The following is a 57,201-nucleotide window of genomic DNA, read 5'->3' on the forward strand; positions in this document are numbered from 1 at the left end:
CCGAGGGGCTAGGAGGTGGAGCTAGACATCGAAGCGCAAAATTTTATACTTTCTTTTCTCATAAAAACAGACATCCTTACCGGATGTCTGTTTTTTCGATTCTGCACGTTTCTCTGCCGAATCGATCTCTAATTTCCTCCATGCGATTCCGATTGACGCCAAAATCGTAATAGCCGATCCTTGATGCAGACCTGAAATGTATTTTCTTTTCTCTCTGATCAAGGAAAAATTCCGCATCATCCTTAAATTTCAGGATTTTCGATTTGAACACAGCATGCAGACGATTCTCGCTTTGTTCAGCAATTTCCACATGCTCCATTGAGTGAAGAGCATTTCTTAGATGGTTCATTGCGGCGCTTGGCTCACATAGAAAAGAGATCGGTTCCATTTGGTGGTAGGTCGAAGTATTTACGGTTGACACACAATTTCTTTTCGACTTAGGGCATGCTTTTATAGTCATAGCATCCTTCATATTTACATCCCGCCTTTTTCTTCTTTTTCCCAATCATGGAAAAAAGAAAACCGGAGATTATTCTCCCATGTCAGTTGGAGGCGCTGAATTGCTTTTATTCATGTATTTCTTAATTCCAATCCACAACGTAAAACAGATTAAAAATAAGACGAGCAGAACAGGAAGATTTCCAGCTGTAAAGACAATTAGAGCAGAACCGGCTGCAAGCAGAGAGTTCAAGCTTTCCATGAACTGTTTTTTCGTTTTATCCCATGTATTTAAGTGTTTGTTTTCAAGTCCCGGCACAGTAACCTTGTCCTCTGAAATCTGCATCATTATCGTCGCGAAAGACGTTTGGTTTTTCAAGTAATTGATTCTGCCTGTAATCTGTTCCATTTCCTCTTGAACGGCACTTAAATCAGAGGATATTTTCAGCAGATCCTCTGTTTTTTGAGCATCTTTCATAAAGCTTAGAAGCCGTTCTTCTACGGCCTTTTTCGCTTTTAGTCTAGATTCAAGGTCTACATATTCCTCTGTTACATCCTGACCTGTGACCGTCTGGTGATTCACTTTTACGCTTCCCTTTTCAACCGTTTTTAAGAAGCTCTGGAATTTATCCTGCGGCACCTTGACTGTCAGTGATCCTTCTTTCGGCATTTCATCCTCGTTTGTATATGTATTTGATTCAATGACATATCCCCCTAATGAGGCAATCGTATTTTGAAAAGAAGAAACGGCTTCATTAAAGTTTTTCACTCTAATAGACAAATCAGCCGTATAAATGACTTTGCGGTTTTCAGGTGCTGAAGGGACCGCTTTGTTTTCAGGAGAAGCTATTTCTGACTTGTCAGCCTGATCCCCATCTGAATTCATAGTCATACCAGAGTCTGCCATCTCTTTAGCGGATTCCCCGCCTGAGCTGCCCTCCCTTTTATCTGACTTGCTTTCTGAACTGCTGCACGCTGCAGTAAAAAATACGAGAAATAAGATAACAATGAACGTTCCGGCCTTTTTCATATTCAACACACTCCCCTATAATTTAAACGATTAGACGAGAGCGTTTTCCATTTGGTTACATCTTTAGCATTATTTTGTTTTTCTGATTTTTTCAAAAGGAAAGAACACAAATTCTGCTTTTCCGGCAATACGGTTCTTTGAAATGAATCCAAGCCCATTTCTCGAATCCATGCTGTTAGTCCGGTTATCCCCCATGACAAATACGTCATGTTTCGGAACAGTGACAGGTTCAAAATCTTCCATTAAATACATCCCGAGTTTCTCTGCCTTCTTTTCATTTGAAAGCAAATACGGCTCCTGAAGCTGCTTTCCATTTATTTTCAGCTTATGACCTTTAACCTCAACTGTATCACCGGGCAGCCCAATGACCCTTTTCACATAATGAACATCCTTTTCATCGCCATCTATGATGACGATATCTCCCCGCTTGACATCACCGATCATGAAACTTGATTTGCTCACAAACAGGCGATCACCATCATGGAGAGTCGGGTCCATCGATGATCCTTCAACTAAATATGGTTCAAAGAGAAATAGACGGATGATCAAAGCCAGTCCCACTGCAAGCAAAACCGCTTTGCCCCATTCCGCTAATAAGTGAGACTTTCGTTTTTTTGACATATCAGATCCCTCGTTTGCCGGAAATTTTTCTCCTTAAATAGTTAACCGCAGACGATTCAAAACCCTTTTTCCACACGCAAAAAAGATAACAATACATGTCTCTGCCGTTTTTTCAATTTATTGCAGCTTAGAAGAAATTATGAACAATAAATCTCCCTCGCCTGAATACACTTAATGGACAAGGAATCGAAAGGCAGATGAATCGGGATGGAAACCTTATTTTTTATCGTGAAGCCAATTGTGCTTGGCATAAGTCTTGCCGCCCCAATAGGTCCGATTAAATTAGAGATGATCAAGAGGGGGATCATGGGGGGATTTTGGCCAGCGATGCTTGTTGGAATCGGCGCCATAACAGTTGATATGCTCTTAATGTTCGGCATCTTCCTGGGTCTTGTGACTTTTCTTGAGAGCACGCTGTTTTCTGCAATTTTAAGTGCAGTGGGAAGCTATCTTTTAGCAAAGCTCGGCATTGGCAGCATTCTCCGCTCGCTGTCTGCAGAAAAAATGATCGAGTCAGATGATGGAAAAAAGAGCGGTGTGGGATCTTATTGGACTGGCTTTTTCATTGCTCTCGGCAACCCGTTTATTTTCATATTTTGGCTCGGGGTTTATGGCTCAGCGCTGACAAGCCTTGGCCCGCATCATACGTTTCTCTATTTGCTGATCTACAGTTTGCTGATCATAGGGGGTGTCGCTCTATGGAATTTAAATATCGCCCTGACAGTCCATTTTATCCGGGATTTTATTAAAGATAAAATGCTGAAAGCCATCACCTTCGCTGCAGGTGTTATCTTGCTTTGTTTTAGTATAAAATTATTCATTCAATTAGTTGGATATATTACGTGAATGCTCGAGCAGGGCTTTTTTGACAGCCGGACTCAGTTTTAGGAGAGCCAGAATATTGGGTATGACAATCAATATAAGGAAGAAATCAAGCAGAGTCCAGACAAGCTTTACACTGCATACAGCCCCGGCAAGAATCGCTGATAAATAGAAGATGCGGACGGCAAACATTTTTGTTTTAGGTCTTAGAAATTCCATTTGTTTTTCGCCGTAATAGATCATGATCATAATTGTCGAAAGAACAAATAAGGTAAGGAAAAAAGAAAGCACGTGTGCCGCTGCCCTTTCAGGAATCAGCGTTGCAAAGGCATATGCAACCAGGGAAGATGCCTCCTGCCCGCTATGCTCATTCCAAACCCCGGAGCAAAGAACTGTCAGTCCAGTAAGAGTACAAATGACAAGAGTATCCACGATGACTGCAAGCATACCCCAATAGGCTTGTAAGAGCGGTTTTTTTACATCTGCAGCAGAGTGTGCGATAGCCGATGTGCCAAGCCCCGCTTCACTTGAATAAAGACCTCTCGATAACCCCCATCTCAGAGTACTTGCAATGGCAGCACCAGGGAATAGCCCAAGTGCCGCTGATGGAGTAAACGCATGGAGAATAATTTCTTTGAAAATTGCCGGCAGCACAGCTGTATGACTTAAAATGACCCAAAAGGTTGCTGCTATGTAAAGTCCAACCATTGAAGGCACGATAAAACTCATGACCCGGCTGATTCGTTTCATTCCGCCAAAGATAACGAGAGCGGTTACTATCATTAAAGCCACACCTGTTAACAGTTTTGGCATCCCTGCTGAATACTTCAAGGATACGGAAACGGCATTTGACTGCACCATAATACTTACAAATAATTGAAGAAACAAAATCAGGGCATAGCCAAAAGCAAGCTTCTTCCACATCAGCCCATTTCTCATATAATAAGCTGGTCCGCCCACCCATTCACCTGATTGGTTTTTCTCTTTATACATTTGGCCGAGCATGATTTCAGTAATCATCGTTGCCATCCCGAACAATGCCACAATCCACATCCAAAAAAGCACTCCCGGACCGCCGAAATAAATGGCAAGAGGAATTCCGATAATATTATTTGCACCGATTGTACCGCCGAGTGCGGAGGAGAATGCTGCAAAAGGTGTAATTTGCCCCTTCGTTTTATTCTTTGTGAAAACAGATCCGATCGTTTCTTTAAGCATCTCACGCAAAATACGGAATTGAATAAACCTTAATCGAATCGTTAAAAAAAGGCCGCCGCCCAGCAAAACAATAATCATAGGATAGCCCCAAAGCCATTCACACACTCTTATAAACAAAGCAACCACACTCTTCTCCTTAAACTTAACACTTTGAATAGTTTGTACTTCAAGAAGTTATTCCATGTTAAAGCAATAAAAAAAGAGGATTCATCTAAACGATGATCCTCTTTTTTCTCTTATTTTTCGAATGGTGCTGTAACCAGGTAACTTGCATAAAAAAGCACTTCTTTTGTATACACAGGCAATTTCGTTTCCCATGTTTGATATGCTGAAGTCGTAGTTGGTGAAGAATAAGCATTCATTCCAAGCTGTTTTGCAAGAAGGAAAGAACGCTTCATATGATATGGATCGCTTACGATCGTGTAAGAATTCAATCCTGCTTTTTTCCCTGCTTCATATGCGTTCTTCAAATTATCTTCTGTCAGTCTTGAGCTTGTCTCAAGTAAAATATCAGATTCTTTTACACCGTGCTTGACCGCGTAGTTTTTTCCGACAACCGCTTCAGGCAAATCCGTTTTGATCGCTTTGCCTCCTGTAAAAATAATTTTATCAACATTTTCCTCTTTATATAGCTTGATTGCATGGTTGATCCTTTCTTTAAAGACTGGTGAAGGATCCTCTCCCCATGCAGCAGCTCCGAGCACTATCGCTGCATCAGTCTTAACGGTTTCGTGCTTATTGCCGAAATGCCAGATGCTGACCGAAGAATAAACCATCAGCAATAGAACGGCAAGCATCGCCAATTTAAAAAGTAATGCGGCAATCTTTCCAAATTTCATTGTAATCATTCCAATCTCATCTGCACGTGAAATACCTATACCCTTTTTACCATCATCACCAGCATGGGGCAAGAGTTTTTTTATGACAAATACGGAATAAGCCGTTCAGCCGGCTTTTCTCAGGTTTATGGTCCTGCCTCCAATTACATCTACCTGCAGTCTGAGAAATCCTGTTTCATGTGTGCGGGATTTGGATATTAAAATGATCACAAAAAAATAAGCTCATCTAAATAGATGAGCTTGCCTAATCCTTATTCATAACGAAGTGCATCAATCGGATCTAGTCTTGCTGCTTTGTTTGCCGGCAGCATCCCAAAAATCACGCCGATGATCATGGAGAATCCGAGACCTCCGAGTACTACCTGCCAGGAAACAAGCGATGGCCAGCCCGCAAAAACGGAGACAAGCGACGCCCCTCCCGCTCCAAGCAGAATCCCGATGATTCCTCCAATCAATGTCAGAGTAATAGACTCAATTAAAAATTGAGTGAGTATTTGTCTTTTCGTCGCGCCAAGCGCTTTTCTGATGCCGATTTCCCTGGTTCTTTCCGTGACGGAAACAAGCATGATATTCATAACACCGATGCCGCCGACAAAAAGCGAAATTCCTGCAATCGACCCGATGATTAATGTCATGATTCTTGTTACCTGTCCAATCCCTTCAGCGATTTCTTCCATATTGAAGACTTGATAGGAATCCTCTTTATCATGCTTTTGATTCAATAGCGCGGTTGCTTTTTTTCCTGCTTCCTGAAGTTCTTCTGCACTTTCTGCCTGAAGAGTTACCTGATTAAAATCAGATTTGCCGAATGAAGCACGATAGGTATTAGAAGGCAGGTAAATTTCCATGGAGCCAAAAGAAAAAAGACCTGTCGGCTTTTCAAGCACGCCGACAATTTCAAACGGCTGTCCATTTACCCAGATTATTTCACCAATCGGATTTGTCTCTTTAAATAACTCCTTTTTCGTCTCCTGACTAATGACGGAAGCACGGCGGCCGCCGATAAAATCACCTTCAACAAGATTTCTGCCAGACTCAATTTTCAGTTCGTTCACTTCAATGTATGCCTGATTAATTCCAAGAATGGACGTATCCACTGTCTCCTCCATGTACCTGGCAGGCATAAACTCCGAGCTTGAGGCCACTACTTTAGAGACTTCAGGGATACCTGATAAATCATCAATATCCGACTGAGTAAAAGCTGTTTCCATATAAGCATTGGGATTTGACTGCATTTCTTCTTCACTTGGCTGGTAAAACACTTCAATCGTATTGCTTGAACCGGTAAACTGCGATTTCAGCATTTGCTCTCCGCCCTGACCGATGGCCACAACAAGAATGACAGATGCAACACCAATAATGATTCCAAGCATTGTTAAAATAGACCTGAGCTTATGAGCGAGAACAGAAGCAAACGCCATCCTTAAGTTTTCCATTAGGCTCATGCGTTTCTCCTTTCTGCCCCGGCAGATTGGATTTCCCCGTCTCTTACCATGATGATGCGCTTCGTGCAGTCTGCTACTTCCTGTTCATGTGTGACAATGATCACTGTTGTCCCCTCAAGATTAAGAGCTGCAAATTGCTCCATAATGGAGACGCTTGTCTTTGTATCCAGAGCACCTGTCGGCTCATCTGCAAGGATGAGCCGCGGCTTATTCACGATGGAACGGGCTATGGCTACACGCTGTTTTTGCCCGCCTGAAAGCTCATTCGGGAGATGGTTCATTCTGTCTGCAAGCCCGACTTTCTCAAGCGACAGCATTGCCCGTTCTTCCCGCTCTTTTTTCTTTACTCCTGCATAGATCATTGGCAGCTCTACATTTTTCAAGGCAGTCAGTCTCGGCAGCAGCTGAAACTGCTGAAAGACAAAACCGATGGAGAGGTTCCTCACTTTAGCGAGATCTGTATCCTGATAGGCGGCAACGTCTTCTCCGTCCAGAAAATAATGTCCGTTTGTCGGACGGTCCAAACATCCGATAATATTCATTAACGTGGACTTCCCCGAACCTGATGGTCCCATTATGGAAATAAATTCGCCTTCTTCAATGGATAAATGGATGTTTTTTAAAACGTCGAATGATTCTTTTCCGACCTTGTAGCTTTTCGTAATGCCGGAAAGCTGGATCATTTCACTGTCACTTCCATCCCGCTCTGAAGATCGTCTTTCGGCCTTGAAACAATCTCATCATTTGCTGTTAATCCATCTTTAACTTCCATATAGTCGGAAGAAGCTGAGCCAATTACTATCATCTTTTTCTTTGTTTTGCCGCCTTGAACGGTATAGACAAAATAGTCTTCGCCATCCTGTTTTACAGCATCAACAGGTACCGTCTGCACACTGCGCTTTTCCGTTTCAATTTCCATGATCAGTTTAAAGCCGGGTTTTGCCTTCATTTCGCTGCCTTCAATGGATACTTCTACCGGATATTGGACAGCCGCATTTTCAGAACCCATTGAACTTGGCGCCGCTTCAGGAAGAAGACCTATTTTGCTGACTTTCCCTTTCCACTTTGTGTCAGGAACAACATCCGAACTTAAGGAAACAGGCTGTCCGTCTGCCACTTTTAAAGAATCATATTCAGACAAAACGCCGCTGACAATAAATTGATCTGTTTTTGCAATATGTATAACTGCTTTTATACCGCCCTGTTCAGCTGCTTGTTCAGGATTATCATCAATTGTCATGACAGTCCCTTCCATGCCGCTTTTCACTTCTAGAGCATTAAGCTGTTTCTCAATCGTTTCTTTTTGCAGCAGAAGCTGGCGAAGTTCGATATCAGCCATCTTTTTCTCCATTTTCAGCTGATCCCGCTCTGCATCGATTGTTTTTTCAGCTTCCTCTTCTCCAGCTTGTTTGCTTAGATCTTTTTCTTTATCGTTGAGATCGTCAAGCTGATTTTCAAGCTGATTGATTTTAAGATAACCAGATTCAATGGAAAGAGCATTTTGTTCTTTTTCTAGTGAAAACTGCTGATTTTCATAGCGGAGGAGGGGAGTTCCCTCTTTCACGGCATCTCCCTCTTTTACTAGAATTTCAACAATATCTCCTTTTTCCGGATCTTGATAAATATACTGTTCGTATTGGAATTTCAATGTACCCGGGACCATCACATTCGAAGCAATTTCCCGCTTGGAAAGCTTCACTGTTTGGATGGTTACTTCCTCTTCGCTCATCGCACGATAGACGTTTACACCAACGAGCAAAGCGATGATTGAAACGACACCGATTGATATCCAGACTTTTTTCTTCATGCTGCTGGGAACATCCCTTCAAGAACGCCGCCTGCAGTTGCAAGCACTGCACCGATGACGAAGAAAACGATCGCAATTGTCCAGGCTGCCGCTTTTGATAAACCTGCAACGCGCTGAAGTCCGATTGCCGTCAGCACCGTTCCCCAAATTGTGAAAACTTCAAACGTCATGAGCAGGCCGCCAAGGCCGCCTTCAGCACCGGCAATGCTGTTCAAACTTGTGTATGGATTGACATAATTTTCTTCTTTTACTAAAAAGGCAATAAGTCCGTTTAAAAGCGTTCCAATCGATGTGACAAATGCAATGTAAATCGTCATAGAAAGAATGTGTTTAAATTTAACCGCAGAACCAACCATTTTCGTAATCGCAAGTGTGATGGCAGCCATAATAATAAGAACGATAATACTGCCAATACCTCCTGCAACAATTCCGACAACGCCCATAACAGTGCTGAACATAGCTGCCTCTTCAGCACTCATGCCAAGCTCTGATGATAAATCCCCCGTCAATTCAGGACTATTAGCTAACGATAAAAACGTGCCTGCTACAAGAAAGAATGTGACCAGCAGAAAACCAGCGAGAACCTTTGGTTTTTGACGAATCCGGTCAAACTGCTCTCCCGGGTTCATGATCATACCGAATAAAGACGGTTTGGGCGATTCTGGTGCGTTTCCCTCAACTGCAGGATTTGTTTGCTGTTCCATATCCAATTACCTCCAATTTTTATGTATTCTGTTAGTAATACGATTGTCACATAAATAGGTTTCATCATTTCTATTATTCTTTGTAAAAATTTTATTGAAACACTGAACAGACCTGTCCGGAAAGTCGGTTTAAGAAAAAATGTTGTTTTCGCTATAATATGCTGTCCGCTGCTGTCCGCGTGAGTGCAAAGTTTACGAAAAAAAAACCATAGAAAAAAACAGGCAGGAAATAACATTTGTTTTTCCTGTCTGCTTCATTTTAGAAACTTAATGGACGATCCCTGCGATTACCCCGCATCAAGCATTCTGAATTGAGCTTTCACAAGCTCAAAATAGATTCCCTGCTGCTTCATCAGCTCTTCGTGATTTCCTTGTTCCATAATATTCCCGTGATCGAGTACTATAATATTGTCCGCCTCGCGAATTGTCGATAAGCGATGGGCAATCATAATGGCTGTTCTGCCCTTTAATAGCGTTTTTAGGGCTTGTTGGATTTTCACTTCTGATTCTGTATCAATACTTGCTGTTGCTTCATCCAAAATTAGTATTTTCGGATCAGCAAGTATGGCTCTTGCAAAAGAAAGAAGCTGTCTTTCCCCCACAGATAGCACGTTTCCTCGTTCTTCAACCTCTGTTTCATAGCCATTGACAAGATCTTTAATAAATCCATCTGCCCCGACTGCTTCAGCAGCAGCAATAACTTCCTCATCAGCTGCATCCGGTCTGCCGAAACGGATGTTTTCCATGATCGTACCCGAGAAGATAAAGGTATCCTGCAGAACGACGCTGATTTGAGAACGCAGGCTTCCGATTGATACATCCCGGATATTTATGCCGTCGATCTTCACCTCTCCGCCTGTTGCATCGTAAAAGCGGCTGATTAAGTTTGCTATCGTTGTTTTTCCGGAACCTGTGTGACCTACAAGGGCGACAGTCTGACCGGAGTTAATTTGAAGGGAAACTCCATTTAATGCCTTGCGGTTTCCATCATATGAAAATTCAACTTGATCAAACTCGATATTCCCTTTCATATCTTGCAGAACGACCGGATTATCCGTTTCTGAAACAATTGGTTTTTCATCTAAAAATTCGAAAATCCGTTCCGATGAGGCCATCCCCATCAGCAGCTGATTATACACTTGGCCAAGTCTTGAAATCGGCTCCCAGAACATTCCCAGGTAAAAAGCAAAGGAAACAAATTCTCCAATGGTAATTGATTCATTTGCAATTAATGAAGCACCAAACCAAATAAGAATGGCAGTGCCTATGGCATTTGTCATTTCAACAAATGGACGGAAGACAGCATTCTTCTGCGTCGCATCCTGCCAGCTGCTGAAGTTTTCCGTGTTGATTCCGTCAAAGAACTGAATGTTCTCCTTTTCCTGAGTGTAAGCTTGAGTTACACGGATGCCCTGTATGCTTTCATTCAAATGAGAATTCAGCATAGACTGCTTGAGGCGGACGGTCTGCCATGATCTCCGGATTTTCTTGCGCAGGCTTGTTGAGATAAAAAACATAATCGGCAGGATAATCATAATGGCTAGGGCAAGCGGCGGACTGATCGTAAATAAGATGACAATAACCCCGATAAGCAAAAGGAAATCCATTAAAAGGTTGATAACCCCGCTGGTAAAAAGCTCCTGCAGAGAATTAATGTCATTCATGATCCTGACAAGAATCGATCCTGCTGACCTGGAATCAAAAAAACGGTGTGACAGAGATTGTACATGTGTAAATAAATGCTTGCGCAAATCATAGATGACATTTTGCCCAAGCATGTTCATCCATCTGATCCTGAGCGTATTAGCCACGTATGAAACGAGGTAAAGTCCAAAAATGGACCCTACCAGCACCCACAGAAAATCCAGATCTTTCTGAACAATTGCTTTATCAAGCGTGTATACCCCGATTAAAATCGGAACAATTAAACGGACAATGGTCGTCATGATTACGGTAAGAAAAGAAAGTGGCAAAAGGTTTTTCGAATATGGCTTAATATAGCCCATTAACCTCCCCATCTGTTTCCAGTTAAACGGCTTTTCAATAACTTGATCCGTAGAATAGTAGAATCTTTGTTTGATTAAATCCTGCTTTTCATTCTTTAACATCTTTTTCACCTACCCAACATTTGACTGTACGACAGCTTTTTGGTCTTTATATTGAATGTCATAAATTCGTTTGTAAGGGCCGCCTGTATGAAGCAGCTCCTCATGTGTTCCTCTTTCGGCAACCTCGCCATCCTGAAGCACGATGATTTCATCCGCATGTTTTAATGAAGAAATCCGGTGAGCGATAATAATCGTTGTTCGATCCTTCATGACGGCTTTTAAGTCTTTTTGAATACGGAACTCTGTGTCCATATCAACCGCACTCGTTGAATCATCCAAAATCAGAACGCTCGGATCCACGCAAATGGCGCGTGCAATGGAAATCCTCTGCTTTTGTCCCCCTGACAAGCCCATGCCCCGTTCGCCAAGCATCGTGTCGTACCCTTCAGGAAGCTCCATAATAAATTCATGTGCCTGAGCGCGTTTGGCAGCATCGATGATTTCATCCATCGTGGCATTTGGTTTTCCATAAGCAATATTTGATTTTATCGTCGTAGAAAATAGGAAAGATTCCTGAAGCACTACTCCGATGCTTCCTCGAAGGGATTTTAAAGAATGATCTTTAATATCCTTTCCATCCAGCAGAATCTGGCCTGAAGTCGGCTCATAAAAACGTGTCATTAATTGAGTGACGGTTGTTTTTCCTGAACCTGTAGCCCCAATCAGTCCGACCGTTTTTCCAGGAGGCGCATCAAAAGAAACATTTGTTAAAGCCGGAACATCTTCTTCATTGTATTTAAGCGAAACATTTTCAAATGTAACGTGACCTGATAATTTGCCTGCTGTCAAATCACGGTCTGCATCACTGATTTCTTCATCCGCATCTAAAATTTCAAGCAGGCGTTCACCAGAAGCTTTTGCTTGAGAAAATAAATTGATGACAAATCCCAAGTTCATGATCGGCCACATGATATACCAGACAAGACTGTAAAAAGCCACAAGCTCACCCGGCTTAAGACTGCCAGTAATGACCATGTATCCGCCGAAAGCGAGCAAAGCAACTACGCAAATATTTCCGATGAACTCCATAAGTGGAAAATACTTCGCCCATACATTTGAGGTATCTAAATATTTCTGTTTGTAATCATTGTTTGAGGAATTAAATTTTGATATTTCAAACTCTTCTCTGGATAAAGATTTTACCGTATGAATGCCGCTGATATTTTCCTGTACATTCGTATTCAGTTTCCCAAATGATTTGCGGATGCCTCTGAAAGCAGGGTGCACCCTTTTATCAAAACGGTAGACGGCGACAGCGAGGAACGGCAAAGCTGAAATCGTGACGAATGTCAGCGGCACCGAGTAATAAAACATGACGCAAAGACTGATGACAATCAGAATAATGAAGCGAATCAGCTCCGCAATTCCAAATGACAGGAAAAAACGGAAACCTTCTACATCCGCCGTAAGCCTTGACATCAGGTCGCCTGTTTTTGCATTGTCATAATAGCGAAAAGGAAGACGCTGAAGCTTTTCATAAAGTTCATTTCTCATTCTGTACACGGACTTAATTCCAAACATATCCCCTAAATATTGATGAAAATAAGTAGCCACTCCCTTTACCGTCATGATGCCGACAAACCCAAGCGCAATCCAGGGCACAAGTGAAAACTGTTCTTTCAGCACAACATCATCGATGGTAAACTGCAGCACCATCGGATACACAACGGTGATGACTGTCATAATCAGCAGAAAACCCATTGACCATAAAAAATCATTTTTGTAAGGCATATAAAAGGCCCTTAGTTTTTTGAATGTTTCCAATGAAAATCCCTCCTTCGGCCTTTGCTTTTCTCTTAAGCTTTCAAGATATTTACAACGTATTACTTAATATATCGGGTTTCGAAATATATTTCTAGTCATTTTACGCAATTTTTATAAAATTAATGCTAATTTATGAATTCAGACTACTTCCTTTCTATGAGGCTTCTCCATCAAAAGTTTGACAACTAAAAAAGCATGGAATGAAAAATCCATGCTTTTTAAAACACACTATCTATTTCTATGTTTCAGCCAATGATTCATGACTTCAGGTATGGAAATTTCTATTGCATCTTTTAAATGACTAAAAGGCGGGTTACCGCTGTATCTTTTTCATAGATCGCTAGAGATTCCATAATCGTTTGAGCTTCCAAAGATGGCAAAAATCGTACATGCTGACACTTTTATTTCTTTTGATACCGTTTAGCTTTATTCAAAATCTTCAGGACACACTCCGTTTTTGCATCTGCATATTCATTTCCTGTTTTCCACTCATTCTTTGATAGATCCTGCTTTACGGCTTCATACATCAGACGATCATTCGGATTCAGGCGGAGATGGTCCCGGAACAGGAGATGATCTTCCCACCATTGATGTGTGATTGGCACCGTATGTATATGTGCTGTCCGGTGCTCATGCGGAATGTATACTTCTTCTTTTTCAATAACGTTGGGGTAAAGATGCACATATTCCTTTTTTACCCCGATAAAAAAACGCCTGAATGGCAATGCTTCATCGTACACCTTTTTATAAATATAAGGGGAATCTTCTAAAGCATCGACTACAAAAGACAGCTCTTCAATCGACAGAACACCGATTAATATATCAATGATCGGCTTTGCAGAAAGACCTTCTACCGAAGTGCTTCCTATATGTTCAATTTTAATAGAAGGCTCATTAAAGGCATTTATGAGTCTTTCCTCGTGAAGGCGGAATTGCATTTTCCAATCCGGGTTATATTCAGATAAACAGATCTTCATCTTATTTTCCAAGCAATGGCTTGCCTTCAGCATCAACAAGCAAGGTGACGCTAACACCGCCGCCAGAGATCGTCTGCAGGTATTGAACTCCGGTTTCTGTGTCCTTAATGACCCTTATTAAATCGAGGGTTCCTTGTGAATGAGTTACTTCAAACCGTTTAGTTGCTGCCATCCAGATCACTCCTATAGTTGTAATAATTAATTTCATATTAATAGTATCATAATTAGGTTTGAATTCTGGTTATTTAACCATCCCAAGCCGGATAGCTTATCCCCGTCAAGAGCATGAATTTGCACCAATTGCTGCTTTAAGAAGAAACCTTTATAAGGATAAAACAAGACTTGATGATGTTTTTTATATAGAAAAATATTTTTTGGGATTTTATCTTTTTTCTTGATTTGATTAGAGTCAAAAAAATGGTAAGATGATAAATATTGGCACCAAAATTTTTTTTCAAGGAGTGATTATGTACGATGTCAGTAGACGTTTATCTTAATTTTAATGGCAATTGCCGGGAAGCAGCCGAGTTTTATGCAAAGGTTTTCAAAACGGAAGAACCTAAATTTATGACGTTCGGCGAAACACCGCAAAATCCCGATTACCCTCTGCCGGAGGAAGCGAAAAACTTGATCATGCATACAAGACTTACTATTGACGGAAGCAACGTCATGTTTTCTGACACTTTTCCGGGAATGCCTTTTGTTGAAGGGAATAATATCACTCTTGCTTTGGTAAATAAGAACATCGAAGAGCTGACGTCTATTTTCAACCAGCTTAAAGATGGCGGCACAGTCGTCATGGATCTTCAGGAAACATTCTGGAGCAAGCTTTATGGACAAGTAACAGATAAATTCGGCATTCATTGGCAGGTTAATTACGAATAATTCAGAAAAGCGCAAGCGCCCGTTTAGCTCAGGCATGACAGATCAGGATCTGGCCGAGGAGTTGGGCGATTCCGCTCGCCATCGAAGAGCAAAAATTTTATACTTTCTTATCTCTTAAAAAAGAGGCCGCGCTGGCCTCTTTTTCAATTCTCAATATGCTTAATGACTCTTGCTGGATTTCCTCCAACTACCACATTGTCAGGGACGTTCTTCGTCACGACTGCGCCGGAGGCAATAACTGCATTGTTTCCGATTGTCACGCCCGGATTAATGACCGCTCTTCCGCCAATCCACACGTTATCGCCGATTGTAACAGGTTTACCGAATTCCGCTCCGCTGTTTCTTTCATCAGCATTTAATGGATGTGAAGCTGTATAGATGTGGACTCCTGGAGCAAGCATGCAATTGGCGCCGATCGTCACCTTGCACACATCCAGAATCACACAGTCAAAGTTGGCATAGAAATTTTCCCCAACATGGATGTTTGATCCGTAATCACAGCGGAATGCCGGTTCGATGTATATATTCTCTCCAGTCGTTCCAAACAGTTCCTTAAGTATTTTTTTACGCGCGTCATCATCCGTTTCAATTGTCTGATGGAACAGTCTTGTCAATCTTCTGGCGCGGACGCGTTCACGGATTAGATCTTCGTCTCCGGCTAAATAGAGTTCTCCGGCCAGCATCTTTTCTTTTTCTGTTTTCATGATGAGCATCTCCTTGTATAAAACCCTTCAATTATTATACCTTCAGCCATTTCTTTTCCACAAGAAAAAACAGCGCAACCGGCTTTGCGCTGTTTCACATTTAATTCGTTTCTGCGATCCCATTCAGCTCCCCGACAACCGTATCCACGATAAACACGGCGTCCTCTTCTTCCAGATTAAGAGGAGGAGAGATAGCAAGGACGTTGTTATAGCCTGCAACAGTGGCGCCATTTTTTCCGATAAGCAGCCCTTTTTCCTTGCATCCGGCTATAACTTTATTCACAAGACCCGCATCAAGCGGTTTTTTCGTCTCTTTGCTTTCTACAAGCTCGATTCCAATCAGGAGACCTTTCCCTCTTACATTTCCAACATATCGATTATGCTGGAGACGTGAAGCAAGTTCAGATTTCATTCGGCCTCCAACCTCGTTTGAACGTTCGAACAGCTTTTCATTTTCAAAGATTTCAATATTTTTAAGTGCAAGTGCACAGGCTGCAGGGTTTCCTCCAAATGTGTTCACATGGCGGAAATAATCATATTCTTCCGTTCCTTTAAATGCTTCATAGATTTCTTTTTTAACAGCTGTAGCGGATAGCGGCAAGTAAGCACTTGTAATCCCTTTTGCCATCGTAATGATATCCGGTTTCACTCTGTAATTCATAAATCCGAATGCTTTTCCGGTTCTGCCGAAGCCGCAGATGACTTCGTCAACAATAAGCAGAGCCCCGTGCTTTTCACAGACTTCTTTTACTCCTTTCATATAATTCTCAGGCGGCATCAGAATACCGCCGCCTGTTATAATCGGTTCCATGATCATCGCAGCAACCGTTTCGCTGAGCTCCCATGTCATTGTCCGGTCAATATCCTGAACCGATTTCAGTTCAGCCGGTGCTGCATTTTCGTCTTCTGGATATCGGTAAGTGTCAGGCGGCGGCACATGAATAAATCCTGGTGCAAGCGGCTCGTATTTATATTTTCGCTGTGCCTGCCCGGTGGCAGCTAAAGATCCCATCGTATTGCCATGATAGGCCCTGTACCTTGAAATGATTTTATAGCGTTCATGGCTGCCTGTTTGCTGGTGGTATTGACGGGCAATTTTAAATGCGGTTTCATTTGCCTCAGATCCGCTGTTTGAGAAAAAGATGACATAGTCACCTCCAAGCAAGTCATTCAGTTTTTCTGAAAGCTGAATGGCAGGCAGATGACTTTGCGTTAATGGGAAATAAGCAAGCTTTTTCAGCTGCTCATATGCAGCTTCCGCAAGTTCTGTTCTTCCGTAGCCTGCATTCACGCACCACAAGCCGGCCATGCCGTCCAAATACTTTTTCCCGTTTGCATCACTGATCCATGCGCCCTTTGCTTCCTCTGCTATAATGGTTGCCTCTGGATTGAAAGGCTTCATAGAATGCCAGAGATGGGCCTCATCTTTTTGCAGAGCATCTCTTACATCTTTACTCTTTTGCATAGTCATCCTCCTTGTCTATTAAAAATCAAATCTGGAAGTAATCATTTTTTTGCGTGTATAGAAGTTTACGCCGTCTTTGCCATTAACATGTAGATCTCCGTAGAAAGAATCCTTCCATCCCGAAAATGGGAAAAAAGCCATCGTTGCCGGAACCCCGACATTAATTCCAAGCATTCCTGCATCCGCTTCTTCTCTGAAAGTCCGAATGGCCTGAGCATCCTTTGTATAAATGGTAGCTCCGTTTCCATATCGTGATTTCCGGATATAATCCAGACCTTCATCTAAATTTTCCGCCCTGAGCACACTGAGCACCGGTGCAAAAATTTCATCCTTTGCCAGGGTCATTTCAGGTGTAACCTTATCGAAAATCGTTGCTCCTAAAAAGTAGCCTTCTGCTTGATTTTCCATATCTCTTCGTCCGTCACGCAGAAGATCTGCCCCTTCTTCAATACCTTTTTCAATATATCCGATGACTTTATTCAAGTGGGTATCACGAATCACCGGAGTCAAAAGCACTTCCTCGTCGAGACCATTTCCCATCACTAAGTCATCTGCTTTTTGCTTTAAGGTCTGCATAAATTGATCCCCTTCTCCAACAACGACAACTGCGCTGCAAGCCATACATCGCTGGCCAGCACTTCCAAAAGCAGAGCTGATAATATGCTGTGCCGCTTTGTCAAAGTCTGCATCCGGCATCACCACGTGATGATTTTTTGCACCTGAGAGAGCCTGAACCCTTTTACCCTTCGCAGCAGCTTTCTCATACACAAATTTTGCAACAGGCTGAGAGCCTACGAATGAAATCGCTTTAATATCAGGATGTTCAAGCAACCCGTTCACCACATCGTGACTACCATGAACAATGTTTAAAACACCGTCAGGCGCACCTGCTTCCGTAAACATCTCAGCTAGCTTATTGGCAAGCAGCGGTGTCCGCTCTGATGGTTTTAAAACGAATGTATTTCCGCATGCAACCGCAAGCGGGAACATCCACAATGGCACCATCATCGGAAAGTTAAAAGGAGTAATTCCTCCCACAACGCCAAGCGGGTAGCGGAACATTTCAGAATCCATTTCTTCTGCAATTCCTGATAGGGATTCTCCCATCATTAAGCTTGGTGCTCCCGCCGCAAACTCCACGCACTCAATTCCTCTTTGTACCTCGCCATATGCCTCTTTATAAGCCTTGCCATTCTCTGAAACAATTAACTTGGCAAGCTCTGCATGGTTTTCTGTCAGTAAATGATGATATTTAAATAGAATTCTTGCTCGTTTCGGAACCGGCATCAGCTTCCATGTTTTGAATGCCAGGGCTGCAGCCTTTGCCGCCTTATCTACATCTTCGGCTGTTGAAATTGGAACAGCTGCGATCTTCCTCCCCGTTGCCGGATTAATGACATCAAGCATTTCACCCCCAGCTGCACTCACCCATTTTCCATTGATGAAATTTTTAATTGCTGCTGCTTCATTTACAACCGTCATTGTCATCCCTCCGTATATTCTGAAAATTCTACTAATTATGTTCATTATCTCTCACATAGGAACGGCAATCATTAGACACTTTGTAAAAGATACTTGGGGAATGTTGCTACAGTTTGATTAGAAAAGCGGAGCCGACTGTTCAGCTCCGACAGACAGATAAGGATCCGACAGTAAAGGCGCTTTTTGCCTTTGCTGGCGGATCCGTTCTGACCGAGGAGTTAGGAGGCGGAGCTAGACAATATAGAAAAGCGGAGCCGACTGTTCAGCTCCGACAGTCAGATAAGGATCCGACAGAAAAGGCGCTTTTTGCTTTTTATGGCGGATCCGTTCTGGCCGAGGAGTTAGGAGGCGGAGCTGGACACCGAGAAATGTAGAACCGACTGTTCAGACCGAATAGTCACTGCCGAATTGATGGGGTTTCCGAATTAATTGGAGGGGTTTTAGAATTAATTCGTGGGGTTTCCGAATTAATTGGAGGGGTTTTAGAATTAATTCGTGGGGTTTCCGAATTAATTGGAGGGGTTTTAGAATTAATTCGTGGGGTTTCCAAATTAATTGGAGGAATTTGTTCTGACCGGAAAATGAAGATAAAAATCCATTCCAAGTCCTCGTCTCAAACAAAAAACAATCAAAAAAGAGCGCTCTTCAAAAGAGCACTCTTTCCTGCTATTCAATCTTATGCTGCAGCGGAATGGTTCCTTCTGTATTCATGATAAAATCGTGCGCCATCAGCATAAATTCAAGGGCCAGCCTTCTGTCTGAGTTCATGAAGTTTTCGCCAAGGAGCAATTCAAGCTTTTCTATGCGATGGTAAAGAGTCTGCCTGACGATAAATAATTTCTTCGAAGTCTCTTGTTTAGAGCCGTTGCACGCCAGATACGTTTTTAACGTAATCAGCATGTCCCCGTTATACTTTCGGTCATACTCTATGACGGGAGCCAAATATTCTTGTATGGTTTCTTCTAGATTGCCATGTTTTTTTAACAAAGACATCATCCTGTACATATGCAAATCCTGATAAAAGCAGCTTTTTCCTTCTTTAGAAAGAGAATCTTGCAGTGCCAGGGTTTCTTTAGCTGTTTGATAGCTTATATGAATACTGCCGAGTTTGTCGGCAAACTTCCCGACTCCAATTGAAATTGATGAGGTTCTGATCCGTTCGGAACCGTTTCCGGAATGAATTCTCGAGAGAGCGCCTTCCATTCTCTCTTTCCAATCCTGTTTGTTCCGTTTGTTTCCGACGATAAAAATAAGATGATGGCGGACTTCAACAGTAAACAAGTGAAAGCCAAATTGCTCAAAGACCGTTCTGAACAAAAGCTTGAAATATGTACTGTCGACGTTTGGAGGCTGCCCCCCTGAATCAGGGGAAAGCTTGCATATGCACACAGTCCCTCCATTTAAACGCAGCTTTGGATCGATGAAGGAGAGCTGTTCTTTGATAACTTCATCCGTGTATTCTCCTTCAAGCCAGTTTGTCAGCCACTCGCTTTCTTCTGCCATCTTCTTTTCTTTGACATATAAATCCCGCAGCAAATGCTGGGCAAATGCGTTGGCTGTTCTGTCCAAAATGAGAAGATCAAATTCATTCAGTTCTCGGCAGCTTGAGACAATCAGGAGCTCAGCGTAGGTTTCTCCAAGAATCTGCACAGGCTGACTTGCAATATTTGATTTATTGTTTTCATCTCTATTCCCTATTTTCAAAAGCATCTCTTCTTTTTCATCTGCCTTTGGCTCAGGAAAGAAATCGGCTTTATTTCCGCTTAATACAGCAATAACCTGGACTTCTAAATAGACCTGCAGAAATTTCAGGATTTGCCGGCAGTCTTCAATTTCCAGCAGCATCTTGTTCAGCTGCTGAGAGTATTTTTCTAAATCTGAGAGAAGTTGATATTGTTTATTGATGATGAGGGAATGCACATCTTGAGTAATTTCAACAAAGGGAACCTCTTGATGAAACAGAATGATAGGAAAATGGTGGTGATCTGCAAGTTCGGTAACTGCATCCGGAACATTGTGAATGTGTGTGCCCATTTCGATGCACAGTCCGGCAGCATGCCTCTCGATCAGCTGCTTTAGAAAGGAGACAAAGAGTTGGGGATCATCTTTAAAGCCAAGACCTGTTGTAAGAATCAGCTCATAGCCATTTAAGAGATTGCTGATTTGAACCGATTCAACAATATGAACCCATTTCAATTGACGGTGCAATCCTTCAGCACCAGCAATTACGTCTGTTTGGGCAAAATGCTTTCGATTTAAAATCTCATCAATCGTTATGTATGATTTCATCCGCACACCCCTTTTTTGATGTCGCTACTTTCTATTATAAAGAATGGCATGTTTTAACACTATACGTTTGTCAGTTTTTCTCACAAAAAAGATAGGACAAATTCTGCCCTATCTTTGTCGAACCATGTCATTGTCGGATTTGAGCCAGCAGCATGGCTGAAAAATACTTTCTTGCATCCGCCGTTTTCACGTGCATTTCAGCAGAGTCTTTTTGATTTTTATGATTTCTGAAAGTAAGAAAAGCACCGCTTAAATTTTCAGTCACGCTTGTGATTTTGTAGCCCTGACTCAGATAATAATCAATCTTATCTCTTTCAGACAGATACTCCCGGTAATCAGACATAACGAGCCTCCTTCTTATAATTGCTCTGTTTGCGCAGGCGCAATGGCAACGTTCGGCACTGCTTCATCTTCGAGATCAATTGTCCAGTCATTTCCGACTGAGATCCCCAGATACTTTTGATCATCGGGATCTATTAATTCAGCCTGGGCATAAATCTGAAACCACCAGTATTTCGCTAAAATGTAATAGACAATGCATCCGGCTGCAAAGCCGACAATAAATGAATATGAAGGAATAGCCACTGCAGCTGCCCCGCCAATGATCCATGCGATGAATCCTGCAGCATTTACACCTTTCATATATTTATATTGTCCATTTGATTCGTAGAGGTCTTTTACATTAACCCTGCGCTTTCGAATTAAATAATAATCAGCTACTAAAATCCCGCAAATAGCAGATAAGATTCCTCCGACTATTAATAAAATTCCAATGATGATGCCAAATAAACTCCAAGGCTGAACGACGATTCCAATAAAACCCGCTACTGCTACACCCGCCCAGAAAGGAACTTTTGGCCCTCCAACGTTTGAGAAAATGGTCGCTGCAGGAATCAGGTTTGCAGAGGTGTTTGTTGACCACTGCGCAAGCACAATCATAACCAATAAGATACCAAGAATAATGCCGGATGCAGATTGCTGCAAGGCAACAACCGGATCATAATTTGTTACAGCGATATAAGAAACGGCGCCAATCACAACCATAAAGGTTTGCACGATTGGATAGGCAATTAAATTGCCCGCGATTTGGCCTTTGTTCCGCTTGAACCAGTTCTTTTCCATTTTAGGTGCTTTCACAAAACGGGAAAGAGATGGCATATCTGCAGCGAGGGTTCCCCAAAATCCCATATTGGACATAATGACAACCATGAACGCTGTAAATGCCGCTCCTCCAGTTGCCGGATTTTCGACCCATGACCACACGTTTCTGCCTTCCTGCAGCGCCTGATCTGATAGAGTAAAATACATCCAGCCTGAGATAATGATGATGACCGGTGCCGCTAAATCAGCAAATCGTTCAATCGCCTTCATTCCAAGTGCTGTATTGACGACTTGCAAGATGGCAAAAATAAAGAAGCAGACAATCCAATTATCAAACCCGAATAAAGTAGCAAGAATGGCATTCATGGCACTGGCGCCAAAGAATGTATTTACACCAAACCAGCATGAAGCTACAAAACCGCGTACAACGGAAGGAATGTGCGTCCCGACTGTTCCAAAAGGCGCTCTCATATAAACAGGGAATGATAAGCCATGTTCAACACCAATATCTCCTGTTAGCGTCATGATTAATCCAAGGACAATCGAACCAATGATTGTTGCAGCAATCACCCAGCCTAATGGAAGATTCTGAACACCTGATCCGCCGATGGCAAATGCAGCAAGCACAACAGCCATCCCAACCCAGATTAAAGCAAAGCCCAGCGAACCAATGTTTTTCTTATGATGCGGAATCGGCAGCAAATCAGGAGACTTCAAATAATTTTTAGCCACTTTCGCATATCCCCTTCCAAATGGTTATCTCTTTGGTTCTTTTCAGATTGATATCGGTGCGCTTTTGCTCGCGTCAAGCAGTTCTCCGTATTTAGCCCTCTTCTGATAATTGCCTCTGCCTGCCTTGCCGGCGAATTGCTTATCCTTTACGACAAATTCCCCTCTTGATAAAACGGAAACAGGCTCTCCTGTTACTTGCAGACCCTCAAATGCGTTATAATCAACCGCCATGTGGTGAGTTTCAGCAGAAATAGTCCGTTCAGCTGAAGGGTCAAACAGAACAAGATCCGCATCAGAGCCGACTGCAATCGTTCCTTTTTTAGGGTAGAGACCGAATAGCTTTGCACTTTTAGTACTTGTCAAATCAACAAATTGGTTCAAAGAGATTCTTCCTTTAGTCACACCTTCTGAAAATAGAATGCTCAAACGATCTTCAATGATTGGTCCGCCATTTGGAATTTTCGTAAAATCCCCTTTCCCCAAATCCTTCTGTCCTTTGAAATCAAACGAGCATTGATCAGATCCAATCGTCTGCAGCACTCCTGTTTTCAGCGCATTCCAGAGTACATCCTGATGCTTTTTCTCACGGAGAGGAGGTGACCAGACATATTTCGCTCCTTCAAAATCCGGCTTTTCCAAGTGTGTTTGATCAAGAACCAAGTACTGTGGACATGTTTCCCCCCATACATCAAAGCCCTTGCTTCTAGCTTCGGCAATTTTTTCAACTGCGTCCGCACAGGAAACGTGTACTACATAAAGCTGTGAACCCGCAAGCCCAGTTAATTGAGCCGCTCTTCCAGTTGCTTCTCCTTCAACTTCAGGAGGGCGTGTTAACGCGTGATATATGGGATCTGTCTTTCCTTCAGCAAGTGCTTTTTTCGTCAGATAATCAATGACATCTCCATTTTCAGCGTGTACCATGACAAGGCCGCCAAGTTCTTTAGCCGTTAAAAGCGTCCGGAATAATGTTTCATCGTCCGCCTGAAAAACATTTTTGTAGGCCATAAAGACTTTGAATGATGAAATGCCTTCTTCATTTATGACAGCCGGAAGCTCCCCAAGTACATCCTCATTTATTTCAGAAATCATTAAGTGAAAACTGTAATCGATCACGGCTTTATCTTTGGATTTTTCATGCCATGTCTGAATGGCATCCTTAAGCGGTTTCCCTTTCTCGGTTAGACAAAAATCAATAACCGTAGTTGTGCCTCCAAAGGCTGCAGCCATTGTTCCGCTCTCAAAGTCATCTCTAGTCACGGTACCTCCAAATGGCATATCAAGGTGTGTATGCGGATCTATACCGCCTGGAAAAACATAGCAGCCCTTTGCATCAACAATTTCTGCTCCCTCTTCGGGCAAATTGCAGCCAATCGCTGCAATTTGTTCTCCTTCTACTAAAATATCTGCTTTATACGTATCGGCAGCTGTCACGATTATGCCGTTTTTAATTATTTTTTTCATCAGTCCGCGCCCTCCCTTTACTTCACAAAGTCTGCACTTGAAGTTCCAAGTGCACCAATTACCGACTGTCTTTCATTCCATGTCATTGGCGGCAGTTCATTAGCAAGCTCGACCATATCGATGGCTCCATCAACCGGACATACGATTGAACAAAGATTGCAGCCGACACAATCTTCTTCACGCACTTTCAGATAGGACTTGCCGCTTGCATCCTTCAGCATGTCAATACACTGATGGGACGTATCTTCACAGGCAATGTGACATTTATTGCAGTTGATGCACACTTCTGTATTTATTTGCGCAACAACTTTATAGTTTAAATCAAGCTCTCCCCAGTCTGAATATCTCGGAACAGATTTGCCGACCAGATCCATGACGGACGTTAAACCTTTGTCATCTAAATAATTGGACAGGCCTTCAATCATATCTTCAACAATCCGGAATCCGTGATGCATGGCGGCTGTACAAACCTGGACGCCCATTGCACCCATCAGCATGAATTCAACGGTATCCTTCCAGTTTGAGATGCCGCCGATGCCTGAAATCGGCACATTGATCCGCGGATTCCTTGCACATTCCGCTACCATGTTTAACGCAATCGGCTTAACAGCGGGACCGCAGTACCCCCCGTGAGCTCCTTTTCCGGCTACATGCGGAATTGTATTCCAGGTATCAATGTCAACCCCGGCGAGGCTGTTGATCGTATTGATCATGGAGATGGCATCCGCTCCTCCTGCAACGGCTGCTTCAGCTGTTACCGTAATATCGGTTATGTTCGGAGTGAGTTTGACAATGACAGGTGTTTTCGCCGCTTCTTTAGCCCAGTAAGTTTGCCTTTCCACCAGATCCGGCACCTGACCGGATGCCGCCCCCATGCCGCGCTCTGCCATGCCGTGGGGACATCCGAAATTAAGCTCAAGACCATCTACCCCGACATCCTCCACACGCTTAACAATTTCATGCCATTTCTCCTGTTTCGGTTCTACCATCAGCGACGCAATAATCGCATGGTTCGGAAATCTTTTTTTCGTTTCATAAATTTCTTTTAAATTCACCTCAAGCGGACGATCTGTAATCAGTTCAATATTATTAAAACCGGCTACACGCTGCCCATTAAAACTGACGGCGGCAAATCGGGAAGAGACATTTAAAATCGGATCCCCGAGCGTCTTCCATACAGCCCCTCCCCAGCCTGCTTCAAACGCCCTCTGAACCTGATAGCCGGAATTTGTCGGAGGAGCGGAAGCAAGCCAAAAAGGATTCGGTGACTTTATCCCTGCAAAATCAATTCTTAAATCAGCCATGTATGAACCTCCCTTAATTAGAAATGCGGAATCACCCGTTTAGCTCCGACAGACAGATAAGAAATCACCCGAAAAGTCCGGTTTTGACTTTTTGGGGGATTTTGTTCTGGCCGAGGAGCTGGGTGATGCAGCTGGACACTGAAATGCGGAACTGCCTTATACAGATTAGAGGCAGTTCCGTTTTATTTAGTGTCATGAAAAATTCAGGCAAGCTTCCGTTCTTCAAAAGATATCTTTTTATGAATCTCATAAGCTGTCAGCTTTCCTTGCTGAGCCGCTGATACGACCATCGCATCTCCCTGGCCCTTGCCGAAAATCACATCTCCGCAGGCAAAGATTTTCTCATTTGAGGTTTGGTAAGATTCCTCTGAAATACGCACAACCCCATCAGAGTGTTCAACCCCGAATTGTTCAATTAAATGGAGGTATCTGGATTGACCGATTGCACGGATGACCGCATCGGTTTCGATGATAAACTCAGAACCCGGTACGGGCACAGGACGAGGTCGCTGTCCATCAACTCCTGCAGAAAGCTCCATTTTGAAGCATTCAATTCCTATTACTCGATTATCCTCATTTGTTACAATCCGTTTTGGGGCAGTAAGCCATTTAAATGCTACGCCGTCCTGCTTGGCGAATTCATATTCAAAATCATAGGCTGTCATTTCCGCCTGAGTTCTGCGGTATAGAATGCTGACTTCCTCCGCACCAAGCCTTACAGAGCAAGTTGCAGCATCGATTGCCGTATTGCCGGCTCCTATAACAACAGCCTTTTTCCCTATTAGGTCCATTGTTTTGGCCGTTTTTGTCTCTTTTACAAAATCAATTGCATCGTATACTCCATCTGCATCTTCGCCTTCAATGCCAAGCTTAGGAACAGATGACATTCCGACAGCAAGAACAACAGCATCATAATTCTCTATTAATTCAGAAGCCATGACATCTTTTCCTACCCGTGTATTCGTCCTGATTTCAACATTAAGGTTTTTCACTTGCTGAACTTCCCAAAAAGAAATGGACTGCGGCAGCCTGAATGAGACGATGCCATACGTATTTAAACCTCCGGCATATTGTTCCGCTTCAAAAATCGTTACGGTATAACCCAGCAGAGCAAGCTCCCTTGCAGCTGATAATCCTGCAGGACCTCCGCCAACAATGGCTACAGTCTTGCCATTCTTTTCACCTGCTTTAAACAGGACTTGTTCATTATGAATCGCCCAATCAGTGGCATAGCGCTGCAGATTTCCGATCATGATCGGCTTTGTAGAAGAATTAAGGACACATGCTCCTTCACATAGCTCCTCTGTCGGGCAAACACGGGAACAGCTTGCTCCAACAGGATTGGCTGTCATTATGGTTTTGGCGGATCCCTTCAGGTTTCCAGAAGCAATTTTCTTAATAAAAGATGGGATATCAATACCAGTCGGACAAGCCTGAATACATGGTGCGTCGTAGCAATATAAACATCTGTTCGCTTCCTCGAACGCTTCCCTGTTTGACAGGGCCTGCTCAACCTCCATAAAATTTCTCTCTAGATCGGTTAAAGAAATTTCCCTAGTCAAGATAAAAACCTCCTTTTCCAGCGATTAAGGCAGCAAAGCCGTCATTTCCTGATATGTTTCGGGACGTCTGTCACGATAAAACTGCCAAGTATCCCGGACTTCGCGAATTAATTTTTTATCCATCTCACCGATAACGACCTCGTCCCTGTCACGGCTTCCTTCAGCCACAAAGCGGCCTCTTGGATCCGCCAGATAGGATTGTCCGTAAAATTCACCCATGTTCCACGGTCCTTCGTAACCAACGCGGTTAATGGCCCCAATGTAATATCCATTTGCTACGGCATGTGCCGGCTGTTCAAGCTTCCATAAATACTCTGAAAGACCCGCAACTGTAGCTGAAGGGTTAAAGACAATTTCAGCTCCATTTAAACCAAGAAGCCTTGCACCTTCAGGGAAATGGCGGTCATAACAGATATAAACCCCAATTTTCGCAAAAGCTGTGTCAAAAACAGGATAGCCGAGGTTCCCCGGTTTAAAGTAAAACTTCTCCCAGAAACCGCCTCCTTCTTTGCCCACTCCTACATGCGGAATATGATGTTTTCTGTATTTCCCTAAGTATGATCCATCCGCATCAATGACTGCAGCTGTATTATAATAAGTAGCAATTCCTTCGCGTTCGTAAATTGGCAGGACAATGACAATGCCCAGTTCACGTGCCAGCTCTTGAAACCGTTTAGTTGTCGGTCCATTTGGAATTTCTTCTGCTGCGTCGTACCATTTTGTGTTCTGTTCTGTACAAAAGTACGGGCCATAAAAGATTTCCTGAAGACAGACAATCTGCGCACCTCGTTCGCTTGCTTCTTTCACAAGCTTAATATGCTTTTCAATCGCTTTTTCTTTGTGAACTTCGACAGTCTCATTTCCATCCACATCATTACTGGCCTGAATTAATCCAATCACTACTTTGTCTGACATGCGACAGCCTCCTTAGGACAATTATTCAAAAATAAATATAATATTCTAAATATTAAAAATTTAAACTATGTATCTATTTTACTTTCAATTCCCTCCGTTTACATTGTACAAATTGTTAAAAGGTTTCATTCATTTCTCTTGCACAATGTAAAAAAGGAGGTTGGTGATGTAAGATTTTATAACATTTTAATGTAAAATTTGTGTTATCTTCTTTTTTTCGTTAGGATAAAGAGGAGACAATTGAATTAAATTGAGAGATTGGAATGATACATATTGAATATTGCAGCCTACACGGTTGAAAAATTGCATGATCCATTCGGAATTCTATCAGGAGATCGCTATGAATTCTTCCTGGAGCTTGATGTGGAAGAAGACGATGAATTGTATACAGAAAAAGGACTGCTCTTAAAGGTGATTTACTTAGTGGATGACACAGGCGGCAGAATTTCTGTTTATCACCTTATGGAAAAGGAAACAAATACATTCCTTGATTTCGAGCTTGATGAAGAAGAAGAAGCTATGATCAAGGAATTCTGCCAGGGACATTATTCAGAAGAAAATTAAGAAAGAGCAGGCGATTAGCCTGCTCCATTTTAAGAGTTAAGAAGTATAAAATTTTGCGCTTCGATGTCTAGCTCCATCGCCCAACTCCTCGGTCAGAACGGATCCGCCAGTAAAGGCAAAAAGCGCCTTTTCTGGCGGATCCTTATCTGCCTGTCGGAGCTAAACGGGCGCTTGCGCTTTTCTTATACTTCTGTTTTTTTGCCTTCTTCTACGATATGAAACAGAAGATGCGCCAAATGATGGATCGGCCCGTGTCCTTCTTCCTCTTCGTTCGTTTCTTCATTAAATTCCAGATCATTTAAATAAAGAGCCGTGAATTGATAGAAATCCTTCAATTCAAAGGAATAGCAAGCGCTTGGATCTTCCTGCTCTTCTTCATAATGAAGAACGAGGTACCACTCTTTGCCCTCTTGATCTTCTCCGTCAAAGAATATGAAAAAGCCGACATTTGTATCAAGTTCGAACAAATGGCGCGTTCCGCCTTCTGTTACACGGTGAAAATCTTCCTCGTTCAATTTTTGTACGGTCATTGCATCTGTTTGATCTTCTTTATGAAATTCTACTGAAAATGAATTCATGCTATCTCTCCTATGTATTAGATTCTTCCCTATCGTATACCACTTTTCCTTGAAAAACAAAACGAAGGCCCCTTTTTTAAAAAAGGAGCCGTTCCATTACTTTTTAAAAATGCCAAAAGGTTTTCCAATCGGCAGGAAAACACGCCCGAAATGAGCATTCAGCACTGCTGCCGCTGAACCGTAAAACGATAAGAGTGCAATCAGCATTTCAGATACTGCTGCAAGCATATGCGTCGCTTCGTGCATGATGCCGAAAGAACTTAAAGAAAGACCGATAAATAAGAAATCAATAAGAACGAAAATAAAAAATAATACTTTATGCGTTTCCATGGCACCAATTGTCATGAATAAGCTGAAGATTAAATAACCGACAAAAGCAAAGCCAAGCTGCTTTGGATCTACGCTTGCTGCAAGCTCTTCCCCGAATACACCTAATTGAATAAGCCAAGAGCCTCCTACGCCAAGCCAGAACAGACCAAATGCACCAAAAGCAGTCGTTCCGAACGTATTGTTATGCTTTGCATCATTGATGCAAGCAAAAAGCTGAGCAAACCCTCCTAAAAAGATCGCCCATGGCAAAATAAATGAAAGTCCCTCTGTTAACCCAAGCTTTTGCGAAGAAGCAACGAGTGTAACCATTGCAAGTCCAAAAAGTCCAAGCGCTGAAGGATCTGCGGTTGTCATTTTTACTTGTTGTACATTCTGATTGTTCATAATGAACCTCCTATATTTTAAACACATACTTGAACAAGATACAGGATTGAAATACCGGTGTCAATGAGTTTTTAAGGGGTGTAAAATAGTAAACGATTACATTTTTTCCGGAGAAAATAAAAAAAGCTGCCATGCGGCAGCTTTTTAGTTCATTATAATTTTACAACGTTCTCTGCTTGAGGTCCGCGGTTGCCTTCAACGATGTTGAATTCAACTTCTTGGCCTTCTTCTAACGTTTTGTACCCTTCGCCAGTGATCGCGCTGAAGTGAACGAATACATCGTTTCCGCCTTCAACTTCGATAAATCCAAAGCCTTTTTCTGAATTAAACCATTTTACTTTTCCAGTTGCTTGCATGAGAAAACCTCCAAAAATTTTTTAATATGTCCTACTCTTTACAACATGGTAAATAAAATATTCACATATTATAAAGAGTATCAATAAGAGGAATAGATAGCCTTTATAACATGTGAATGCTAAACCCCATATGAATTCATCTTAAAAAGATTTGACTGATAGTCTGACAATATCTATTGGCCATTCATTTATTTAACTGTGAACACAAAGCAACGAAAGCCCTACCTCTCTTTCGTCCTTGCGGCTCCGATGACCGCGCCAGCTTGAATTAAGCTAACAAAAATCAAAGGATTTGAACTTAAAAAACCTAGATTATCCACTGAGGATAATTGAATGTGAATCTCTATTATTTCTTGGTAGAAGGGTTGTATATTATGAACTAACTTTTTTATTATACATTGATAGAAGATGAAAATCAACTTTTGGACAAGTGTTAGCCTGCTTTTTGTCGAATACTTCAGCGAAAACAGCTGCATTATTTACGAACAAAAAAAAGCGCCCCATTCTAAGGGGGCACTCTCCTCTTATTCTGCAGCGTTTTCTGTTTCAGCCAATACGCGGTTTACACGCTTTTCAAGCATTTTCATGCCGCTTCCTCCTGCCTGAAAATGACGAAGAGCTCCAGTTTTATCAAATACATAATACGCAGGCACATATTGATTATCAAAAGCGTCTGTCAGCTTGTGTTCGCTGTCAACGAAAATCGGCTGTGTGATGTCATGCTCTGCTGCTGTTTTTTTTATGTCCTCTAAGTTAAGATCGTCTTCTGATCTCGGCATGTGAACGGCAACTACGTTCAATTTATCTTTGTACTGATCTCTGAATTCATTAACCTGAGGCATTGCTTCTTTGCATAGATGGCAGCTTACAGACCAAAAATGAATGAGTGTTGGTTTTTCACCGATTAATTCTTCTTTTGTCTGCTGGCCGTTCAGCCATTCAGCTGCACCGTTTAATTCCGGCATTTGTTCGCGTAATTTCATTATGAACCCCTCCATTATTTGTTTAAGAAAAGCGCAAGCGCCCGTTTAGCTCAGGCATGACAGATAAAGATCTGACAGAAAAGGCGCTTTTTGTCAATACTTTCAAAGCCGTTCTGGCCGAGGAGCCTGAGCAATTCCGCTCGCAATCGAAGCACAAACTTTAATACTTTCTTATCTTCTAAAAAAGGCCTAACCGAGAGTTAGACCTTCCATTTCTTTAAAAACTTATAGAGTTGCTTGTCCTGGCTTCCAGTTTGCCGGGCAAAGTCCGCCAGTTTGCAATGCTTGAAGCACACGCAGTGTTTCATCCACATCTCGGCCGATGTTGTTGTGGTTTACAACAGCATACTGAAGCTCGCCGTCTGGATTGATGATGAATAGTCCGCGAAGAGCAACACCTTCTTCTTCGATTAACACACCGTACTCGCGTGATACAACGTGGTTAGTATCAGCTGCAAGCGGGAATTTCAGGTCCCCAAGACCGTTTTCTTTGCGGTCTGTGTTGATCCATGCAAGATGAGTATGAATTGTATCTGTTGAAACGCCGATTACTTCAGCATCAAGGTCTTCGAACTCGTCTGCGCGGTCAGACATTGATGTAATTTCAGTTGGACATACAAACGTGAAATCCATTGGATAAAAGAATAATACTGTCCATTTATCGTTTTTCATGTTTTCTTCAAGACTTACTTTACTGAATTCTTTGTTAGCCATTACAGCATCCATTTCAAAGCGCGGAGCTTGTTTTCCTACCATGCGTTCTGCCATTATGTATCCCTCCAAAATGTATTTTGATATCTGGAATCGATATCAGCTTAATTGAGAATAATCACACGATTTTCTCAACTGGTGACTTATTCATTTCACAATAAACATTATAGAGCAATCGGATTTTTTAGTCAATGTTAAATAATAATTAATTTAATATAGACTGCTCAAGTTCAAATGAATACATCAATTGGTATTCCCTTTTCTGCCCCATATCAATCATCAAACTTCTTCAAAATCCGATTGATTTCTACAAATTAAGTTTAACATGCACAGCAGCGGGTAACCAAATAATTAGTCTTGCTTTTATTTGCACAGGAAGGATGTTGTATATGGAATTTTTTGATTTACTGAACAAAATTAATTGGGCAGGTCTCATGACCACTGCAGGAATTATTACCTTAAAGCTGATCGGGATCCTGATTGCTTTTATCGTGGTAAAAGCGATTGGAACACGGATTGTAGATAAGACGTTTACTCGTGTGCAGCAGCGCCAGTCCATTTCAGTCGGCAGATCAAGAACCCTTCAAAGCCTAACTTTGAATCTCTTTTCTTATCTTTTAATTTTCATTTTTGTTGTTATGGTGTTCGAGGTATTTGAATATGATGCGACAGCACTCCTTGCAGGTGCCGGAGTTGTCGGACTTGCGATCGGCTTTGGAGCTCAGGGCCTTGTAAGCGATGTTGTAACAGGTTTCTTTTTACTTCTCGAAAAACAACTGGATGTGGAGGATTATGTTACGACTGCAGGTTATTCCGGCATTGTTGAGCAGGTTGGTCTGCGGACGACTCAGATAAGAAGCTTTGACGGTACATTGAACTTTGTGCCGAACCGTGAAATTGTCAGTTTAAGCAACCATTCGCGCGGAAATATGAGAGCGCTTGTTGATATAGGAATTTCATATGATGATAATATTGATGAGGCCATCGGCATTCTGCAGGAAGCGTGCGACCGAATTGCTGCTGAAGATCCCGCGATCGTTGACGGACCTAGCGTCATAGGGGTTCAGGGTTTAGGAGCTTCAGATGTTGTCATCCGCATCATAGCCAAAACTGAAAATATGATGCAGTGGGGAGTCGAAAGAAATCTCCGCAAGAAATTAAAAGAAACACTTGATGCCCACGGGATTGAGATTCCATTTCCGCATCAGGTATTTGTTGAAAAGAAAGCCCATGAAGTACAAAATTAAAAATGTCAATATAAAAAGCTGCCGAACGGCAGCTTTTTTAATATGTGTTATTGCATTCTGCTTTCAACATGCTGGCAAATTTCATCTGCCGTATAACCGCTCGCACTGAAAACAGATCCGCTAGTCACCGCATTGCTGATCCCCATAATATTGGAATCTTGACCGGTAATGATGCAGAAATCACAGCCTTTTGCATCTTCTTCATTTCGCAATTGAACGACCTCATAGCCTTTTTCCTGAAGTGCTGCTGTTACATCTGATAATGATTGTTCAACACCTATTTTTGGCATTTCATCCACCTCCTATCACTAATGTGTCACATGGAGGGGACGTTTATTCTTGGATTCAATTTGCTTTATAGAGAAAATATTTGCACATCAGCTGAACAGCTGTTTCAATTGCTTCTTCTTTTGGCTGCAGTTTAGAATGATGCAGTCCGTATGGAGATTCCACCCCGAGCCAGAACATAAAGCCTGGGATTTCATCAAGCATATAGCCGAAATCTTCGCCTGTCATCGCTTCACGGCATAATACAACCTCTGTATCCGTGTTTCCTTTTGTGAAGTCCATGAATTCTTCAGTAAGCTCGTGATGATTATATACTTGGTGGTACATTGCGCCATAATCAATAGCCGCCTTGCATGCATAGCCAATCTCGAGCCCATGAACAAGCGCTTCGATCCGCTCTTTTACTTTTACCATGGATTCAACAGAAAGCGTTCGGATGGTTCCTTCAAGTCTTGCATTTTCTGCAATGATATTTTGCACTGTCCCGCCGGTAATTTTCCCGAATGTAATGACTGCACTGTCCAATGGATCAACATTCCTTGCAACAACAGACTGAAGCTGAGTGACAAGTGAAGCTGCCGCAACGATCATATCCTGTGTTGTATGAGGATATGCCGCATGCCCGCCTTTGCCTTTTAGGTCAATAAAAAGCTCAGAAGTATTGGCAAAAAGCAAACCAGGACGGGTGGCAATTGTACCTGCCGGATATTCTGGCGCAATATGGAGTGCGGTAATTAAGTCTGGCTTCCACTCTTTCATAACTTCACTCTGCAGCATAGGTTCGGCTCCGCCTGGTCCTTCTTCAGCAGGCTGAAAAATAAAGAGAAGATCATCTCGAACTTGATTTTGAACAAAATAAGTGATGATGCCAAGTGCAATCGTCATATGAAAGTCATGACCGCATGCATGCATGCGGTCTCTGTGCTCTGATTGAAAAGAATAATCCGTTTCTTCAACAATCGGCAGCCCATCCATATCTGCTCGGTAAGCAATTGTTTTCAATGGATCGATCCCTTTCACTTTCACAAATATTCCGGTTTTCCACGTTTTCATTTCAAGTCTTTCAGATGGCAGTGAACTTAAATAATTCAGAAGGTATTCCTGCGTTTTAAACTCCTGAAAACCAAGCTCCGGGATACGGTGGAGATCCCTTCGAATCTTAATTAATGCTTTCAGCTGATCCATGACGCTTCCCCCTTAACCTATAGAGAAGGCGCGGATGAAAGTCATCCACGCCTTAAAAACAGAAACCCGTATTATAGCTGTCTTAATTCTTGTTTGATTTCTGTTTTTGATTTTGTTTTTTCGTCGATTTCTTTAATTTTTCGTGCTGGTGTGCCAGCTACAACTGTATAAGGAGCTACATCATCAATAACGATCGCTCCTGCAGCAACAACCGCTCCTTTTCCGACAGTAACGCCTTCAAGGACAACTGCATTTGCTCCGATGACTACGTCATCTTCAATAACTACCGGTTTAGCTGATGGCGGTTCAATAACTCCCGCAAGAACAGAACCTGCTCCAATATGACAGTTTTTTCCGACAGTTGCGCGTCCGCCAAGGACAACATTCATGTCGATCATTGTACCTTCACCAATTACAGAACCGATATTAATAGAAGCACCCATCATAATAACAGCATTATCGCCGATTTCCACTTGATCACGTATGATCGCTCCCGGCTCGATGCGTGCTTTGATGCCTTTCATGTCAAGCAATGGAATCGCTGAATTGCGACGGTCATTTTCCACAACGAAATCTTCAATATTTGCTTCATTTTTTGTTAAGGCCTCTTGAATTTCAGCCCATTCACCAAACACAACCCCGCTGTTTCCATTTAAAAATGTTTTTGAAGAAGAACCAAAATCAATGCCTTCTACGTCACCTTTAACGTAAACTTTTACAGGTGTTGATTTCGTGCTATTTTGTATAAATGAAATAATCTCATTTGCATCCATCATTTTCATATGTATTCCTCCTTCAGACTATGTACTTCATTACTGTATCAAAGGAAGGGGTTGTTGACAAGCCGATTGACTGCACAAATTAAGAACGTACAGCAAGCTTTACAATACGGGCAAACTGACGTCCAAACTCTAAACAGGCATCCTCCTGTTCTCCATCCGGAAAACACTCAATTTTTAGGCTTTCCATGATCAGAGAGCCGTTATTCTGCTGGATTTTTTCAGCGAGCAGGTCAACCGCACCGCAAAAAATATCATAAGCAGTATCACCTGAACCAAATAATGCGATCGTCTTATCTTCAAAATCATAATCGTCCATCTCATCATAAAGATCCAGCATTTCATCAGGCAGCTCCCCGTCTCCCCATGTATAAGCACCAATTAATAAGTGATCATACTCTTCGAAAACCGAGCCGTCAATATCCATCGCTTCAAACTTTTCAGCTTCTGAGCCTGCTTCTTTTAAACCTTTCTCAATTAAATCGGCAATGGCTTCCGTATTGCCTGACATGCTTGCATAAATTATGGCTGTTTTCCCCATTTATTCAATCTCCTTTCTTAATGAACCACTGCTGAATAACCGTACAAGTCACCTTGTTTGCTTTCATGAAGACCTGCTGCAAAAAATGAACGTCCGCTGCCTGCAACTCTGAATGCATGCCCTTTTAATGTTTCAGCAGGAAAAAGAGCCATTGTAGCCTCATTTAATGCATATATCCTGGAATATCCGTATTTATCTTGACTTGAAGCGGCATATGTGATCATTTCATCACAAAAAACATCCAGAAACGCTTCCTCGCTGTAGATATTTTGACAGCTGATCCAGTTAAGGTCATGCCCTTCATTCAGCTTAGTCATTTCAATACTTCCTGCATGGCCTTTTGCAGAGCCTCTGCAGACCAGCAGATTTCTATTTTTATCAACGGCAATCGAAGAAATCATGGAATGTGCCTCGTGTTTAATTCTTGTAAAAGAGCCTGTATGGTAATCATATCTCCACAAGCCTCCATGCTCTGCATGAATCTGTGTACCGATAAAAAGCTGATTTTCGTGAAGGCAGAGGGATCTGATTACAGGTTTTGAGGAAAAGTGCTTAAACGGCTTAAAGCCAATCCATGATCTCCCGCTGTCAGTTGACTGATAAATCGTATGTTTTCCGTGAATGATGACCGTTCCATCATCATTGCCGGCAATGGACCAGATGGCTGCTGTAGTGGGCAAATAAGCTTCTGTGCTCGTGTAATCTAATGTATTCATTCTAAAAATAAACCCGTCTTCCCCAACTCCAAATAAATAGGATCCAAGCAGTTTTAAACATCGGATTTTCTTATCAATTTTGAGAAGCATTTCCCATTGATCCTCACCATCAAAAAAATAAAGCCCTTCATTTTTTATGGCTACAAAATATCCGCTTCCCGCAACTTTTTCGACTGCTGTTGCACCTCTATGAAACATGTAATGTCACCTTCCCGCTTTTGGCACACCACACAGAAAAAGCTTCTGCAAACTGGATGCATGCTGAAATATCCTCTTCTGATTCTGGTGAACCCTCTATTTTCAGCAAGTCTGCAAAAACAGCCGCCCCAGTTTCTGTAAATCTTCTTTGTAATAAGTCGACTGCTTCACAAAACTTCGGATAAGTATGATCGCCTGATCCAAAGCAGCCGATATTTTTTCCTGTAAGATCAACTGAAGCCAAGTCTTCATAAAAGTCCTCCGCTTCATAAGGAAGATCTCCATCCCCCCATGTATAGGATCCAGCGAGGATATAATCGAACTCTTTGATACTCTCTAGATCACAAGCATCCATTTCTTCATATGTAATTTCCATTTCATCTTCTTCCAGTCTTTTTCCGATCAGTTTAGCGATATCTTCTGTATTTCCTGACATACTTGCATATATAATAAGAGTTTTTTTCAACAAATCCACCTCTTTAATTGATAATGATTTTCATTTTCATATGTTCACTATAATTGAAATTGATTCTCATTGTCAATGGTGTTTTAAAATAAGGCTGTTTTTGATTATTAATACTTACAGTCCCTTTTCGCTCCTGGAACTTGCTTTCCGCGGGAGCGTGGAAGCCTCCCCGGCGAGCCTGCGGGGTCTTCCATTTCGCTCTTTTTCCTCAGGAGTCAAGTTTATCCCGCTAAAGTTTAAAGCATTTAGTCTCAAACCAGCTAAGTTTAAGAAAAGAGCCTTTAATAAAGAAAAGCAGCTCCATATGAAATGAAAGCTGCTTAAAGAATCTCATTCTTATTCTCTTTTAATACATCCAGAAATGCCTGAACCTGCTTTAATTTAAACGAAGATTCAAATCCGAGCAGCCAGGTATCTCTGACGATCGGCTCTCCGTGTTCATTCAGCAGCGGTATTTTATAGATATCTCGTTCATCATCAAGAAGTGTAACGGATGGCAGAATGGCATAGCCAATGCCATTGTAGGCCATTTGTTTGCACGTTTCGATCTGATCCACCACAATGGTGCGTTTCGGACTGCTTTGAAAATGTTTGTGCCACCAATCCTGAATTTCCTGATAGTAAGATGAATCGCTTTTAAATTGGATAAAAGGCCTTTCCGTTTCAATCAGGTCCTCAACCTTCTGAATTTCAGCGTCAACTAAATACAGAGTATCTGTCAGCAAATGCTGTTTGACGCCTTTCCACTCAGGATTCCCTCTGATGATGCCGATGTGAACATGGTCCTCGTACATGCTTTTTAAAATTTCGCTGCTCCAGCCTGTTATAAGTGATATTTTCGCATGCGGGTATTTACTGACATATTGCTTCAATATGTTAGGCAGCCAGTGCTGTCCAATAATTGAAGCAACGGCTATCTTAAGTGTTCCATGAACCTCTCCTTCAAGCTCTGATATTTCCTCTCTCAGTTTCTCTTCTTTTTTCGTTACCTCTTTTGCAAAAGCTACAATCTTTTCACCTGATGGAGTTAGAGTAAGTCCTTTTTGAGAGCGGATAAAAATTTGAAAACCCCATGATTTTTCAATCGACTGCAGTCTTTGAGACAGTGCAGGCTGGGAGACAAACAGCCGCTCAGATGCTTTCCGCATATTCATTTCCTCTGACAGAACAACGAGCATTCTTAATTCCGTTAACTGCATCTGCATTCCCCTTGATAAGTTTTTCTTATATTATAAGCTAATTTTTTCAACATTTCATAATCAATAAAGGAAGAATATACTAAATTTGAAGAAACAATTTAAGACAGGATGTGATGATTTCATGGAATGGCCGATTTTTTTCATTGGAATTGCAGCTACTTTTATCGGCACTCTTGCGGGCAGCGGAGGTATGATCAATATGCCGCTTATGCTGCTTTACGGCTTGCCTGTTCATACAATCATCTCCTCTAATAAATTTGCCAATACGCTGAGTTCTTTTTCAAGTTTTTATGTGCTGCTGAAGAGACGGGAGATTCATATTAGAGAGATCATGTATACAGCCCCTTTTACGATATCAGGAGGAATTGCCGGAGCTTTTTTCACGAGCAGGATTGACGAAAACACAATGACGTATATTGCTCTTTTCCTGCTAATTTTCGCTTTAGGATTAAACTTTATAAAAAAACCGAAAGAACAAAACTCAGAGAAGGACAAAATGAAAAAAAGCCTTTATCCTCTAGTCTTTGGGATTGGCGCTTATGACGGCATGTTCGGCCCAGGCCAGGGAACTCTTCTGATGTACACCTTCCTGCATCAGGGGTTTTCGTATATTAAATCTGTTGCATATACGAGATTTCAAACGTTTTTAAGCTGCTCTGGCGCATTTTCCGCATATGCAATGGCAGGAATCATGAACTGGACAATCGCCCTGAGTCTGGCCGCCGGAAGCATTATTGGAGCTCAGCTTGGAGTAAGATTTGCAAGTAAGCTTAAGTTTGCCCACGCCTCGTGGCTGATCCGGCTGATTACCGTTCTGATCATCATACAGTTATTTTACAATCTAATTTTTTAGGGGGAAAAGACATGAGTTTATCAATCGTAAAACTGCATCATATCCAGCTGTGTGCACCAATTGAAGAAGAACAAAAAGCGCGTGAATTTTATTTGGATGCTTTGGGATTTGAAGAAATGAAAAAACCCGATTCTCTATTAAAGAATGGCGGGTTTTGGTGCAAAGCAGGAAACGCCGAGCTCCATATCGGTCTTGAAAAAATGGAGCAGGTGACAAGCAAACGTCATCCTGCCTTTCAGGTAGCGGATCTCGAAGCTGCCAGGGACCTGCTTAAAAAATATAAGATCAAGATTCAAAATGAAACGGAGATTCCGGGGGTTAAGAGATTTTCTTTTTTTGATCCATTTGGGAACAGGATTGAATTGCTGGAAATTCAGACTTTTTTTCAACTATAAAAAGCGCAAGAGGGATTTCCTCCTACGCTTTTTTGCTTTCTTTAGGCAAATTTAAGATCAGCAGAAAACTAATGACCGCGAAAGCAAAAACAACAATGTACACACTGTGCAGAGACTCTGTCAGCCCAGCCTTTAACGCCTGGATCGCCCCGTTTGAAAGCTTAGCTGCAGACTCGGAGCTTAAAAGCTGATTTACTGAATCTAAATTGACTGTTTCATTGATTCCCTGCTCCTTAAAATAAGATTGCAGCCTTGTATTTAAAATCCCTCCCAACATGGCAGCTCCAATCGTATTGCCAAGCGTTCTCATAAACATATTCGCAGCAGTCGCCGACCCCCTCTGCTCCCAGCTGACTGTGCTCTGGATAGAAACAATAAATGCTGTTGTCGTCATCCCCATGCCAATTCCGACTATAAACGACCCCAGAGCTGCCCACAGCGGCCCATCATCCGGACTTAAATTAAAAAAGACAAGACTTCCTGCAATCAGGGCAATTCCACCGATGACAGAGGTTGTCCGGAAACCGATTTTCAAAAGCAGATTGCCGGATACAGTTGCAGCAATCGGCCACCCAATCGACATAGCAGTCAGAGTAAAACCTGCTACAATTGGTGTTTGTCCCATTACTGCCTGGACGAAAGCAGGTAAAAATGAAGAAATGCCTATCAGCATAACACCTGTAGTCAATGATGTCATATTCGCAATAAAAATGCTCTTTTCTCTCCATATTTCAAAAGGCATCATAGGTTCTTTTGCCCGATGTTCTTGTCGAATAAATAGGACAAAAGTTAGAAGGGCTGCAGCAGACAGAAAAAGAATTGGAGCTGAAAGCCACGCCCATCTGATGCCGCCTTCAACAAGGACAATCATTGCCGAACTTATAGACGCAAATAACAGAACTGCGCCTTTGTAGTCAATCGAATGTTTTTTCCTCTCCACATCTTCATGCAAATACAGCACCAATCCAGCGATCGCCAACAGTCCAAGCGGAATATTAATCCAAAACACAAAGCGCCAGCTGACGAATTGGACAAGCAGTCCCCCTATTGCCGGACCCATAATCGCAGAGATTCCCCAGACGCTCGATAAATACCCTTGAATCTTTGCACGTTCTTCCTTCGTATAAATATCCCCTACAATCGTAGAAGCAACCGGCATAACAGCACCTGCACCAAAGCCTTGGACAAACCTCGCAGCAATCAGCCATTCCATTGAATTAACCAGCCCGCACAAAATCGAGCCGACTAAAAAAACGGAAATGCCAAAGATCAATACCGGCTTTCTCCCGAATAAATCCGAAAGCTTGCCGTAAATTAAGACCGTCACGGCATTCATCAGCAAATAGGAAGAAAAAATCCAGCTGTACAGAGAAAAGCCCCCAAGCTCGCCTACAATTGCCGGCATCGCAGTGGAGACAATCGTTGCCTCAATCGCTGCCATAAACATTGCAAGCATAATAGCCGCAAGAACGAAGGGGCGCTTCATATTAGATGATTGTTTATTGATTTGTTCTTTTTCAAGCACTGCCTGTGTCATAAGAATCCCCTCCATTAAAACAGCAAATAAGAAAAGCGCAAGGCCTGTTTAGCGCAGGCATGACAGAACGGATCCGCTCGCTATTGAAGCGCCAAATTTTATACTTTCTTATTTTCAAACAAAAGAAGGAGGCAGGCATGCACTCCTTCTCTAACCATTATCTGTCTTTCATGTTCATTTGGTTTTTCAGTTCTTTAAGAATTGCCCGTCTTGTTAAAATCCCTTCAAACACACCTTCTTCGTCTACTACGCAGACAAAAGAGTGGTCAATGACCAAATCTAACCCTTTGGAAAGAGAATCATTCAGCAAGAGACGCGGTATATCAGCATTCATCGCTTCTTCGACTTTCATTTCTTCAAGCTTTTCAAATTCGATTCTTTGAAGACCAAGAATTGCATCCATCATCATATTGGTGCCGAGCAGCCCGTGAAGCTTGAAAAAAGGATCAAGCACAGGCACCGCTGTATAGCCCGTTTTTGTCAGAACCAGCAGCGCGTGCTCAAGGTTATTCCCCACCTGCACATGCGCAACTTTATCTGCTGGAATCATATACTCTTGTATGGTTGATTCATTTAATAATTTGGTTGTATGTAAACTAATCAATTTGTTCTTCCTCTCTAAAAAAGTTCAGACCGAACAATATTACCCCTTCATGTCTTGTTTGAAACATCCCATTATATTTTACCACAAATGGCCTAAGAAATGCGGAAACGGCTGTTTAGCTTTTGAAGACAGCAGGGGATTTCAATCCTTTTAGGCATTTAACTGCAGAGATTCTTTCATTTTCGTAATCATTGAGTCATTACGTTTAATCCCAAGACTTAAGCAATCATTCCTAAACTTCCGGATTTTTATCTCAAAGGTTTGACCGGCAACTAATCACTATCTCGATGAAAACGCATCCACACTGAACTATACCATAAAAAAAGATACTCTAACGCAGAGTATCAAACATATGTAATTCTATAGTTCAAATCTGATTCGGTCATACAAGCTTACAAGCTTCTGATACGTTGCGTTATCTGTTTGTTTAGTCCCGCTCTCGATGTCATAAATTTCGCTGCTGATCAGCTCAAGAGCATATTGCTGTTTAAGTAAAAGCTCCACTAAAAATTTTTGATCGTCTGATGAGAGTATTTCAACTGCAGAATTCATTTTTTATTGCCCCCTTATGATTTAGAGTAATCAATTTTTGAGTCTTGCGTCAACCGCAAATTCCGACACTTTCTTTACTTAGTGAATCGATTGGCATAGCTGAATGCTGTATATGAATCAGGCTTTATTTTCGCTTCAATTCCCATAGCCTGTATTCTGCCTGTCATTTCCTGGATCAGGTCTTTGGTTAGTCCTTTTCTTCCAATATCAAGGTGAATTTCAAACATCAAATCTGCCCCTTCATCTGAATAAGGAATCAAAATTTCTGCCAGTTCTGCCAGGTAGTTTGTTGTAAAAGCGTAAGCCAGTTCCTGACTTAATGTTGTTTCCATTGAAATTTTTTCATGCAGACTTTCAATTGCCCGTGGGATAACCGTATTTTTCAAGCAGCCCCATGCTCCTTTTCCAAGGCGGTGCACATGTACGGCCGTAATAAACTTCGTATCGTGCTGATGCACTTGAGAATCTGTTCCAATGGACAATATATATTCAGAACGCGGATCTTTTGAAATGAATGTTTTAATTCTTTCAATCATGACTTCAAATGACATACTTCCTTCAGACACATTATAAAAGATAAAGTGATCAGTCATATGACAGCTCCTTTTTAAGAAAAAGAATACGGAAACACCATATTATATGCTTGGCTTCACCCGGTGTTGAGTAAAATTGGCGTAAATTTCATAGTATATTTTTTCCTTACGCTGCCATTTTTAAACAAGCATCCACCAGGATAAGCTTTTCTCTTGTAGGGAGCTTCTTTTAATCGACCTCTTTCCTTTCATTCCATTTATTATAAGACGCCCGTTTCTTAAAGAAAGTTTCCTATATATTGAAAAATTTTCAAAAAAACTTCTGTTATGGAATATGTGTGGATATTTCAAGGTGTCATTGGTCACATTTAGTTTCGTCTGCACTCTTACATAGACGATGAACTGAATTTACTGTTTCTTGCTTTCGGTTAACCTCGCCTAAAAAACACAAAAAAACAGCCAATAAACTTGGCTGCCTAACCTTTTTTCGTTTGAATATTACGCATATGATAATTGCAGTTGGAACACGAATAAATGACATTTTGATTGGATTGGGCAGTCAGGACCTCATCAAGGGACTGCTGCTCATAACAATTCGGACAAATGACGCTTGGTTTCGTATTCATCAGTTCCCTCCTATTATTGGAGCAAATCAAAAATTTCAATTGCGATCATATCGATATTGTCAAATTGATAAGTTTGAGGCTTTTCATCTTTTTGAAATACTTCTAATTCGAACGTATCGGTTTTATCAAAGTATTTAACACTGCAACGTTTTTCACCCTCTACTTCAAAGAAGCGCTGGTTGGGTTCATTTGAAGTCGCGTTTTCTTGCAGACTTTGAAGTCTAGTAATGATACCTAAAAGCTGTGACATTAGTATCACCTCCAACAGAGTGAGTCAACTTGAGGTCCGCCTTCGCCTCTAGTTTGTGCGTCCTTATTTATTCTATCCATCCATTTTTGTCTGAAAATAAGTCAGAATATTCGCATCTTCTTTACATTGAGAGTCTGCAAATTTAAAATGGTAGTGATGGGAGAAACCAATTTTTTTATCGATCACAAGGGGGTTAAAGATAAATGTCGCTTGTAACCAAAATTGATGAACGTTTAGCAATCATAGATAGTCATGATTTAGGGATGACGGGTCGGACAAGTTCCTATGTATTACTTGAAGAGGATATCACACTCTTTGAGCCTTCATCAAGCCCTTCTGTCCCGTATATTAAAAATGGGTTAAAGGAACTTGGTATAAAACTAGAAGATATAACCAATATCATCGTTACACACATCCACCTCGACCACGCTGGGGGCGCGGGATTATTGCTTGAAAGCTGTCCAAATGCAAAAGTGATTGTACATCCGAAAGGCGCAAAACATTTAATTAATCCCTCACGATTAATTGCAGGGGCAAAAGCTGTATACGGGGAAAAATTTGAAGAATTGTTTTCTCCGATTATTCCAATTTCACAAGAGCGGCTACTAATAATGAATGACGGCGAGTCACTCCAGATCGGCAAGGATTCTGTTCTTACTTTTTATGATACTCCAGGACATGCAAACCATCACTTCAGTATTCTTGACCATAAAAGCAACAGTATGTTCACCGGTGATACAATTGGAATTTTTTATCAGGAACTGCTTCCTGATGGACTTGAATTTTATTTGCCGTCTACTTCGCCTAATCAATTTGATCCAGAAGCAATGGAGAAATCAGCTGCTTTTTATGAAAGCTTCAAATTAAATGCCCTTCATTTCAGTCATTACGGTGTCAGTCCGAATCCGCAGCATGCCATAAACGCAATGAGACGATGGCTGCCGATCTTCCTGGAATGTGCACAAAAAGGCATGCAGCAGTCCAAACCATTCTCTTTAGAAAATGCGGCTGAGCATGTTAAAATAGAGCTTCAAAATCAAGTTTTTTCTTATTTGGATGAGCAAGGAATCCAAAGGTCACACAAAGTATATGACATATTAGCTTTAGATTTATCCGTCTGCGCAATGGGCCTAGTTGATACGTTTAATAAGAAAATAAAATCCGGTACATAAAGGAGTCTGTATGTCACAGAACAAACGCGTTGAAGTCTACACACAGCCTGACTGCCCGCCATGTCAGATTGTTAAGCAATTTTTAGATCATCATAAGATTGATTATAAGGTTTTTGACGTTTCAAAGGATGTAAAAGCCAGAAACAAAATGGTTAACGAATTCAAATCATTTTCAACACCAACTGTTACGGTAGATGAAGAGATTGTTGCAGGTTTTGACCTGCAGAAGTTGGAAAAATTGCTGAAACTCTCATAAAACACTAAAATCCGGCCATGATAAATGGCCGGATTTTTATAAACCTGCTGAACGCATCAATCTTTTAGCAATTTCATCAAAATCCTCTTTTGAGATCCCCGGGGCAAATTCTTCGGGAATTTCGTCTAATTCAGGCATAGGAGCTCCTGCAGGCATTCCGTCGAATACTTTCAGAGGCTGCCCGTCAATTGGGTGCGGACCTTTCCATATCTTATCTATGTCTCTGTAATCCGTATCACTGAATGTATATAATCTCAGGTGGACCCCCTGATCTTCAAACTTTTTCGCATGAGCAAATGCTTTATTATCAAGATTTGGAATTGGAAGCATCTTTGCAACATCTACTCCTGTAATTACTTCGAGAGCTTTTGCATAGGCTACGACATGAACACCTCCCCGTACGAGCAGATAGCCAATCATCTCTCTTGCTACAGGATGCTCGGTCATTTCATAAACACGCATTTTATGAGTCCTTGCACCGCACTCCAAAAAGAAGTTATGCAGCAGATCAAGGACTAAGTTTCCGCTGTTAAACACGTTCTCTCCTGTCCACGGTTTACCCATTGAATCGAATGGATAAGAGGTCTGGGCTGTTCCGATGAAATGCTGGGTGTTGCGTTTGTTTACAGCTTCCTGCATCGGTGTCAAGTCTGGGGGTGCAGGATAAGTAGATCCTGTCAGCATTAAATTAATCGTGTTTGAAACGAGTTCAACATGGCCAAATTCCTCGGCGGTAATACTTGAAACAAGATCATAAAAAGGCTTAAGTTTTTTCTTTTGCCTGAAATTAAACGACTGATACATATAGTTATTCAGAGTCGACATCTCTCCGAATTTTCCGCCCAAAAGCTCCTGTACAGCCGCTGCCGCATTTGGATCAGCATACTTTGGCTTCGGCAGTTCAATCAGAAGCCTGTTAAATCGCTTTATCATCCGAAAATCCCCTCTCCCTGAAGTGATCCATCAATAGATGGTATGTATGGACAGATTTGTCTTATTCTTTTATTTCGGTTTGCAGACCTGCTGATCCATTCACTTTAGCATTTGTGTGTCAATGTATTTAGTTGTTTTGGCAATAAATGATTGTTTTACATGATAAATGTTGTCCGTTCCTTTCCGCTTCAATCCGCTTAAGATTTTTAATCATTAGTGTGTCAGCCACATAATTTACGAAAAGAGCTATTTTTTAGACTCAAAAAAAAAACACAGGGACAGCCATCCCTGTGTTCTACTCTCCGTAAAAGGCAAAATCCGTATGCTGATCAGGCTGGTCATACGCCATTAAAATGTTCTTGGCTTTAAAATATGATGTCCATAAAAACGAAAGGTCCTGATTGTTTTGAAAAGGTTCAGCTTCATTTAAATCTTCAAGAGAGTTTGAGAAAAGCACGCTTACATTAATTGCTGAATCCTCTTCTTTTTTTTCTTCAGCTGCTTCTGCCTTTGGCTCTTGATCGGAATATTGAATGGAAGAAATTTTGTAGCTTCCGTCTTCCTTGATAAATTCAACGGTTTCAAAATGATCCTCATAACTCACTGGCCCCTCGTCTTCAGCGGGGAAAAACTGATAAAGCTTCAGCTTGCTGTTCTCACTGCCGAACTTCATAGTTTCATCATAATTAAAAAATGGAATGCCGTATGGTGTGAAATCACTGCCATATACAATATATTTTTCATTGCCTTTGTGTACATTTTCCTTCATGTAGCCATCAATAAATTCATCTGTAAAGTATGGATCCAGCGCTTGCTCGATTTCTTCAAGGGAGCGCTCATTTTCCGTAAGAGCGAACTGTGTCTGCGCTGCCTCTTGCGCGAGGTCAGCTGCGTCATCTTTATTAAACGATGACTGGGCAAAGCCTGCATGTCCAAAACCAAAAAATAAAATAAGTGCGGCGAATGTGCTTGAAATAAATTTCATTTTTAATCCTCCCACCTTTTTTTCGCTTCTTATGTCTTAGTCTTTAAATTTTATCAGACTAATTGTCGTTTCTATTCAACTTTCATCCACAAAATAACATCATATTCTGACAATTTCTCTTATATTATTCATTACCCTTATTAATGAAGGATAATCCTGAAATTTCAAATCAATAAAAAAACAGCAGCAAACGCCGCTGTTTTTCACCAAGTTCTTGTGAAAGCAAGATAGAAAACAAAGAGCAATAAGAACCCTAGAAAAAAGATCCAAGTAAGAAAAACCGGGTTTCGAAGATAGGGATGCTTTTGAATCTTTTCATTAATTTGTGTATCCATTTCACTTTTCCTTGCATCTACCAGTCTTCCCACGCTGATCGTATAGATAAGTCCTCCCGCAACAATCATGAAAGCTACAATAGCAAGTGCCATCGTGAATTTATCCATTGTGTCACTCCTTATTAAAGTAAGAACATGTACGAAGCGGATATATATTGCCCTTGTGGTGAATTCAGCAAAAAGCCAAACCCGGACTCTTCGGGTGAATTCTTTTCTGCCATACTTGGGCTAACAGTCTGCTCCGCTTTTCTTATTGTCCAGCTTCGCCTAACTCCTCGGCCAGAACGGATCTGGCAGTAAAGGCAAAAAGCGCCTTTTCTGCCGGATCCTTATCTGTCTGCCTGCGCTAACCAGGCGATTCCGCTTTTCTTATTAGAATGACACAACCAAAAGAAATTATTACAAAAGGGCTTCATTTTCGTAAAGGTATGAGTACGGCAAATCCAAAAAAAGATAATGCTGCTGATCGATTGGGTAGGAGAAGGTCCTGATGGTTTCCCCTGTTTCGATGTCGCTGTATAAATCGCTGAAAAATCCTTTTTTCCGGATTTGCATTTTCATGATATTTTCAAGGAAATATGGTCTCCAGCTCCAGTTTTTCTTGTAGTAATCAGGCTGGAAGTCCCATGCTCCGTTCAGTTTGAGAATATTTCCTGATTGCTGAAATCCGTCCCCGTCACAAATGTAGATTCTAAAGCAGCAGTCTGACAAGTGCTGTGATAACTTTGTAATCAGTTCATTAAACGGTATTCCCGGTTTATTCTCTTTTGAAATCAGCACGTGCACTTTTTGATGAAACGCTTCTGAGATTTCATAAAATTGCTGCAGCTTCTTTTTTTCATATTGGATGAATCCATGAAATTCCCGGGCCATTTTTTCTTTAATCATAAATGGTTCAATTAATTCTTCTTTAGGAGTCTGAAGATAATCCCCTTGGAAGTAGCGGCCGCCATTTTTCCATGCATATTGAAATTGAAAATTAACTTCAATTTCTTCGTACAGAATGGTAGCTCCTATTTTCCTTGCCAGAAGAGAAATGGAGTATAATACGTCATGATAGGTCTGCAGGGGTGAAGTTAATCTGAGGGGCTGAAGATCAATTTTCAGGATATTGGGCATCAGCATTCCGATCCGGTCAAGATTGCTGCTTGCTTTTCCTACGTTGTCTACAGCTATTTTAATGCCGTATGTACGATAATAAGTGAATACGTGCGTCAGCTGCCGAATGTCGCCCTTGAATGTGTGCTCTGTTATTTCAATCACGATTCTCTCAAGGTTTCCGCCTTTATCTTTCCATGCAAATAATTGCTCAAGCAGGCTTTCCCCGTGATCAAGCATCAGTAAATTAGCATCCCGGTTTATAAAAATAAGCGTGTCATCTTGTGTTAAGAGAAAAGCATCAAGAGCCAAATGTAAAATGTGATTATCTGCTTCTAACCGGTATTCATCGGGAATGGATTCATCTTTAAAAAAAGGCCCTAAACTTTTCGTTTCCTCTTCCAAATGGATTCTACCGAGAATTTCATACCCGATCACTTTTTGTTCATCTGCGCTGAAAATGGCTTGATAGAACGGTTTTACATGCTCTAAGTTTGTCATAATATCTAAAGGATCCATATGCCATTCCCCACTTTCTCTCTCTTTTTTTGTATGATTATACCACATTTGAATAGACCTTAACGCCAAAGTAAAATGGATTCTCCTGTAAAAAAGAGAATCCATTGGCTTTAAAAATATTAAAAAGGATGCTGATTCAGCCACTGGCCGCCATCCATAGTAATGCATTCGCCATTAATATAGCCGGCTGCATCTGATAAGAGGAAAGATGCAAGTGAAGCAATTTCCTCTGGCGTGCCCAACCTGCCGAGCGGAACACTTTGAAGCGTTCTTTTTGCAGCTTCTTCTGACTGCCAGAGCTTGTCTGCTCCGCCTGTTCTTTCAATCGGGCCAGGTGCGATTGCGTTAACACGGATTCCATATTTTTTGCCCCACTCTACCGCAAGCGTTCTCGTCATGGACAGGACCCCTGCCTTTGCTGCAGCAGAATGGATTACTCCCGCGCCTGCACCCCATGCATATGTAGCAACCATGTTAAGTATGGCACCTTTCTGCTGTTTCTCAATCCAATACTTGCCGGCAGCACTGCTGCAGTAAAACGTCCCATTCAGAACAATATTGATAACTGAGTTCCACCCATTTACTGAAAGCTGCTCAGCCGGGCAAATAAAATTCCCTGCTGCGTTATTGACAAGACCGTCAATACGCCCAAATGCTTCATCTGTTTTTCGGATCAATTCTTCTGACATTTCCGGTACACGGACGTCCATTTGAAAAGGAATAATCTTACCTTCCAAACCCTGCATCTCTTCTTTGGCAGCTTCTAATTTTTCAATCGTTCTGCCTGTTATCACCACATTTGCACCCTGTCTGGCAAAACTTTCTGCCATCGCTTTACCCATCCCGCTTGAACCGCCTGTTACAATCACTACTTTATCCTTCATCAAAAACACCCCCAAAATGAATGACCATTCATATTTTATCATATAATTCTTCTATTTTCTAACTATTTCAACTATTATTTAGTAAAGGACCCGAGTCCGATCTTCTATAAGCTCAATTTCTTTTTATTCAATGGATTAAAATAGATAGTTTGCGGAGGAGGACCACTTTGTCAAATGAAATTTCAAGAAGGGTCTTTCTGAAAAGATTCTTCGGAACAATGGCAGGAGCTTTGATTGCAAGCATCGGCGGCTATGTTTATGCGAAATATATTGAACCAAAACTCATTCAAACAAAAACAGTTGAAATTGCAAGCAGCAAATTACCGACCTCTTTTGCCGGAACAAAAATTGTCCAATTCAGCGACACACATCTTAGCGGGGACTATCCGATCAGTCAGCTCGTTAAGATTGTGAACAAAATAAATCAGCTGTCGCCAGATCTTATTTTCTTTACGGGGGACCTTGTCGATAAGCCGAATCAATATGGGTTTTTGCATCAAATTGCACCTGTTCTAATGAAATTGAAAGCACCATTAGGGAAATTTGCCATCTACGGGAATCATGATCATGGGGGTTATGGAACGGCTGTTTATGAAACCATCATGAAGGAGTCGGATTTCAAGCTGCTAAAAAATAATGGAGAAAAAATCTCTTTGCTTGATGGGGCTTCCATGTTTGTTGGAGGACTGGATGATATGATGCTTGGGAGACCTGATTTTGATCTTACGCTGCGTGGTGCTGACAGCACTCTCTTTACAATTCTATTGGCCCATGAACCTGACGCCGCCCTTGAGGCAAAAAAGTATGCTGTTGATCTTCAGTTATCAGGACATAGCCATGGGGGACAAGTCCAGCTTCCTTTATACGGACCCCTCATTACACCTCCTTTTGCATCCATTTATACGGAAGGACTATATGAAGTGGATGCTATGAAGCTTTATGTAAACCGGGGACTTGGAACGACCAGGCTGCCTTATCGCTTTTTTTCAGTGCCGGAAATTACTGTGTTCACATTAATTAAAAGCTAAAAGGCGCAAGGTTATGAACCTGCGCCTTTAGCTTTAAGATATGTCTGCTCAATTTCATCCGGCGGCAATGGCTTCGAAAAGAAAAACCCCTGACCTTTTTGACAGTTTAATGCTTTTAGATAAGAGTATTGCTCCCGAGTTTCGATTCCTTCTGCAACCACATCAAGTGAAAGACTGTCTGCCAGATGAAGAATTGTTTTGATAATGGCTGCGTCTTTTTCATCTGTCATGACATCTTTGATAAACGATTGATCGATTTTCAGGGAATCAATCGGCAATGTTTTAAGATAGCGGAGAGATGAGAAGCCCCGTCCAAAGTCATCAATGGAAATGGACACACCAAGACCTTTTAACCTCTGCATGGTGACCAGAGCTTCTTCGGGATTTTGCAGTGCGCCCTCTGTAATTTCAAATTCAATTTGATTGGCCTCTATTTGATATGTTTGAAACAAAGATTGAATCATATCTGCCAGATAGTATTGCTGAAATTGCTTTGAAGACAGATTGATAGCGGCTTTTACAGTTCTGTGCCCCTTAAGGTTCCATTCTGAAAGCTGTTTGCACACTTCTTCAATAATCCATTCGCCTATCGGAATCATCAGACCTGATTCTTCCGCAACCGGAATGAATTCTGATGGCGGAACAGAACCAAGTCCCTTGCTGTTCCATCTCAGCAGTACTTCAAAGTTCTTTGTATCCATCGTTTTCAAATCAACCTGAGGCTGATACAAAAGGGAAAATTCGCTGTTTTCAAGTGCTTGCCTGAGACCCGTTTCAATCGCAAGCACACCGCGTGAATTCTGGCTCATTCCGGCGTGATAGGCCTGAAAGCGGCCTCTTCCCTTTTGCTTGACGTCATACAAAGCTATATCTGCATTTGCAATCAGCTGAGCTTCATCACTTCCATTCTCAGGATATATGCTTATCCCGATGCTTGGGCTTATAAAATAAACAAGCCCGCCGAGATGTATTGGTTCGGAAAATAAGTCAAGAATCTGCTGTGCATATTGTTCAGCCAAGATCTTGTCCGCATTTTTGAACAGGAGGATAAATTCGTCTCCTCCATGCCTGTACACTTTATATGATGGAACTGTAAGCGACTTCAGACGGTTACTGACTTCTTTAAGGAGCAGATCGCCAATCGAGTGCCCCATTGTATCATTCAGCATTTTAAAGCGGTCGAGATCGATATACATTAGGGCCAGTTCCAGGGTGGCTTGGTCTTCAAGCAGCCTGTCCAGATCTTTTTTTAATGCGGTCCGGTTTAACAGGCCTGTAAGCGAATCATGATATGCCATATGCTTAATCAGAGAATGATGACGTTTTTGCACAGAAATGTCCTTTGCGATTAAATAAATTCCCTGTATGCGGTTATTTAAGATGATTGGTATGGTCTTAACATGAAGATGCACTTCCTGATTTTTCATTTTGAACTTTGATTCATCTTCAACTGCATTTCCCTTGACTGCTTGAGAAAACAGAGAAGCGATCTTCTCTCTGTCCTGTTCAAACAAGTCAAAAACGGATTTACCGATCAGCGAAATCGTGAACGTTTTTGTTAAATCAATTGCTGCTGGATTGGCAGAGACAATTGCCCCGGTTAAATCCAGCGAAAAGATACTGTCTATATTGTGATCAAACAGTGATTTGTATCTCTGCTGACTTTCAATCAGCTTCTTCTTCTCTGACATCCTTTCAGAAATATCGCGGGTAACGGAAATAATGTAAATGACATCTCCCTTGTCATTCATAATCGGGGTAAGTACAGATTCACCGAATATGACGGATCCATCCATTAGCTGCACTTGATCCTGATAGGAGAAAGGCTGTTTTGTCTGCATTACGACTCTGTACATTTCGAGCAAATGATCGGCTACTTTCTTATCCATCACATCTGACAATGACACACCTTCATACTCTTCCCCAAGCCCTGCATGCTTCACGCCTTCCTCATTTACAAAAACATAGCGCACTTGGTCCTGATCAACCTTCATTAAAAATACAAGGTCTTTTATATGTTCTAAAATGATCGTAAAAATAATCGATTCGATTTTTTCAATATGTCTCTCTGATTGAAAGTCTTCAATGATTGCTTTCTTTAACTTGTTCATAAATCCTCGTCCTACTTTTATCTCATTTTTCTTAATAGTAACACAAGGAGTTCTTTAAAACCTTCTCTTTTTTCAGACGAAAAAAGAGTGCTCGCGCACCCTTAATCATCATTCTTCGTCTTCTGATACCCGGTATGAAAGCTGTGCAAGAATGGCCTGGCTGTCGATTTCAGGTTCATCAGCCTCTCTTGAGACATATCGGTAGTTCCCGGAGCGATCTTGCTCGCGCGCTTTTACATTGTCTGTCAGCATGATAGACAAGAAATTTGATATTCTTGATTTTATGCTGCCGTCAAAAACAGGAAAAAGAATTTCGACACGCTTCTCCATATTTCTGGTCATCATGTCTGCAGATGAGAGGAACATTTTCTCTTCTCCGTTATGATGAAAATAATAGATTCTGCTGTGCTCAAGAAATCTCCCGACAATGCTCCGCACTTTAATATTTTCGCTGATGCCTTTAATACCTGGTCTTAAACAGCAGGTTCCTCTTACAATCAAGTTTATATTCACACCTGCATTTGATGCTTCATAAAGTTTCATGATAATTACTTTGTCTGTAAGTGAATTCATCTTGGCAATGATTCTGCCATTTCCGTGGTGCTTGTGATAGTCCATTTCACGATCGACAAGCTCCAAAAAGTCGCTGCGTATGTCAAACGGGGCTACAGAAATATGGTGAAATTCCGGTTTTTCAGTATAACCGCTCAAATAATTAAAGAAATTGGTGGCGTCAATTCCGTACTTATGGTTGGAAGTGATTAAACTCATATCCGTATAGATTTTTGCTGTCTGATCATTGTAATTGCCAGTTCCTAAGTGGACAAACCGCTCAATTCGGCTGTTTTTCCGTCTTACAACAAGTGTAATCTTGCTGTGTGTTTTTAAGTAGGTCATTCCGTAAATCACATGGCAGCCTGCTTTTTCAAGCTCTTTTGCCCATTGAACGTTATTCTCTTCATCAAAGCGCGCCTTCAGTTCAACAAGCACGGTCACCTGCTTTCCTTTTTCCGCTGCGCGCTTCAGTGCCTCAATTACAGGCGAACCCCCGCTTACTCTATAAAGTGTCTGCTTGATAGCAAGCACATCCGGATCATCTGCCGCATCCAAAACAAAATCAATAACAGGTTCAAATGACTCATATGGATGGTGCAAAAATAAATCCTGGGCAGCTGCAACTTCAAAGATATCATCATTTGAGGATAAATCCTTCGGAGGCTGAGGGATGAATGTTTCGTATGTAAGATGATCGAATCTTGTGCAGAGCTCTTTATAAAAACTGAATAAAAAAGTGAAGTCAAGCGGCCCGTCAATCTCATAAACATCGTTTTTATGAATTTCTAATTCTTCGAGAAGATAAGACATCATTTGAGAATCATAGAAATCCTTTCTCACTTCAAGACGGACGGCAGCTCCCCATTTTCTTTTCTTCAGTTCTTTTTCAATTTCTTTAAGAAGGTCCCTGGCGCCTTCTTCATGGATTGTCATATCTGCATTGCGTGTGATTCTGAACGGGGTGACGGAAAGGACGTCAAATCCGTGAAACAGTTTATAAATATAATAGGCAATAATATCTTCGAGAAGAACATATTCATGCCCACCCTCAGGCGGAGAAATGGAAACGAAGCGTTCTAATACAGCAGGCACTTGAACAATAGCGGTTTTCGTGCGGTATTCAATTGATTCGTTTTGATCTTCGAGCTTGATGACCAGGTTGAGGCTCTTGTTCAGCAGCATCGGAAATGGACGATATGCATCAACAGCCATTGGAGTTAGAACAGGAAAAATATGTTCGTCAAAATATTGCTCTATGACCTTTTTTTGATGAGGAGATAAACTTCTGACGGTAGCAAACGCAACGCCTTCTTTTTTTAAAGCAGGCACGATCATCTGATTGAATGTGCGGGTTTGCAGCTCTACAAGCGAATGATTCTGTTCGGCTATTTGCGACAGCTGCTGTTTTGGGGTAAGTCCTGCTTTGTTTTCAGGCTTGCTGAAGCCTGCTTTCACCTGATCCTTAAGCCCTGCGACCCGGACCATGAAGAATTCATCGAGGTTAGAGCTGAAAATCGCGAGGAACTTCAGCCTCTCAAGCAGGGGATTTCGTTCATCAATGGCTTCTTCTAATACTCGTTTATTAAAAGCAAGCCAGCTTAATTCGCGGTTGTTGTAATAAAGAGGGTTACCAAGCAATATCTGATCGATGTTTATTGTGCTCATGTAAAAAGTCACCCTTTTAAATTAGTCATTTGGATACACCAGTTATGATAGCACTTGGGAAAGACGAGGATGTAAATTTATTGTAATTATTGTATGTGGTTTTTGTAAATTTAATATCAAGAAAAGGATTGACATACTAGGTTATTAAGCCAGATTGACAACATTAGTGATTCCAATCTGGCCTGGGAATGCGCATTTCAGCTTTCCTGAAAATGAAATACGATGTTTTTCTTCAGGATCTTTTCTAAATTCTTTTTTTGCTTCTCTGCCTGATATTCTTCAGGACTGTAATTCTCATTACACATGACTGAACATTTTACATGTTCATCTTCTTCTTCAAGCTTCAGCGTATTGATGATATTTCTTTTTGTAGCATTTAAGCTGTACGCGAGCTTGATGATTGCGCCAAGCAGCATCATATTCCTCTGTTCTAATTTAGAGAACCAGTGTTTATAAGGCGAACCATATTGTTTGAACGCTGACTTGCTTTTAAAAGAAGCAATCAGTGCGAGCTGCAGCCTTTCCTTGTGAAGAAGACCATCGATTGTCCGGTTGGCAATTAAATAAAAAGTATGCTGGCTGCTGGATTCAGAATCAATATATTGACCAAGATTATAAACAAATGATGCTCTTCTGATTAAGATAATATCGGCATCTGAGCAAGAGATCAGACCTGTCTCAGCAAGGTCTTTATACAGTTTTACCGCAATCTTGGTTACATACTGAACGTGATGGATGTCGATATCATAATCACTGAGCAGCTCATGAAAACTTTCTTCAATTACACTCGGGAATATGGCCGAGCCAGTTCCCTTCCTCAAGTCTTCATAAAAAATACCGTCTCTAAGACCTTTTCTGCTTAAAATAAAATTGTCGGCGCGAACGATTTCGTACAGTGCTGTAAAAACATGAGCAGCCGGGATGATTGTATCTGCACGGTCTTTTGATAATCCGTCTGCTCTTTGCAGTTCATCAAGCGTTAAAGCAGATAAAAAGTGCTGAACATCTGTCAGATTTCTATGATTCATTTCGTACAGGTGAACCCCTGCAAGCGGATATTCCTGCATGGCCTGATGAATTTGCACGATGTTCCTCGCACTCCCGCCGATAGCAATAATCGGCAATTCTTTATTTAATAGCCATGGCAGCGTATGAAATTCCCTTGAGAGGAACTGCTTTAATTCTTCTACTTCTTTTTCAGTCGGAATTTCCTGCTTCACAAAATATTTTTTAAGGGAAAGAGCGCCAAACGGAAAACTGTGATAATGAATCAGTTTTCTATTTTCGAAGTATGTAATTTCTGTGCTTCCCCCGCCGATATCTATTGTAATTCCGCTGCTGATCTGAGTGGAATTGACAACTGCTAAAAACCCATAATACGCTTCCTCAAATTCAGACAGAATCCGGATTGAAAAATCGGTTTCTGCTTGAACCTTCGCCAAGATGGCTTCTCTATTTTCTGACTGTCTGATCGTTGCTGTGGCAACACATTTTACGTTTTTCAGATCATGATGTCTTGTCACTTCCTGAAAACTGTGAAGAGCTGAAACTAAAACCTTGATTCCTTCGTCATTTAAGAAGGAGTCATCATTTAAATAATTTCGGAGCCGTGCAGCAATTTTTACATTTTCAATTTCTTTTAAACGCTGACTTTTATCGCGCTGGTAGATAACTAGCCTCATTGTATTTGAACCAATATCGATGATGGCATATTTTTCTTTAATCAAATTCGTTCAACTCCTCTGAATATACAAAAAATTATATCACAGCATGCCAATTCTCATCTATTCCGGCCAGACAACAAATACTCTGTTCAGACATAAGCTGTAGAACAGACAGTCAAAATTAAGTTAAAGCGGTGAATTGTCTATGGTCCATCTAGTAAAACCAGGTGAAACTCTGAACACAATTGCACTCAATTACCGGGTCAGCCCTGCTGTTCTAATCAGAGTCAATAATCTGCCTGATCCAAATGTGCTGTTTGTCGGACAGCCAATTCTTATTCCGGGCCTGCCTGAGCCTTCATCTATCCCGTATACAATTTCTGTCTCAGTCGGCAAGAGAACGCTGACTCTCTATAATAGAGGACAAGTGATAAAGGTTTATCCGATT

Annotated in this window: 60 protein-coding genes (1 of these 60 only partly in view); 11 read left to right on the forward strand and 49 right to left on the reverse strand. The window is 41.6% G+C overall.

What is annotated here, in order from left to right:
* Positions 1-76 precede the first annotated feature (76 nt).
* The 3 genes from ABEQ24_RS14490 to lepB form a co-directional block, all read right to left on the reverse strand.
* A complete protein-coding gene (locus ABEQ24_RS14490) occupies positions 77-472 on the reverse strand; it encodes a DUF1499 domain-containing protein (protein ID WP_430007448.1) in 396 nt (131 codons plus the stop codon).
* Positions 473-529: 57 nt separating this feature from the next.
* Positions 530-1,468, reverse strand: coding sequence for a DUF4349 domain-containing protein (locus ABEQ24_RS14495; protein ID WP_430007449.1), 939 nt, complete (start codon positions 1,466-1,468; stop codon positions 530-532).
* Positions 1,469-1,537: 69 nt separating this feature from the next.
* A complete protein-coding gene (gene lepB / locus ABEQ24_RS14500) occupies positions 1,538-2,089 on the reverse strand; it encodes a signal peptidase I (RefSeq protein ID WP_430007450.1) in 552 nt (183 codons plus the stop codon).
* Positions 2,090-2,296: 207 nt separating this feature from the next.
* Here lepB and ABEQ24_RS14505 point away from each other — a divergent pair, with 207 nt between their 5' ends.
* Entirely contained in the window at positions 2,297-2,935 is a 639-nt protein-coding gene (locus tag ABEQ24_RS14505; RefSeq protein WP_430007451.1) for a LysE family transporter, read from the forward strand.
* Here ABEQ24_RS14505 and ABEQ24_RS14510 read toward each other — a convergent pair.
* The 10 genes from ABEQ24_RS14510 to ABEQ24_RS14555 all read right to left on the reverse strand — a co-directional run bounded on the left by ABEQ24_RS14510 (position 2,915) and on the right by ABEQ24_RS14555 (position 13,945).
* The gene (locus ABEQ24_RS14510; RefSeq protein WP_430007452.1) at positions 2,915-4,207 is read right to left on the reverse strand and encodes an alanine/glycine:cation symporter family protein; all 1,293 of its coding nucleotides are present in this window, start codon (positions 4,205-4,207) and stop codon (positions 2,915-2,917) included. The two genes, ABEQ24_RS14505 and ABEQ24_RS14510, sit on opposite strands and share 21 nt — an antisense overlap.
* Before the next feature lie 158 nt (positions 4,208-4,365).
* The gene (locus tag ABEQ24_RS14515) at positions 4,366-4,977 is read right to left on the reverse strand and encodes a YdcF family protein (RefSeq protein ID WP_430007453.1); all 612 of its coding nucleotides are present in this window, start codon (positions 4,975-4,977) and stop codon (positions 4,366-4,368) included.
* A gap of 242 nt (positions 4,978-5,219) precedes the next feature.
* Positions 5,220-6,413: an ABC transporter permease gene (locus tag ABEQ24_RS14520; protein ID WP_430007454.1), complete on the reverse strand. Its 1,194-nt coding sequence runs from the start codon at positions 6,411-6,413 to the stop codon at positions 5,220-5,222.
* Positions 6,410-7,096, reverse strand: coding sequence for an ABC transporter ATP-binding protein (locus ABEQ24_RS14525; RefSeq protein WP_430007455.1), 687 nt, complete (start codon positions 7,094-7,096; stop codon positions 6,410-6,412). Before ABEQ24_RS14525 ends, ABEQ24_RS14520 begins: the two co-directional genes overlap by 4 nt.
* Positions 7,093-8,220: an efflux RND transporter periplasmic adaptor subunit gene (locus ABEQ24_RS14530; RefSeq protein WP_430007456.1), complete on the reverse strand. Its 1,128-nt coding sequence runs from the start codon at positions 8,218-8,220 to the stop codon at positions 7,093-7,095. Before ABEQ24_RS14530 ends, ABEQ24_RS14525 begins: the two co-directional genes overlap by 4 nt.
* On the reverse strand, positions 8,217-8,924 hold the full coding sequence (locus ABEQ24_RS14535; RefSeq protein WP_430007457.1) for a Yip1 family protein: 708 nt from the start codon (positions 8,922-8,924) through the stop codon (positions 8,217-8,219). The genes ABEQ24_RS14530 and ABEQ24_RS14535 overlap by 4 nt, the downstream gene beginning before the upstream one ends.
* Before the next feature lie 287 nt (positions 8,925-9,211).
* Complete coding sequence (locus tag ABEQ24_RS14540) at positions 9,212-11,032, reverse strand: ABC transporter ATP-binding protein (protein ID WP_430007458.1); 1,821 nt, start codon at positions 11,030-11,032, stop codon at positions 9,212-9,214.
* Between the two features lie 9 nt (positions 11,033-11,041).
* A complete protein-coding gene (locus ABEQ24_RS14545) occupies positions 11,042-12,796 on the reverse strand; it encodes an ABC transporter ATP-binding protein (protein ID WP_430007459.1) in 1,755 nt (584 codons plus the stop codon).
* A gap of 401 nt (positions 12,797-13,197) precedes the next feature.
* Positions 13,198-13,773, reverse strand: coding sequence for a GrpB family protein (locus ABEQ24_RS14550; RefSeq protein WP_430007460.1), 576 nt, complete (start codon positions 13,771-13,773; stop codon positions 13,198-13,200).
* A 1-nt stretch (position 13,774) separates the two neighbouring features.
* On the reverse strand, positions 13,775-13,945 hold the full coding sequence (locus tag ABEQ24_RS14555; protein WP_430007461.1) for a DUF6440 family protein: 171 nt from the start codon (positions 13,943-13,945) through the stop codon (positions 13,775-13,777).
* 302 nt (positions 13,946-14,247) lie between these two features.
* On the opposite strand from ABEQ24_RS14555, the gene ABEQ24_RS14560 reads away from it, so the two are divergent.
* Positions 14,248-14,658 carry a VOC family protein gene (locus tag ABEQ24_RS14560; protein ID WP_430007462.1) on the forward strand — a complete coding sequence of 137 codons (411 nt, stop codon included), beginning with the start codon at positions 14,248-14,250 and terminating at the stop codon, positions 14,656-14,658.
* 143 nt (positions 14,659-14,801) lie between these two features.
* Here the strand turns inward: ABEQ24_RS14560 and ABEQ24_RS14565 are convergent, their stop codons facing one another.
* The 3 genes from ABEQ24_RS14565 to ABEQ24_RS14575 all read right to left on the reverse strand — a co-directional run bounded on the left by ABEQ24_RS14565 (position 14,802) and on the right by ABEQ24_RS14575 (position 18,309).
* Positions 14,802-15,362, reverse strand: coding sequence for a maltose acetyltransferase domain-containing protein (locus ABEQ24_RS14565; RefSeq protein ID WP_430007463.1), 561 nt, complete (start codon positions 15,360-15,362; stop codon positions 14,802-14,804).
* A 100-nt stretch (positions 15,363-15,462) separates the two neighbouring features.
* On the reverse strand, positions 15,463-16,827 hold the full coding sequence (locus ABEQ24_RS14570) for an aspartate aminotransferase family protein (protein ID WP_430007464.1): 1,365 nt from the start codon (positions 16,825-16,827) through the stop codon (positions 15,463-15,465).
* A gap of 18 nt (positions 16,828-16,845) precedes the next feature.
* On the reverse strand, positions 16,846-18,309 hold the full coding sequence (locus ABEQ24_RS14575; RefSeq protein WP_430007465.1) for a CoA-acylating methylmalonate-semialdehyde dehydrogenase: 1,464 nt from the start codon (positions 18,307-18,309) through the stop codon (positions 16,846-16,848).
* A gap of 113 nt (positions 18,310-18,422) precedes the next feature.
* Here ABEQ24_RS14575 and ABEQ24_RS14580 point away from each other — a divergent pair, with 113 nt between their 5' ends.
* The gene (locus tag ABEQ24_RS14580; protein WP_430007466.1) at positions 18,423-18,683 is read left to right on the forward strand and encodes a hypothetical protein; all 261 of its coding nucleotides are present in this window, start codon (positions 18,423-18,425) and stop codon (positions 18,681-18,683) included.
* A 292-nt stretch (positions 18,684-18,975) separates the two neighbouring features.
* Here the strand turns inward: ABEQ24_RS14580 and ABEQ24_RS14585 are convergent, their stop codons facing one another.
* The 7 genes from ABEQ24_RS14585 to ABEQ24_RS14615 all read right to left on the reverse strand — a co-directional run bounded on the left by ABEQ24_RS14585 (position 18,976) and on the right by ABEQ24_RS14615 (position 27,673).
* Positions 18,976-20,598, reverse strand: coding sequence for a PucR family transcriptional regulator (locus tag ABEQ24_RS14585; protein WP_430007467.1), 1,623 nt, complete (start codon positions 20,596-20,598; stop codon positions 18,976-18,978).
* Positions 20,599-20,725: 127 nt separating this feature from the next.
* Positions 20,726-20,941, reverse strand: a complete 216-nt coding sequence (locus ABEQ24_RS14590; RefSeq protein WP_430007468.1) for a hypothetical protein — start codon at positions 20,939-20,941, stop codon at positions 20,726-20,728.
* Between the two features lie 14 nt (positions 20,942-20,955).
* Positions 20,956-22,431: an NCS1 family transporter gene (locus tag ABEQ24_RS14595; protein WP_430007469.1), complete on the reverse strand. Its 1,476-nt coding sequence runs from the start codon at positions 22,429-22,431 to the stop codon at positions 20,956-20,958.
* Between the two features lie 42 nt (positions 22,432-22,473).
* A complete protein-coding gene (gene hydA / locus ABEQ24_RS14600) occupies positions 22,474-23,892 on the reverse strand; it encodes a dihydropyrimidinase (RefSeq protein WP_430007470.1) in 1,419 nt (472 codons plus the stop codon).
* 17 nt (positions 23,893-23,909) lie between these two features.
* The gene (gene preA, locus ABEQ24_RS14605) at positions 23,910-25,196 is read right to left on the reverse strand and encodes an NAD-dependent dihydropyrimidine dehydrogenase subunit PreA (RefSeq protein WP_430007471.1); all 1,287 of its coding nucleotides are present in this window, start codon (positions 25,194-25,196) and stop codon (positions 23,910-23,912) included.
* A gap of 203 nt (positions 25,197-25,399) precedes the next feature.
* Positions 25,400-26,716, reverse strand: coding sequence for an NAD(P)-dependent oxidoreductase (locus tag ABEQ24_RS14610; RefSeq protein ID WP_430007513.1), 1,317 nt, complete (start codon positions 26,714-26,716; stop codon positions 25,400-25,402).
* Between the two features lie 66 nt (positions 26,717-26,782).
* The gene (locus ABEQ24_RS14615) at positions 26,783-27,673 is read right to left on the reverse strand and encodes a nitrilase-related carbon-nitrogen hydrolase (protein ID WP_430007472.1); all 891 of its coding nucleotides are present in this window, start codon (positions 27,671-27,673) and stop codon (positions 26,783-26,785) included.
* Positions 27,674-27,946: 273 nt separating this feature from the next.
* On the opposite strand from ABEQ24_RS14615, the gene ABEQ24_RS14620 reads away from it, so the two are divergent.
* Positions 27,947-28,237, forward strand: coding sequence for a DUF6509 family protein (locus tag ABEQ24_RS14620; protein WP_430007473.1), 291 nt, complete (start codon positions 27,947-27,949; stop codon positions 28,235-28,237).
* A 182-nt stretch (positions 28,238-28,419) separates the two neighbouring features.
* On the opposite strand, the gene ABEQ24_RS14625 is transcribed toward ABEQ24_RS14620, so the two are convergent.
* From ABEQ24_RS14625 to ABEQ24_RS14645, 5 genes are all read right to left on the reverse strand, one after another.
* A complete protein-coding gene (locus tag ABEQ24_RS14625; RefSeq protein WP_430007474.1) occupies positions 28,420-28,815 on the reverse strand; it encodes a cytosolic protein in 396 nt (131 codons plus the stop codon).
* A 96-nt stretch (positions 28,816-28,911) separates the two neighbouring features.
* Positions 28,912-29,529, reverse strand: coding sequence for an acetate uptake transporter (locus ABEQ24_RS14630; protein WP_223441783.1), 618 nt, complete (start codon positions 29,527-29,529; stop codon positions 28,912-28,914).
* 152 nt (positions 29,530-29,681) lie between these two features.
* Entirely contained in the window at positions 29,682-29,885 is a 204-nt protein-coding gene (cspD, locus tag ABEQ24_RS14635) for a cold-shock protein CspD (RefSeq protein ID WP_070878053.1), read from the reverse strand.
* A gap of 524 nt (positions 29,886-30,409) precedes the next feature.
* Positions 30,410-30,868 carry a TlpA disulfide reductase family protein gene (locus ABEQ24_RS14640; protein WP_430007475.1) on the reverse strand — a complete coding sequence of 153 codons (459 nt, stop codon included), beginning with the start codon at positions 30,866-30,868 and terminating at the stop codon, positions 30,410-30,412.
* A gap of 225 nt (positions 30,869-31,093) precedes the next feature.
* A complete protein-coding gene (locus ABEQ24_RS14645) occupies positions 31,094-31,636 on the reverse strand; it encodes a peroxiredoxin (protein ID WP_430007476.1) in 543 nt (180 codons plus the stop codon).
* Between the two features lie 323 nt (positions 31,637-31,959).
* Between ABEQ24_RS14645 and ABEQ24_RS14650 the strand changes: the two genes are divergently transcribed.
* On the forward strand, positions 31,960-32,826 hold the full coding sequence (locus ABEQ24_RS14650; protein WP_430007477.1) for a mechanosensitive ion channel family protein: 867 nt from the start codon (positions 31,960-31,962) through the stop codon (positions 32,824-32,826).
* 47 nt (positions 32,827-32,873) lie between these two features.
* Here the strand turns inward: ABEQ24_RS14650 and ABEQ24_RS14655 are convergent, their stop codons facing one another.
* From ABEQ24_RS14655 to ABEQ24_RS14685, 7 genes are all read right to left on the reverse strand, one after another.
* Entirely contained in the window at positions 32,874-33,116 is a 243-nt protein-coding gene (locus tag ABEQ24_RS14655) for a YkuS family protein (protein WP_430007478.1), read from the reverse strand.
* 55 nt (positions 33,117-33,171) lie between these two features.
* Positions 33,172-34,299, reverse strand: a complete 1,128-nt coding sequence (locus ABEQ24_RS14660; protein ID WP_430007479.1) for an N-acetyldiaminopimelate deacetylase — start codon at positions 34,297-34,299, stop codon at positions 33,172-33,174.
* A gap of 71 nt (positions 34,300-34,370) precedes the next feature.
* Positions 34,371-35,081, reverse strand: coding sequence for a 2,3,4,5-tetrahydropyridine-2,6-dicarboxylate N-acetyltransferase (gene dapD / locus ABEQ24_RS14665; RefSeq protein ID WP_430007480.1), 711 nt, complete (start codon positions 35,079-35,081; stop codon positions 34,371-34,373).
* Between the two features lie 79 nt (positions 35,082-35,160).
* Positions 35,161-35,619: a flavodoxin gene (locus ABEQ24_RS14670; RefSeq protein WP_430007481.1), complete on the reverse strand. Its 459-nt coding sequence runs from the start codon at positions 35,617-35,619 to the stop codon at positions 35,161-35,163.
* Between the two features lie 17 nt (positions 35,620-35,636).
* Positions 35,637-36,533 carry an exo-alpha-sialidase gene (locus ABEQ24_RS14675; RefSeq protein WP_430007482.1) on the reverse strand — a complete coding sequence of 299 codons (897 nt, stop codon included), beginning with the start codon at positions 36,531-36,533 and terminating at the stop codon, positions 35,637-35,639.
* Entirely contained in the window at positions 36,523-36,999 is a 477-nt protein-coding gene (locus ABEQ24_RS14680; protein ID WP_430007483.1) for a flavodoxin, read from the reverse strand. The genes ABEQ24_RS14675 and ABEQ24_RS14680 overlap by 11 nt, the downstream gene beginning before the upstream one ends.
* 320 nt (positions 37,000-37,319) lie before the next feature.
* The gene (locus ABEQ24_RS14685; protein WP_430007484.1) at positions 37,320-38,198 is read right to left on the reverse strand and encodes a LysR family transcriptional regulator; all 879 of its coding nucleotides are present in this window, start codon (positions 38,196-38,198) and stop codon (positions 37,320-37,322) included.
* Between the two features lie 121 nt (positions 38,199-38,319).
* Here ABEQ24_RS14685 and ABEQ24_RS14690 point away from each other — a divergent pair, with 121 nt between their 5' ends.
* Both ABEQ24_RS14690 and ABEQ24_RS14695 read left to right on the forward strand, forming a co-directional pair.
* Positions 38,320-39,051 (forward strand): sulfite exporter TauE/SafE family protein, encoded by a 732-nt coding sequence (locus ABEQ24_RS14690; RefSeq protein ID WP_430007485.1) that lies wholly within the window; start codon positions 38,320-38,322, stop codon positions 39,049-39,051.
* Positions 39,052-39,062: 11 nt separating this feature from the next.
* Positions 39,063-39,446: a VOC family protein gene (locus ABEQ24_RS14695; RefSeq protein ID WP_430007486.1), complete on the forward strand. Its 384-nt coding sequence runs from the start codon at positions 39,063-39,065 to the stop codon at positions 39,444-39,446.
* A gap of 22 nt (positions 39,447-39,468) precedes the next feature.
* On the opposite strand, the gene ABEQ24_RS14700 is transcribed toward ABEQ24_RS14695, so the two are convergent.
* From ABEQ24_RS14700 to ABEQ24_RS14725, 6 genes are all read right to left on the reverse strand, one after another.
* Positions 39,469-40,983 carry an MDR family MFS transporter gene (locus tag ABEQ24_RS14700; protein ID WP_430007487.1) on the reverse strand — a complete coding sequence of 505 codons (1,515 nt, stop codon included), beginning with the start codon at positions 40,981-40,983 and terminating at the stop codon, positions 39,469-39,471.
* Between the two features lie 157 nt (positions 40,984-41,140).
* Positions 41,141-41,587, reverse strand: coding sequence for a cyclic-di-AMP-binding protein CbpB (cbpB, locus tag ABEQ24_RS14705; RefSeq protein WP_430007488.1), 447 nt, complete (start codon positions 41,585-41,587; stop codon positions 41,141-41,143).
* Between the two features lie 360 nt (positions 41,588-41,947).
* The gene (gene abbA, locus ABEQ24_RS14710) at positions 41,948-42,139 is read right to left on the reverse strand and encodes an antirepressor AbbA (protein WP_070878022.1); all 192 of its coding nucleotides are present in this window, start codon (positions 42,137-42,139) and stop codon (positions 41,948-41,950) included.
* 74 nt (positions 42,140-42,213) lie between these two features.
* The gene (locus ABEQ24_RS14715; protein ID WP_430007489.1) at positions 42,214-42,732 is read right to left on the reverse strand and encodes a ribonuclease H-like YkuK family protein; all 519 of its coding nucleotides are present in this window, start codon (positions 42,730-42,732) and stop codon (positions 42,214-42,216) included.
* A gap of 416 nt (positions 42,733-43,148) precedes the next feature.
* Complete coding sequence (locus ABEQ24_RS14720; RefSeq protein WP_430007490.1) at positions 43,149-43,298, reverse strand: hypothetical protein; 150 nt, start codon at positions 43,296-43,298, stop codon at positions 43,149-43,151.
* A gap of 13 nt (positions 43,299-43,311) precedes the next feature.
* The gene (locus tag ABEQ24_RS14725; RefSeq protein ID WP_070878018.1) at positions 43,312-43,548 is read right to left on the reverse strand and encodes a YkuJ family protein; all 237 of its coding nucleotides are present in this window, start codon (positions 43,546-43,548) and stop codon (positions 43,312-43,314) included.
* A gap of 203 nt (positions 43,549-43,751) precedes the next feature.
* Between ABEQ24_RS14725 and ABEQ24_RS14730 the strand changes: the two genes are divergently transcribed.
* Positions 43,752-44,720 (forward strand): MBL fold metallo-hydrolase, encoded by a 969-nt coding sequence (locus ABEQ24_RS14730; protein WP_430007491.1) that lies wholly within the window; start codon positions 43,752-43,754, stop codon positions 44,718-44,720.
* Positions 44,721-44,730: 10 nt separating this feature from the next.
* Positions 44,731-44,976, forward strand: a complete 246-nt coding sequence (locus ABEQ24_RS14735) for a glutaredoxin domain-containing protein (RefSeq protein ID WP_430007492.1) — start codon at positions 44,731-44,733, stop codon at positions 44,974-44,976.
* Between the two features lie 36 nt (positions 44,977-45,012).
* Here ABEQ24_RS14735 and ABEQ24_RS14740 read toward each other — a convergent pair whose 3' ends face one another.
* The 5 genes from ABEQ24_RS14740 to fadH all read right to left on the reverse strand — a co-directional run bounded on the left by ABEQ24_RS14740 (position 45,013) and on the right by fadH (position 49,730).
* Positions 45,013-45,909, reverse strand: a complete 897-nt coding sequence (locus ABEQ24_RS14740; RefSeq protein WP_430007493.1) for a manganese catalase family protein — start codon at positions 45,907-45,909, stop codon at positions 45,013-45,015.
* Between the two features lie 295 nt (positions 45,910-46,204).
* Positions 46,205-46,894 (reverse strand): DUF3993 domain-containing protein, encoded by a 690-nt coding sequence (locus tag ABEQ24_RS14745; protein ID WP_430007494.1) that lies wholly within the window; start codon positions 46,892-46,894, stop codon positions 46,205-46,207.
* 203 nt (positions 46,895-47,097) lie between these two features.
* Positions 47,098-47,337, reverse strand: a complete 240-nt coding sequence (locus ABEQ24_RS14750; RefSeq protein WP_430007495.1) for a hypothetical protein — start codon at positions 47,335-47,337, stop codon at positions 47,098-47,100.
* A 291-nt stretch (positions 47,338-47,628) separates the two neighbouring features.
* A complete protein-coding gene (locus ABEQ24_RS14755; RefSeq protein WP_430007496.1) occupies positions 47,629-48,846 on the reverse strand; it encodes an EAL-associated domain-containing protein in 1,218 nt (405 codons plus the stop codon).
* Positions 48,847-48,965: 119 nt separating this feature from the next.
* The gene (gene fadH / locus ABEQ24_RS14760) at positions 48,966-49,730 is read right to left on the reverse strand and encodes a 2,4-dienoyl-CoA reductase (RefSeq protein WP_430007497.1); all 765 of its coding nucleotides are present in this window, start codon (positions 49,728-49,730) and stop codon (positions 48,966-48,968) included.
* Between the two features lie 218 nt (positions 49,731-49,948).
* On the opposite strand from fadH, the gene ABEQ24_RS14765 reads away from it, so the two are divergent.
* Positions 49,949-50,758: a metallophosphoesterase gene (locus tag ABEQ24_RS14765; protein WP_430007514.1), complete on the forward strand. Its 810-nt coding sequence runs from the start codon at positions 49,949-49,951 to the stop codon at positions 50,756-50,758.
* A gap of 11 nt (positions 50,759-50,769) precedes the next feature.
* Here ABEQ24_RS14765 and ABEQ24_RS14770 read toward each other — a convergent pair whose 3' ends face one another.
* From ABEQ24_RS14770 to ppx, 3 genes are all read right to left on the reverse strand, one after another.
* On the reverse strand, positions 50,770-52,869 hold the full coding sequence (locus tag ABEQ24_RS14770; protein ID WP_430007498.1) for a sensor domain-containing protein: 2,100 nt from the start codon (positions 52,867-52,869) through the stop codon (positions 50,770-50,772).
* Between the two features lie 108 nt (positions 52,870-52,977).
* Positions 52,978-55,089: an RNA degradosome polyphosphate kinase gene (locus tag ABEQ24_RS14775; RefSeq protein WP_430007499.1), complete on the reverse strand. Its 2,112-nt coding sequence runs from the start codon at positions 55,087-55,089 to the stop codon at positions 52,978-52,980.
* A 197-nt stretch (positions 55,090-55,286) separates the two neighbouring features.
* The gene (gene ppx / locus ABEQ24_RS14780) at positions 55,287-56,816 is read right to left on the reverse strand and encodes an exopolyphosphatase (RefSeq protein WP_430007500.1); all 1,530 of its coding nucleotides are present in this window, start codon (positions 56,814-56,816) and stop codon (positions 55,287-55,289) included.
* Between the two features lie 142 nt (positions 56,817-56,958).
* Between ppx and ABEQ24_RS14785 the strand changes: the two genes are divergently transcribed.
* On the forward strand, positions 56,959-57,201 hold the start of the coding sequence (locus ABEQ24_RS14785; RefSeq protein WP_430007501.1) for a L,D-transpeptidase family protein. 255 nt of this gene lie beyond the right edge of the window; only the first 243 of its 498 coding nucleotides appear in the window; it begins with the start codon at positions 56,959-56,961; its stop codon lies off the right edge, out of view.

Source organism: Metabacillus idriensis, from assembly GCF_050483325.1.
GTDB lineage: Bacteria > Bacillota > Bacilli > Bacillales > Bacillaceae > Bacillus_P > Bacillus_P idriensis_A.

Coding starts and splice junctions, on each gene's coding strand:
- ABEQ24_RS14490 (WP_430007448.1), bottom strand. CDS start 472: ATGAAGGATGCTATGACTATAAAAGCATGCCCTAAGTCGAAAAGAAAT.
- ABEQ24_RS14495 (WP_430007449.1), bottom strand. CDS start 1,468: ATGAAAAAGGCCGGAACGTTCATTGTTATCTTATTTCTCGTATTTTTT.
- lepB (WP_430007450.1), bottom strand. CDS start 2,089: ATGTCAAAAAAACGAAAGTCTCACTTATTAGCGGAATGGGGCAAAGCG.
- ABEQ24_RS14505 (WP_430007451.1), top strand. CDS start 2,297: ATGGAAACCTTATTTTTTATCGTGAAGCCAATTGTGCTTGGCATAAGT.
- ABEQ24_RS14510 (WP_430007452.1), bottom strand. CDS start 4,207: ATGATTATTGTTTTGCTGGGCGGCGGCCTTTTTTTAACGATTCGATTA.
- ABEQ24_RS14515 (WP_430007453.1), bottom strand. CDS start 4,977: ATGATTACAATGAAATTTGGAAAGATTGCCGCATTACTTTTTAAATTG.
- ABEQ24_RS14520 (WP_430007454.1), bottom strand. CDS start 6,413: ATGAGCCTAATGGAAAACTTAAGGATGGCGTTTGCTTCTGTTCTCGCT.
- ABEQ24_RS14525 (WP_430007455.1), bottom strand. CDS start 7,096: ATGATCCAGCTTTCCGGCATTACGAAAAGCTACAAGGTCGGAAAAGAA.
- ABEQ24_RS14530 (WP_430007456.1), bottom strand. CDS start 8,220: ATGAAGAAAAAAGTCTGGATATCAATCGGTGTCGTTTCAATCATCGCT.
- ABEQ24_RS14535 (WP_430007457.1), bottom strand. CDS start 8,924: ATGGAACAGCAAACAAATCCTGCAGTTGAGGGAAACGCACCAGAATCG.
- ABEQ24_RS14540 (WP_430007458.1), bottom strand. CDS start 11,032: ATGTTAAAGAATGAAAAGCAGGATTTAATCAAACAAAGATTCTACTAT.
- ABEQ24_RS14550 (WP_430007460.1), bottom strand. CDS start 13,773: ATGAAGATCTGTTTATCTGAATATAACCCGGATTGGAAAATGCAATTC.
- ABEQ24_RS14555 (WP_430007461.1), bottom strand. CDS start 13,945: ATGGCAGCAACTAAACGGTTTGAAGTAACTCATTCACAAGGAACCCTC.
- ABEQ24_RS14560 (WP_430007462.1), top strand. CDS start 14,248: ATGTCAGTAGACGTTTATCTTAATTTTAATGGCAATTGCCGGGAAGCA.
- ABEQ24_RS14565 (WP_430007463.1), bottom strand. CDS start 15,362: ATGAAAACAGAAAAAGAAAAGATGCTGGCCGGAGAACTCTATTTAGCC.
- ABEQ24_RS14570 (WP_430007464.1), bottom strand. CDS start 16,827: ATGCAAAAGAGTAAAGATGTAAGAGATGCTCTGCAAAAAGATGAGGCC.
- ABEQ24_RS14575 (WP_430007465.1), bottom strand. CDS start 18,309: ATGACGGTTGTAAATGAAGCAGCAGCAATTAAAAATTTCATCAATGGA.
- ABEQ24_RS14585 (WP_430007467.1), bottom strand. CDS start 20,598: ATGAAATCATACATAACGATTGATGAGATTTTAAATCGAAAGCATTTT.
- ABEQ24_RS14590 (WP_430007468.1), bottom strand. CDS start 20,941: ATGTCTGATTACCGGGAGTATCTGTCTGAAAGAGATAAGATTGATTAT.
- hydA (WP_430007470.1), bottom strand. CDS start 23,892: ATGAAAAAAATAATTAAAAACGGCATAATCGTGACAGCTGCCGATACG.
- preA (WP_430007471.1), bottom strand. CDS start 25,196: ATGGCTGATTTAAGAATTGATTTTGCAGGGATAAAGTCACCGAATCCT.
- ABEQ24_RS14610 (WP_430007513.1), bottom strand. CDS start 26,716: ATGGAGGTTGAGCAGGCCCTGTCAAACAGGGAAGCGTTCGAGGAAGCG.
- ABEQ24_RS14615 (WP_430007472.1), bottom strand. CDS start 27,673: ATGTCAGACAAAGTAGTGATTGGATTAATTCAGGCCAGTAATGATGTG.
- ABEQ24_RS14625 (WP_430007474.1), bottom strand. CDS start 28,815: ATGAATTCATTTTCAGTAGAATTTCATAAAGAAGATCAAACAGATGCA.
- ABEQ24_RS14630 (WP_223441783.1), bottom strand. CDS start 29,529: ATGAACAATCAGAATGTACAACAAGTAAAAATGACAACCGCAGATCCT.
- cspD (WP_070878053.1), bottom strand. CDS start 29,885: ATGCAAGCAACTGGAAAAGTAAAATGGTTTAATTCAGAAAAAGGCTTT.
- ABEQ24_RS14640 (WP_430007475.1), bottom strand. CDS start 30,868: ATGAAATTACGCGAACAAATGCCGGAATTAAACGGTGCAGCTGAATGG.
- ABEQ24_RS14645 (WP_430007476.1), bottom strand. CDS start 31,636: ATGGCAGAACGCATGGTAGGAAAACAAGCTCCGCGCTTTGAAATGGAT.
- ABEQ24_RS14650 (WP_430007477.1), top strand. CDS start 31,960: ATGTTGTATATGGAATTTTTTGATTTACTGAACAAAATTAATTGGGCA.
- ABEQ24_RS14655 (WP_430007478.1), bottom strand. CDS start 33,116: ATGCCAAAAATAGGTGTTGAACAATCATTATCAGATGTAACAGCAGCA.
- ABEQ24_RS14660 (WP_430007479.1), bottom strand. CDS start 34,299: ATGGATCAGCTGAAAGCATTAATTAAGATTCGAAGGGATCTCCACCGT.
- dapD (WP_430007480.1), bottom strand. CDS start 35,081: ATGAAAATGATGGATGCAAATGAGATTATTTCATTTATACAAAATAGC.
- ABEQ24_RS14670 (WP_430007481.1), bottom strand. CDS start 35,619: ATGGGGAAAACAGCCATAATTTATGCAAGCATGTCAGGCAATACGGAA.
- ABEQ24_RS14675 (WP_430007482.1), bottom strand. CDS start 36,533: ATGTTTCATAGAGGTGCAACAGCAGTCGAAAAAGTTGCGGGAAGCGGA.
- ABEQ24_RS14685 (WP_430007484.1), bottom strand. CDS start 38,198: ATGCAGTTAACGGAATTAAGAATGCTCGTTGTTCTGTCAGAGGAAATG.
- ABEQ24_RS14690 (WP_430007485.1), top strand. CDS start 38,320: ATGGAATGGCCGATTTTTTTCATTGGAATTGCAGCTACTTTTATCGGC.
- ABEQ24_RS14695 (WP_430007486.1), top strand. CDS start 39,063: ATGAGTTTATCAATCGTAAAACTGCATCATATCCAGCTGTGTGCACCA.
- ABEQ24_RS14700 (WP_430007487.1), bottom strand. CDS start 40,983: ATGACACAGGCAGTGCTTGAAAAAGAACAAATCAATAAACAATCATCT.
- abbA (WP_070878022.1), bottom strand. CDS start 42,139: ATGAATTCTGCAGTTGAAATACTCTCATCAGACGATCAAAAATTTTTA.
- ABEQ24_RS14715 (WP_430007489.1), bottom strand. CDS start 42,732: ATGACTGATCACTTTATCTTTTATAATGTGTCTGAAGGAAGTATGTCA.
- ABEQ24_RS14720 (WP_430007490.1), bottom strand. CDS start 43,298: ATGAATACGAAACCAAGCGTCATTTGTCCGAATTGTTATGAGCAGCAG.
- ABEQ24_RS14725 (WP_070878018.1), bottom strand. CDS start 43,548: ATGTCACAGCTTTTAGGTATCATTACTAGACTTCAAAGTCTGCAAGAA.
- ABEQ24_RS14730 (WP_430007491.1), top strand. CDS start 43,752: ATGTCGCTTGTAACCAAAATTGATGAACGTTTAGCAATCATAGATAGT.
- ABEQ24_RS14735 (WP_430007492.1), top strand. CDS start 44,731: ATGTCACAGAACAAACGCGTTGAAGTCTACACACAGCCTGACTGCCCG.
- ABEQ24_RS14740 (WP_430007493.1), bottom strand. CDS start 45,909: ATGATAAAGCGATTTAACAGGCTTCTGATTGAACTGCCGAAGCCAAAG.
- ABEQ24_RS14745 (WP_430007494.1), bottom strand. CDS start 46,894: ATGAAATTTATTTCAAGCACATTCGCCGCACTTATTTTATTTTTTGGT.
- ABEQ24_RS14750 (WP_430007495.1), bottom strand. CDS start 47,337: ATGGATAAATTCACGATGGCACTTGCTATTGTAGCTTTCATGATTGTT.
- ABEQ24_RS14755 (WP_430007496.1), bottom strand. CDS start 48,846: ATGGATCCTTTAGATATTATGACAAACTTAGAGCATGTAAAACCGTTC.
- fadH (WP_430007497.1), bottom strand. CDS start 49,730: ATGAAGGATAAAGTAGTGATTGTAACAGGCGGTTCAAGCGGGATGGGT.
- ABEQ24_RS14765 (WP_430007514.1), top strand. CDS start 49,949: ATGGCAGGAGCTTTGATTGCAAGCATCGGCGGCTATGTTTATGCGAAA.
- ABEQ24_RS14770 (WP_430007498.1), bottom strand. CDS start 52,869: ATGAACAAGTTAAAGAAAGCAATCATTGAAGACTTTCAATCAGAGAGA.
- ABEQ24_RS14775 (WP_430007499.1), bottom strand. CDS start 55,089: ATGAGCACAATAAACATCGATCAGATATTGCTTGGTAACCCTCTTTAT.